We start from the raw sequence: 57,671 nt of genomic DNA on the forward strand, positions 1-57,671 counted from the left end.
CCGCATCAGCGATCTCGCCATGGCCTCCATGGCCAACCCTCTCTACATAGACCTGGGCTTTTCGCTGGCCACCATCGCCAATGTCACCAATGTCTTCGGTATCGCCATGAGCATCAGCGGCGGCATCCTGGGCGGACTACTGGTGGCACGCTACGGTATCGGGCCGATACTGGTGCTCGGCGCAGCCGCGGCGACCCTGACCAACCTACTGTTCGCCGCCCTGGCTCTGGCCGGCCAGAGCCTGCCGATGCTGGTCATGGCCATCGTCGGCGACAACCTGGCCAATGGCCTGGCCAGCGCGGTATTCATCGCCTTCCTGTCGAGCCTGACATCGAGGGCCTACACAGCGACTCAGTACGCACTCTTCTCGTCGCTGATGACCCTGCCAGGCAAGTTCCTGAGTGGTTTTGGCGGTCTGGTCGTGGCCGCGGAGGGCTACGCCACCTTCTTCGTCATCGCTACGGCGCTGGGGCTACCGGCCATCGCACTGGCGATCTGGATCAGTCGCGACCAGGAGCTGGTACCGCGTCCATCGGCCCCGGCCGCCTGACATCCGAGAGGTGAACGGCACGGGCCTCCCCGAGCCGGCCCCCGGTCAACGTGAGAGATGGGTCTGTAGCCAGGCCAGGGCGCCGGGCGTGGCGCGCCACTGGTCGCGCATCAGGGTTCGGTACTGCCAGGCTTCGGCGCGGGTTCCCGGCTCGGCGACGCTATCCTGCCCCGTGGGCACCGGGCGAGGGTTCTCGGCACAGAGCATGGCCAGGGCGTGGGCGTTGTGATCGGCCACCTCCTGCAGCACCACCTCGGCCTCTTCCTTCTGCGCAAGGCGATAGAAAGCCAGCGCGCGGCCCATCAGCATGCCCAGCACTGGCGCCTCTTCACGCCGGGTCTCGGTCAACTCCAGCGCTTCCCGGTCGCGCCCTTCACGCAGGAGCTGGTCGAGGACCAGCTCCTGCAGCCCCAGGCTGTCCTGGTCGTCGAGCGTCAGTAGCCGTTCGGCCAACCGGCGCGACCGCTCCCGGGCACCGCGCTCCATACCCACCACCAGCGCCAAACCGGTACGCAACAGCACCGCATTGTCGGCACTGTCCCACAGGAAGGGGCCGTCACCCTCGCCACGGATGCGCTCAAGCCATCGCTCCAGGCGGTCGGCAAGCGGCTCGAACAGGCTAGGGGACATCCATGGAAGGCTGCCGAAGCGGCTGGTCAGCGCCAGCGCCAGGGATTGGACGACACGGGGTGAATCGAGCCATTCGGGGTGAGCGCAGAGCTGGTGCAGCCAGGTACCGGCTTCGCCCCAGGGATCACCCTCGAAGCCAAGCGCACTCTCCTCATCGACAGCCACCTCGAAATGCACTTGCCAGGCGGCAAAGAGCGTGTCCTCCCGAGCGTTGCTGTGATATTCCAGCTCACCTTCCGCGCTGTGGCGGATATCAAGCCCCGGTGCAGGCGGCAGCTCGGCCAGAAGGGCCTGCAACGCTGCCAGTGGCTCGGCCAGATCCTCCTCGGCGTTGAGCAACTGATCGGCCAGAGTCGCGCCTGGATTTTCGGCCAGGTCGGCCAGGAATTGAAGCTGGTCGGGCTCCAGCTCGCCCTGACGCTCCAGGCGGCGGAACCAGAAGCGTGCACGCTCAGCAGCCTCCTGCTCGTGGCCTTCGTGAAGCAGCAGCATGGCTTCGATATAGGCCAGGGTGGGCGAGTCGGGCAGCGCCTGCTGGGCACGCACGAAAGCCTCCCGGGCGCTGTCCAGGTCGTCGCTGTCCAGGTGCATCAGGCAGAGACGCTCCAGGGCAACGCCGCGAAGGAACAGCGGGCCTCGATCAAGCACCTCATCGAGCAGGTCGGCTCGCTTGCGGTTGAAGCCACGCTCCTGGTAGAGGTCGATCAGCAGCTCGAAGGCCGGTTCGGCCTGTACCGGCAGCCGCGACCAGTCGCCGCGATGAAACAGCGACTCAAGGATCTGCTGGGCGCGTCCACGCTGGCCGGTCTCGGCGGCGATCAGGCCGGCCTCGAGCAGAGCCTGGGCAGGCGCACGCCCGCTGTTCAAGGCGGCCTTGAGGGTCGGGCCCTTCCAGTCACGCAGCGACAACATCCACATCAGATGGTCGGGGACGTCGGCAGGCATCGCCACCGCACCGCAGCAGTGCTTGGTCTTGCGCCCAGAATCGCACCAGCAGGGTTCATTGCGCCCCGGGCGCGCCAGGGGCTCACAGGCAAAGTCGGCACGTTCGAGCGGGGTCTGACACCACAGCTCGGGAGCCAATGCCTGGGCCATAGCCAAGTCGCCGCCCATCAGGACGGCCCCCTCTTCACGCGCCCAGGCCATAAATGCCGGATACTGCTCGTCCTCACGGATCGCCGTCAGTGCCCCCGAGGCAAAGCCCAGAAGCTGTTCCACCCATACTGCCAGCATCGCAGTCTCCGCCAATCCCGAAAGCCGCATATTCTAACAGGGAAGCGCCGTTTCATGTGGGTTGCAAATGCATGTTCAAACACCTGGCCTTGGGTCGCCCCTCAGGGAAATGCTGCACAAATCGACGAGCGAGATGAAGCGCAAGGCGCACGGAGCACAGAACCGAGCGAAGCGACAAACAGCCGGAGGCTGGCCCCGAAGGGGCGAGAAGCCGAAGGCTGCGAGTCAACCGGAGCATATGGGGTATATGTGAGGATTCCGAGCACCGCGCAACGCAGCGATTCGCTCGCACAGTCATTTGTGCAGTGTTTCCTCAGCCCCGCGCCCACTCCAGCAGCGGCCGGGTACGGGAGTGCATGTCCAGCCTTGCGCCAAGACGCACGAGATTCCAGTAGTGGCCGTTGAGGGTGCGCGACAGGAGCAGGATGTCTGCCGGCGGCTGCAGGCGATCCATGGCGGCCCACACCTTGGGGCTGAGCTCCCGTAGCCGACGATGCATCCGTACGTCGGCAAAGTCCTGCACGCCCGGCTGAAACAGCGGCACTACCGCCTCGGCGGCCTCGCGGTACAGCGCCAGGGGCGCCCCCTGTCCCTGGCGTCCGCCGAGTTGGCGCAGGGCGTCGTCCATGGCCATGGGATCGTTGGCCAGTGCGGCATCGAGTAGCGCCATCATCGCCTTCAAGTGGGCATCCGCCACCGGTATCACCGCCCCAAGGTCATAGATCACCAGACGCCCCTGCTCGTCGGCGGCAAAATTGCCGGCATGGGGGTCGGCATGCAGCTCGCCATGGGCGAACAGTTCCTCGGTGAGCCAATCGGCCAGCGTCGTGGCGATGCGCTGGCGCGTGGCGTCGTCTCCGAGCTCCAGTTCACGCAGGGGCGTACCGCCCACGTGGCGCATGGCCAACACCCGTGGACCGGACAGATCGGGCAGCGGTTCGGGAATCACCAGGCCGTCGAGATGCGCATAGCGCTCGCGGTAGCGTGCCAGGGCACGCGCCTCGGCCTGGTAGTCCAGTTCGCTGCGCAGGCTGGCGGCAAGTTCCTCGAACAGCGCATCGAGCCGGGCTTGAGGCACCTTGAGCCAACGTCCGAGCCGCATGATACGCCGCACCTGCGCCAGGTCGCCCTCGAGGATCTCGGGCAGCCCCGGGTATTGCACCTTGAGCACCAGCGTCTCACCATCGTGGGTGATTGCCCGGTGCACCTGCCCCATGGAGGCACTGGCAAAGGGCCTGGGTTCAATCTCGCGGAAGTGGGTGTCCAACTCGCCGTACTGCTCGACCAGGGTACGCCGGATGCCCTCCCATGGCATGGGCTCGGCCTGGCGCTGGAGACGCGCCAGTTCGTCGACGAGATCGGGCGGCAGCAGGTCATCCCACTGCGCCATGATCTGAGCCAGCTTCATCGCCGGCCCCTTCAGTTCGGAGAGCCCCTCGAACAGTGCTTCGCCCAGTGCGCGCCAGTCGGCCTGACCGCCGAGGCGCGTGCGAATCACGGCGCCACCCGTGCGGGCACCAAGCCCTAGCAAGCGCCGTGTTCTTCCGCGTTCGCGCATATCACCGCTCCCCTTCCGGTTGCCTTGAAACAACAAAACAATGATACAGCAATTGTACAACTGGAAAGCAGGGTGACATCTGGCGGATGGCACGCATTACTGTAAGAATGTCCATACCTAAAATATCCATACCCAGAATTCCCATGGCTCCGACATGCGACTGATCATTGCCGAAAAGCCCAGCCTCGCCCGGGCCATCGCCGACGCCCTGCCGGCAAGTGCACGACGTGAGGAGGGCGCCCTGCACGCCGGCGATACCGTGGTCACCTGGTGCCTGGGACATCTGCTGGAGCAGGCACCGCCCGACGCCTACGACCCCGCCTACAAGCAGTGGCGGCTGGACCACCTGCCGATCCTTCCCGAGCGCTGGAAGCTGGCGCCCCGGCCCAAGGCTCGGGGCCAACTGGCGGTGATTCGCCGGTTGCTCAAGGGGGCGCGTGAGGTGGTGCATGCGGGAGACCCCGACCGGGAAGGACAGCTGCTGGTGCAGGAAGTGATCGAGCATCTTGGCTGGAAAGGCCCGGTGTCGCGCCTGCTGGTCAGCGACCTCAACCGCCCGGCGGTACAGCGCGCCCTGGCCCGCATGGAGGATAACAGCCGCTATCATGCGCTTTATCGGGCCGCCGAGTCCCGGGCCAGGGCCGACTGGCTGTACGGTATCAACCTCACTCGCGCCTGGACCCTGACCGGACGCCAGGCCGGCCACGACGGGGTACTCTCGGTCGGCCGTGTGCAGACGCCGGTGCTGGGGCTTGTGGTTCGTCGCGACGCCGAAATTCGCGACTTCGTCCCCTACCCTTTCCATGTGCTGTGGGCCGACCTCACCGTCTCAGGCGGCCAGCTACGCGCCTGGTGGCAGCCTGCCGAGTCGCACCGGCTCGACGAGCAGGGGCGGCTGCTCGAACGTCCCCCCGCCGAGGCCCTGGCCGCTCGCCTGCCCGGCGCCGAGGGCCGCCTGGCCTCCCTCGACGCTCGCCAGAAGCGCCAGGCCGCCCCGCTGCCCTATTCGCTCTCGGCGCTGCAGGTGGACGCCGCACGCCGCTTCGGGCTCTCGGCCAAGGGGGTGCTGGATATCTGCCAGCGACTCTATGAGCGCCACAAGTTGATCACCTACCCGCGCTCCGACTGTCGCTATCTGCCCGAGGATCATCTTGCCCAGGCACGCCGCACCCTGGAGAGCGCCTGTCACAGTGACGCCACGCTGCAGCAGTGGTTTGCCGGAGCGGACTTCACGCTGCGCTCCAAGGCTTGGAACGACAAGAAGGTGGGCGCCCACCACGCCCTGGCACCCACCGGCAAGCCGGCGGACCTGGGGCGGCTGGAGAAGGCCGAGGCCGATGTCTTCCGATTGATAGCCCGCAATGTCCTCGCACAGTTCTACCCCGCCCTGGAGACCCGCGAGGTAAAGGCCGAGTTCGTGATTCTCGACGAGCGCTTCCGGGCCAGCGGGCAGGTACTGCTGCAGCCCGGCTGGAAGCCGCTGTTCACCACCCGCGACGAAGCGCCGCCACTGCCGCCGCTCAGCGAAGGAGAAGCCTGTCGGGTAACGGACTGTGCCGTCGAGGATCGCGAGACCCGCCCCCCGGAGCCCTTCACCGATGCCAGCCTGATCAAGGCGATGATGAATATCGCCCGGTACGTCGACGACCCGGCCGTTCGCCGCACGCTGCGCGAACACGACGGCCTCGGCACAGAGGCGACACGTGCCGGCATCATCGAAACGCTGCTGGAACGGGGCTACCTGGTCCGTTGCAGCAAGGCGCTGCGCGCCACGCGGCTGGGCAGCGGCCTGATCGCTTCGCTACCCGAAGCAGCCTCCCGCCCCGAGCGCACCGCACTGTGGGAACAGCGGCTGGGCGCCATCGCCGAGCAGGACGCGGACCCCGCACCCTTCATGGCCTCGCTGATCGCCGACCTGCAAGCGCTGCTGGCCAGCGCCGATGCAGCACGGCTGCGCAGCGCCATGGCGGAAGCCCGGGGAGAAGCGGGGCCGACCGTGTCGGCGTCCCGGGGAAGAAGCAGCGGCAAGCCCCGCCGCAGCAGGAGCCGCGCCGCGCCCACTCGCAAGCGACGCACCCGCTGATCGAGGGTCAGCCTTTCCGCAATAGCAATCCGATACCGGCGACGGCGGCAACGGCACCGGCAATAAACAGCCAAAGTGTGGAATCGGTGAATCGGCCAGTGAATGTCTCGTACACCTGATCCTCGAGGCCCTGGGAAGATTGGTATCCGAAATACAGCAAGACCGCACCGACCACGAGTAGTACAAGGCCGATGATCTGGTTGGTCGACATAGGGATCGCTCCTGTTTCTGCTGAGGTATCGGGAGGCATCCACCCGTTCAGAGGGGCCTGGGGTGTACGACGCTTGTACATTCCCAACCCACTCGTCATATTGAACCATAGTATTAGCAAAATAGTCTGTTTAGCATCCGGTCCTGTCATCAGACGCGCGCGATCTACTTAAACCATAAGACCCCACACACTCCTGACGGGTTTAACTCAACATCATCCCTGACCGGCCGGGGGAGTGGCCGCCAACAGCTCTCTGCCGCTTGTCATCTCGAAATAGGCCTATCATGTCGACCGCTTCACACCTGATCGTGGGACCCGGCGCCTTGGGCCGGCTGCTGGCACTTCACCTGGCCGGCACTCAGCCGGTGGTACTGGCCGGCCGCCGGTCGCTCCCCGCCGAGCAAACGCTGACCACCCCTGCGGGCGAACAGCGAACCTGCCACCTGACCATGGCCGATAGCCGCCAGCTGCCGCCACTGGCGCCCGCCTTCCTGCACCTGACGACCAAAGCCTATGCCACCGAATCCGCCTATGTCAGCGTGGCCGCCCAGCTGCCTCCGGCGACCCCGCTGGTGCTGTGGCAGAACGGCTATCAGGTCCAACCGACGCTAAGCCTGCGCCACACTGGACCGGTGCTCTGTGCCTCCACCACCGAGGGGGCTTGGCTGTCCGGCGACAGCGGTGTGGTGCATGCGGGCTATGGCCTCACCTATGTCGGTGACCTCGACAACCGTTACGCCGAGCTTTGCCGGACGCTAGCGGCGACCCTCACCGAGACTGGGCTTCAGGCCAGCGCAGTCGACGATATCCACATTCGGCTTTGGCACAAGCTGGCGATCAATGCCGCCATCAACCCGCTGGCAGCCCGCTACCGCATTCGTAACGGCCAGCTGCGTGACCGCCCCTTCCGGCCGATGGTGAATCAGGTCATCGAAGAGGTCGCCGCCATCATGGCAGCCGAGGAGATCCCCGCCCCGGCGTCAGGCTGGCAGGGACTGGTCTGGCAGGTAGTGGCGGGTACCGCCAATAACCGCGCCTCCATGCTCCAGGACGTCCTGGCCGGGCGGCCCACCGAGCGAGAAGCGATTCTCGGGCCGCTACTGGCGGCTGCCAGTCTCCACCGCATCGCTACCCCCGTTCTTGTGGCGCTCGATACCGCCCTCGCCGAGCCCTGAACCGCCCTGCGTTGAGCACACGTTTGGCAGAACGACGCAGAGCCTGCTAGCCTATAAAAGCTAACTATATGGGAGCAGGGTCCGAGCATCTGAGCAGAGGTGAGCAGAAGCCGCCTGCCCGAAGGTCAGGGATCATGAAATCGGGTTTACCAATAGCCGTCGCGCTGGTAGCCAAGCTGTTTTTCCTTGCGTCACCGCTCGTGGCGGCTGACGAAGCCCCCTCCTATGCCGATAAATCCAGCGAGCTCATGTATCTCGACAATGGAGTGGTGCTGGAGGGCAGCGGCATGGAGACGCCCGACGGCTATACCTCCGGCTTCCGCTTTACCGCCGGTTTCTCACCGGTGAACATGCCGCTGCTCGACCTGGGTGCCGAATTCAGCTACCGCGAGAGCGATGAAGTACCGACCCACTTCGATGACCAGCCCATGATCCTGAATACGACCAGCCTGGGCGGCAGCCTCGTGGCCGGTGTTCGCCTCGGACAGCTGGGGCTCTATGCCAAGTCCGGCTTCACCGAATGGGAGGGTGACCCGGTAACACACAGCGACGAACGGCTGTCCGCCACCGCCGGCACCACCCGGGTACAGGGCTTCGGTGCCCGCCTGCAGCACAACCGGCTGATCAGCCGGCTGGAGTTCGAAGAGTTCGATGCCCCCAGCATGGCCCACATGAACCTGATCAAGGCCTCGATCCACTACCCTTTCTAGGCTCGCCTGCGCTCAGGCAAGAGATCCAACCCTATCGCCCGGCCTATTGGCCGGGCGATAGGGTTTCTGGCGTGGCCGACGAAAGATCAGCCGGTATTGCGCAGGCCTGCGGCGATACCCGCCATGGTCACCATCAAGGCGCGAGTGAGTTCGCCACTGATGGCGCCATCGGCATCGCGGTTTCGCTGCAGCAGCTCTGCCTGCAGACCATGCAGTGGATCGATATAGGGGTTGCGCACGGCAATGGCCTGGCGAATCAACGGCGTCTGCTCAAGCAGCTCTTCCTGGTCGAGGATCGTCAACAGCACGTCGTGCAGGCGAGTGAAGCGCCCTCGCAGATCCTCGCCCAGCGCCTTCAGCGCGGGCTCGTCCACCAGGCGTCTCTCGTAATAGGTCGCAATAGACACATCGGCCTTGGCCAGCAGCATCTCGAGCATGTCCAGGTAGGTGCCGAAGAAGGGCCACTGATCGCGCATCTCGCGCAACGTCTCGAGGCCGCCCTCCTCCTCGAGTCGGGTGCAGAATGCCTCGCCACTCCCCAGCCACGCAGGCAGCATCAGGCGAATCTGGGTCCAGGCGAAGATCCAGGGAATCGCGCGAAGCGTTTCCACCCCGCCGTCCTGTCGCCGCTTGGTGGGACGGGAGCCCAGGGGCAGACGACCCAGCGCGCCTTCCGGCGTCACCGCGCGGAAATAGGGCACGAAATCGGGGTTTTCGCGCACCACGCTGACATAGCCCCGGTGAGCGATGCCAGCCAGACGATCCATCTCTTCGCGCCAGTGTGGCTTCGGCGACGGCGGCGGCAGCAGGGTCGCTTCGAGCACCGCACAGGCATAGATCTCCATGGAGCGCAGGGCGATATCGGGCTGACCGAACTTGAAGCGAATCATCTCCCCCTGCTCGGTGACACGAAGACTACCGTTCACCGATCCCGGTGGCTGGGAGAGGATGGCGGCATGCGCCGGGCCACCGCCACGACCGACGGCCCCGCCACGGCCATGGAACAGCGTGAGGGAAACGCCATGCCCCCGGCACACCTCGACCAGTCGCTCCTGAGCCCGATACTGGGCCCAGGCCGCCGCCAGCTGGCCGGCATCCTTGGCCGAATCGGAGTAGCCGATCATCACCTCCTGGGTTTCGCCGGCAAGCGCCCGGTAGCCCGGCAGCGCCAGCAGGCGGTCGATGACGTCCCCGGCGCGGTTGAGATCATCCAGCGTTTCGAACAGCGGCGCGATGGGTAGGGACACTTCGCCCCCCACCTCCTTCATCAGCAGCGCCACGGTCAGCACATCAGAAGGCTGGGCAGCCATCGAAATGATATAGGTACCCAGCGCCTCGGATTGCTCGTTGGCGATGACGCGGAAGGTGTCGAGTACCTCCCGCGTCTCCGCCGAACACTCCCAGCGCCGTGGAATCAGGGGCCGGCGCGACTCCAGTTCCGCCAGCAGGAAGGCCTGGCGTTGCTCCTCACTCCAGTCACGGTAACGACCCAGCTCCAGCGTCTCGGTGAGCTCTTCCATCACCATGGCGTGGCGGCTCGCCTCCTGACGAATATCCAGCTTGGTCAGGGTGACACCGAAGATGGCGACACGCCGCAGCGTATCCAGCAGCGCGCCGTTGGCGATGGTATCCAGGCCCACGTCGCACAGCGAGCGATAGCAGGTGAGCAGCGGCGCATAGAGTTGATCGCTGTTCTCGATGATGGGACCACCCTCGAAGCTGCGACCATCGAGCTCCGCCTTGGCCCAGTCGCGGGTAGCCTCCACCCGGCTCAGCAGGCGCTTGATCAACTCGCGGTAGGGCTCCGCCACGCCACCCACTTCGGCTCGCAGCGCACTGTTGGATTTCCACATGGAGAGCTCGGCCTTGAGCTGCTCCAGATCGCGCAGATAGAGATCCGCCGCCATCCAGCGCCCCAGCAGCAGAACCTCGCGGGTAACTCGCGAGGTGACGTTGGGATTGCCATCGCGATCCCCGCCCATCCAGGACGCGAAGACGATGGGCGCCGCATCCAGGGGCAGGCGCTCGCCGGCGGTCTCCAGCAGCAGCGTATCCAGGTCGCGATGGAAGGCCGGGACCGCCTGCCATAGCGAGTTCTCGATGACAGCAAAGCCCCACTTGGCTTCGTCCACCGGGGTCGGCCGCTCATGGCGTATCTCGTCGGTGTGCCAGGCCTGGCTGATCAGCTCCTCGAGGCGCCCCCGGGCGCGGCTGGCCCGCTCGGGGTAGTCGCTGGAGGACTCGATGATGGAAAGGCACTCGTCGATGGCGTCGTACTTCTGAATCAGGGTGCGCCGTATGACCTCGGTGGGGTGCGCGGTGAGCACCAGCTCGACACGCATGGTAGCGAGACTCTCGACCAGCTTGCGTGGAGCATGACCGGCCTGTCTCGCCCGTGTCAGCAGTTCTCCCAGCATCGGCTGGCTGCCCGGCCGGTAGTCCTCCACACGGCGATAGCGGGCGCGATAGTGCTGCTCGGCGATGTTGGCCAGGTTGAGGAACTGGTTGAAGGCCCGGGTCACGGGGAGCAGGTCACGGTCGGGCAGCTTGCGCAGGTACTCGATGAGTTCGCGGCTGCTTTGGGTATCGCCCTGGCGACCACTCTTGGCATAACCGCGGATGGCCTCGATCCGATCGACGAAACCCTGACCCAGGTCATCGGCAATGGTCCGACCCAGGCTGTCGCCCAGTATGCGTACGTTGTCACGCAGTGATTCGTGCAGATCGTCGCTCATGGCCGGCGGTCTCCTGAAGGCGGTTCGGAAATGGGTGCGTCGTGCAGTTTGGCCTGCTGCCAGTAGTGTTCCATGGTGCCCAGGTCGACATCACTCGTGGTCATACCCCGCGCATCCAGGGCCGCTTCCACATAACGAAAGCGGCGCTCGAACTTGGCATTGGTCTCACGCAGGCAGCGCTCGGGGTCGGCCTTGAGTGTGCGCGCCAGGTTGGTCACGGCGAACAGCAGGTCGCCCACCTCCTCGGCCGCATGGATGGTGTCGTCCTCCGCCAGCGCTTCCTCGACTTCCTCGAGCTCCTCGCGGATCTTGGCGATCACACCACGGGCGTCGGGCCAGTCGAAACCCACCCGGGCGGCGCGCTTGGAGAGCTTGGCCGCCCGTGACAGCGCCGGCAGGGTTCGCGGCACGTCGTCTAATACCGAATCCGCTGAACCGTCGGAGGCACGCTGGGTGCGCTCTTCGGCCTTGAGACTTTCCCAGCGGCTGTTGACTAAATGCGCCTCAACCTGCTCGGCACTGACGCCGGGGGGGCGGCGCGAAGCCAGGGTGCCCTCGGGAAAGACGTGGGGATGGCGGCGCAGCATCTTGTCGGTGAGGGTGTGGACCACGTCATGAAAGTCGAAGCGCCCCTCCTCCTCGCCGAAGCGACTGTAGTAGATCACCTGGAACAGCAGATCGCCGAGCTCACCGGGCAGCTCTTCGAAGGCCCGCCGTTCGATGGCATCGGCGACCTCATAGGCCTCTTCCAGGGTATGGGGCACGATGGAGTCCCAGTCCTGCTTGATATCCCATGGGCAGCCTTCGACAGGATCGCGCAGCACCGCCATCAACCCGAGCAGGTCGTCGATGCCGTATCGGTTCTGGCTCATGAGTGCTTTCCCCTCTTCTTCGCTCCCTTGGCCCCGCTGCGCAGGCGCTGGACCTCGATGACGTTGGAGAGCTGCTGGATACGCGAGAACAGCCGGCCCAGGGTTTCCAGGCCATCGACTTCCACGGTGATTCGCATCCGGGCGATGCCGTCACGGGTATCGGTGAGCGTATTGACCGAGAGCACATTGACCTTGTCATGGCTGAGTATGCCCGTCACATCGCGCAGCAGGCCGGAGCGATCCCAGGCCTGGATCTCGATATCCACGGGGTACTGGGTGCGCGCCCGCTCGCCCCACTCCACTTCGATGACGCGCTGGGGCTCGTCGACGCGAAGCTGCAGGATATTGGGGCAGTCCTGCCGGTGCACGGTGACACCGCGGCCCTGGGTGATGAACCCGACAATGGGCTCGCCGGGCACTGGGTGGCAGCAGTTGGCCATGCTGGTCTTGAGATTGCCCACCCCCAGCACCGTGATATCGCTGCTGCCGCCCCTGCTGGCATCACGCCGCGGCTTGGCCAGCAGACGATCGAGCTGCTCCTGGTCGTCGGTCTCGCCGAACAGCTGCTGGGCCTGGTGCAACACCTGGCCGACCCGCAGGTCACCGGCCCCCAGCGCGGCGTACATGTCGTCAGGGCTGGTGTAGTTGACCTTGCGCGCCAGGGTATCGAGATCCATGTCCTCGACGTCCAGGCGCTTCATTTCCCGCTCGAACAGCGCCTTGCCCTCTTCGAGGTTCTGGTCCCGGGCCTGGTGCTTGAACCAGGCCTGGATCTTGGCCCGTGCACGAGACGTGCGCACATATCCCAGGCTGGGGTTGAGCCAGTCGCGGCTCGGCCCGCCCTTGCTGGCGGTGAGGATTTCCACCTGCTGGCCAGTCTTGAGCTTGTAGGTGAGTGGCACGATGCGGCCGTCGACCTTGGCGCCACGGCAGCGGTGGCCCACTTCGGTATGCACCCGGTAGGCGAAATCGATGGGGGTGGCGATTCGCGGCAGGTCGATGACGTGACCGTCGGGCGTAAAGACGTAGATGCGGTCCGGTGCCACGTCGCTGGAGAGCCCTTCGCGCAGGTCGCTGAAGTCGCCGACCTCCTCCTGCCACTCGAGTACCTGGCGCAGCCAGGCGATCTTCTCCTCGTAGCTGGAGCTCTTGCCGCCGGTGTCGTGCCCCTTGTAGCGCCAGTGGGCGCAGACCCCCAGCTCGGCTTCGTCATGCATGGCGAAGGTGCGGATCTGGATCTCCAGCACCTTGCTTTCGGGACCGAACACCGCGGTATGCAGCGACTGGTAGCCGTTCTTCTTGGGGTTGGCGATATAGTCGTCGAACTCGTTGGGCACATGCCGCCAGCGGGAGTGCACCAGTCCCAGCACGGTGTAGCAGTCGGCCACCTCCGGCACCAGGATTCGCACCGCACGCACGTCGTTGACCTGGGAGAAGTCAATGCGCTTGCGCTTCATCTTCCGCCAGATCGAATAGATGTGCTTGGCGCGGCCGTTCACCTCGCAGGGAGAGATGCCCTGGGCCTCGAGCAGCCCCTGCAGCGTCTCGACCACTTCATGGATATAGCGGTCGCGATCCAGCCGCTTTTCGGCCAGCTGCCGAGCGATGGTCTTGTAGTCGTCCTCATGCAGGTAGCGGAAGGAGAGATCCTCCAGCTCCCACTTGACCTGGCCGATGCCCAGGCGATGGGCCAGCGGCGCGTAGATATCGAACACCTCGCGGGCCACCTGCAGGCGTTTCTCGCGAGGGGCATCCTTGGCCTGGCGCAGGGCACAGGTACGTTCGGCGATCTTGATCAACGCCACGCGCACGTCGTCGATCATGTTGACCAGCATCTTGCGCAGGTTATCCTGCTGGTCGTGCTGCACCATGCCCTGGCTCGGGGTCTGGGCATTGCTGATGGCAGCCATCTGCAGCACCCCTTCGATCAGACCCGACACCTCACTGCCAAAGCGTTTGGCCACCCCCTCGACGGCGATCTGACCCTCACGCACGGCGCGATAGAGCACGGCCGCCTCCAGTGCCGGCTGGTCCAGCTTGAGCTGACCCAGGATATCGGCCATCTCGAGCCCCATGCGAAAACTGGAAGCCTCCGGCAACCATGCCTTGTGGGGACGCTCCGCCTGGTGGGCCAGGCGCTGGGCAAGCTCGCAGGCCTCCCGCATCTCGGCCGGGTCACGCAGCTTGGTGTCTTCCTGCAGTCGTGCAAGCCAGTGACCGATATCGACTTCGCCCGCGTCGGTCAAAGGCTGGTCATCGCGCACTTTCACCATCTTTCTAGGCTCCTTGCGATGGTGGCTGCCGTTCGCAGTGCTCGAACAGCAAAATAGATTCCAGATGCGAGGTATGCACGAACATATCGGCTACCGCCGCCCGGGTGAGGCGATAACCGCCATGCACGAGTCGTGCCGCATCCCGAGCCAGGGTGGCAGGATCGCAGGACACGTAGACCAGCCGGGCCACCGGGCGTTCCACCAGGGCTCGGCAAACGGCGGATGCACCATCGCGGGGCGGGTCGAGCACGACCGCGTCGGGCTCAGTGCCCTCCAGCAGTGCGACAACCACCGCCTCGTGGCTCAGGTCCGCCTGGCGAGCATCAACCGGCAGTCCGTTGATCCTGGCGTTGTCAGTCAACCGCTCGACCATGGCCGGATTGCCTTCCACTGCCGTGACATGGGCGCCATCGGCCGCCATTGGCAGGCTGAAGTTGCCGATACCGGCGTAGAGGTCGAGTACCCGTTCGCCATCCAGGGGCGTCAGCCATTCCCGTGTCGTGGCGACCAGTTGGGCATTGACGGCCTCGTTGACCTGAAGGAAGTCACCGGGGTCGAAGCGCAGCTCGAGCTCTCCGCTGGCGCCAGGCAGTCGATAGGCGAGGTCGGGCGTGTCGCCTAACCACTCGAACAGCGGAGCGTCTCGACCCGTCAGGCGCCCCACGGACACTCCCTGGTCACGGGCGAACGCCTGCCAGCGCTGACGGTCGGCATGATTGTCTCGTAGTTGACGCACTACCACCACGGTCACACCGTCGGCGGCCACCAGTTCCAGATGACCAACCTGGCGCGGGGCCTCCAGCTGGGCCAGCAGCTCACGCAGCGGCACAAGCAGCGCCTCCAGTGTGGGCAACAGCACCAGGCAGTGTTCCACGTCCACCAGACGACTGGCATGGTGGACGCGAAAACCCAGGTGAACCCGTCCCTCTGAATCCACCTTCACCCCCAGCCGGGCACGTCGCCGATAGCCGGCCGCGGCGTCTGCCAGCAGGGCCGGTGGCGTCGTCAGGGAAATGCCCTCCCGAGCCAACAGGTCGACCAGCACCGCCTGCTTGTGTTGCCGCTGAGCCGCCACGGTCAGATGCTGGAGATCACAGCCGCCACACTGAGCATAGTGGGGACAGGGAGGTTCGACACGCTCGGGAGAGGCTTCGATGAGTTCGCGGACATGGGCCTCGTCAAACCGCTTGCGGGAGCGGTGCACCGCCGCCTCAAGACGCTCTCCCGGCAGCGCACCATCGATGAACAGGGCCTTGCCGCTGGCAGAGCGCGCCACGCCACGGCCATCGTGAGCCAGGCGCTGAACGGTTACCGCCGACACGCCGGGTTCGACCACCCGTTCGGGAGACTCGTCGTGCCGCCCCTGCAGGCCGGAGGCTCCCGAGCGTTGACGCGGTGGCCGACGCTTTCCAAGCATTGCCACGTCAAGCCTCCGGGGCAAACAGGCCGGTCGAGAGGTAACGATCGCCGCGGTCACAGACGATGAAGGCGATCACCGCGTTCTCGACCTCCGCGGCGATACGCAGCGCCCCTGCCAGGGCGCCGCCAGAAGAGACACCGGCCAGGATGCCCTCCTCCCTGGCCAGCCGCCGCATGTGCTCCTCGGCCTCGTGCTGGCCGATATCGAGGACTCGATCCACTCGCGAGGCATCGAAGATGCTCGGCAAGTACTCCTTTGGCCAGCGCCGGATACCGGCAATACTGGCACCATCTTCCGGCTGCAGGCCTATGATCTGAATAGCGGGGTTGCGCTCCTTGAGGTAGCGCGACACCCCCATGATGGTTCCCGTCGTCCCCATGGAGCTGACAAAATGGGTGATCGTACCGCCGGTCTGTTCCCAGAGTTCAGGGCCGGTGCCGAGATAATGCGCCAGCGGGTTGTCGGCATTGGCGAACTGGTTGAGCGGCTTGCCCTCGCCCCGGGCAATCATCGCCTCGGCGAGGTCGCGCGCCTCTTCCATGCCGCCCTCCTTGCTGACGGTAATCAGCTTGGCACCGAAAGCCGCCATGGCCTGCTTGCGCTCGCTGGACGCACTCTCCGGCATGATCAGCACCATCCGGTAGCCCTTGATGGCCGCCGCCATGGCCAGCGCGATACCGGTGTTGCCCGAAGTGGCCTCGACGAAGGTATCCCCCGGCGTTATCTCACCGCGAGCCTCGGCCTGTTCGAGCATCGACAACGCCGGGCGGTCCTTCACCGAACCGGCAGGGTTGTTACCTTCCAGCTTGGCCAGCAGCGTGTTGTTGCGGCCCGCCGTGATACGCTTGAGCCGCACCAGCGGCGTATTGCCGACGACGTCCTCGATGGTAGGAAAATGCATGTAACCGTCCTTATGGAAACGCCTTTTCAGCATTATATCCGTGCCGCCCCCCACTGGACAGGCATCCTGAACAGCTGTGGCATACTGCACAAAGATTCACCGTGATAAAGGATCACCGATGTCGCTCGGAAATCGCATAACGCTCTGGTTACTGTGCCTGCCGCTACTGGTTTTGATGGCCGTGGCGACACTCGGCCTGCAGCAGGAGTCCGAATGGCGCAAGTCGGCACTGCGCGACCGGCTGGTTACCGCAGCAGAGCTTCAGGCTCCCATGCTTGCCCAGACGCTCATAGCCAGAGAAGAGTCGCAGCTGGACAGCCTGGCCCATCGACTGCTCGATATCGACGAGGCCCGGGGAGTCGGTGTCTATACCGAAACGGGCACGACGATATTGGAGCTGGGCCGCAGCCGTGCCCAGGTTGCCATGGCACCGCCCCAGGAGACGCAGCTCGATACCCGGGGCGATCTCTGGCGACTGATGGTCCCCCTCGATCTGCCTGCGAACAATGGCATCATCCAGGGCCTCGCCTGGCTCGAGATCGACATCGATTCACGAGCACTGACCCTGGATCATTACCGCCGCCTGGCCAGCGCCGGCCTGGGGCTATTGATTCTCGGCCTGCTGCTGTTCGTGCTGGCATCCTCGCTGGGACGACGCCTGGACAGTAACTTGAACGGTGCCAGCGAGGCGCTGAAACGCCTGCGCGGCGGTGATCTGCACACTCCGCTCGCCGAGGATGGCCCACCCGAACTGCGTCGCCTGGCCCAGCAGGTCAATGCGCTGGGCGACGAACTCGAACAGTCCCGGGACAATATGCAGCGCCAGATCGAGCAGACGACCGCCGAGCTGCAGGAGTCGATGGAAACCATCGAGATCAAGAACATCGAGCTAGACTTGGCCCATCGCCGCGCCCTGGAGGCCAACCGGGTCAAGTCGGAGTTCCTGGCCAGCATGAGTCACGAGATTCGCACACCGCTCAACGGCATCGTCGGCTTCTGTCGCCTGCTGGGTCGCTCGCGCCTCGAGCCTCGACAGCGTGAATGGCTCGACCAGGTTCAGGTGGCTTGCGACAACCTGCTGGCCCTGGTCAACGACGTACTCGATTTCTCGCGCATCGAAGCCGGGCGACTCGAACTCGACCGTGCCGAAGTGGACATGGTGTCGCTCGTGGACGAGGCGCTGGGGCTTCAGGCACCGCTGGCCCATCAGAAAGGTCTCCACCTGCTGGGCCTCGTCTACGACGACGTCCCCTCACCGCTGCGCGGCGATCCGCTACGTATCCGTCAGGTGCTGATCAACCTGGTACACAACGCCCTGAAGTTTACCGAACAGGGAGAAGTCATCGTGCGAGTCATGGTCGAGGATCACTCTCACAAGGACCAGATCCTGTTGCGCGTCAGCATCAGCGACACCGGCATCGGGCTGACCCCCAAGGAGCAGCACGACCTGTTTCAGGCATTTCGTCAGGCCACATCCGGTCATTCCCGCCAGTATGGCGGCTCAGGGCTCGGCCTGGCCATCAGCCGGCAACTGGTCGAACAGATGGGTGGCCGCATCACTGTAGAAAGCGAACCGACCAAGGGATCGACCTTCGCCTTCAGCCTTCCCCTGGAAGTCATCGGTGGCAGGGATGCGTTGCCGGAGCGAATCCTCGACGGAGAGTGCATTGCCCTGTACGAGCCACATGCGCCCACCCGCCACGCGCTAAACCACCTCCTCAGTTGCTGGGGCGCCCAGGTAGTGGAGGTGCCCCATCCCTCGGTGCAGGCACCGCCACCGGCACTGATGGTGGCCGGACTTCCCACCCAACTCACTGATGCGGTGCTCGAGGAGTGGCAGGCCTGGCTCGACGCCTGCCCCTGTCCGGTTCTCCTCCTGGTCAACGCCACGCCGCTCGAGCTGCCGAAACTCACCCTTTCCTCCGGGGGCGAACTCCTGTGCAAGCCGATCTCGCGCCAGGCTTTGGCCGAGGGGCTGCGACGCTGCGGCTCGCTGCGCGGCGAGGTCGTGGTACCGCCCAGCCTTAACCGGCTACTGGTGGTGGACGACAACGCCAGCAACCGACGCCTGCTGAAGGACATCCTGCAGCGGCCGGGCCTGTGGATCGAAGAGGCGGGAAGCGGCGAAGAGGCGCTGGCTATCGCCGAGAACGAGCCATTCGACCTGGTATTGATGGATATCCGAATGCCAGGGATGGACGGCGTCGAGACGACCCGGGCGCTGCGAAAGCTGGGCGGAAGCTGGTCGCACTGCCCGGTGATCGCCGTGACAGCCCACGCCCTGGAGGATGACCGCCAGCAGTTGCTGGACAGCGGTCTTCAGGAAGTCTTGATCAAGCCGGTGGATAGCAATGCACTGGAGGCCATTCTCCAGCGGCATCTACGCGTCACACCACAGGTCAGGCACATAGAGCCGGAGTCGCCGGAGCGACAGCAGCAGAGCGAAGCGCTGGCCGTCGTCGACCTGACGCTGGGCACCCGCCTGGCCAATGGCAGTGAATCCCTTGCCCTCGAGCTGCTCGATGAGCTCGCCTCATCGCTTCCTTCCAGCACCAGGGAGCTGCAGGCGGCCCTGTCCACCGATGACACGGAGGCCCTGCTAGATACCGTTCACGCCCTGAACGGTGCCTGTCGCTACTGCGGGGCACCGGAACTGGCGCTGGTGGCAGAGACCCTGGAGACCCGACTGCGTTCCAAGGGCATGACCGATGTCGAGCCGTTGATCGATGATCTGTTTCGCGCAATGGACCGGTTACGGGCCTGGCACGTCCAGCAACAGAATCACTCCTCCGGCACGACCATCGCCGATGCGAGCTCGGTCTCGTCGCTCAGGGACAAGTGAATGGAGTTCGCGCCAGCGAGGGCTCGGCGCAGGGCCGTGTCGAAGCGCGCGACCCGCGAAATGCCCGCTCCGATTCCGTGGATCATCCGGTTTCGCTGTCGTCCAGATCATCGTGGTGGTGATCGTGCTCTTCCAGCGAGGCGACGAACCCCGCCTCCTGGCCGGCAATGACCAGTCGCTTCATGTCGGCCACGGCTTCCTTGAGGCCCACGAAGAGGGCTCGCGCAATAATGGCATGGCCGATATTGAGCTCATGCAGGCCGGGAATCGCGGCGATGGCCTCGACATTATGATAGTTCAGCCCGTGACCGGCATTGACCACCAGCCCAAGCTCAAGCGCCATTTCCACCGCCGCCGCCAGCCGGACATGCTCACGATGAGCCGCGTCACCAGCCAGCTCCGCATAGGCCCCCGTATGGAGTTCGATGACCGGCGCCCCCGCCTTCACCGCGGCCACGATCTGGCTGGGCTCAGGGTCGATGAACAGCGAGACCTCGCAACCGGCGGCAGCCAACCGCTGACAGGCCTCGGCGATGGCCTGGAAGCCACCGACCACGTCAAGCCCGCCCTCGGTGGTCAGCTCTTCACGCTTCTCCGGCACCAGGCAGACATGGGCGGGCCGGATCTCCTCGGCCAGGGCAAGCATCTCCTCGGTGACCGCCATCTCGAGATTCATGCGCGTATTGAGCACCTCGGCAAGCAGGCGCACATCACGCGGCTGAATATGGCGCCGATCCTCGCGCAGGTGCACGGTGATACCGTCGGCGCCCGCCTCCTCGGCCAGCAGTGCCGCCTGAACCGGGTCAGGATAGCGGGTACCTCGAGCCTGACGCAGGGTCGCGATATGGTCGATATTGACGCCAAGCAGGATACGCGGGGGATGCATGGACTCTCTCCAAAACCGATAAGACGGGGTCAGTGTGGGACGACACGGCGCCGCTGGGCAAGCTGGCGCATCAACTCGCGGGAACGCAGTGGTCGAGCCCCCAGCAGAGGCGCCAACGCGGCCCGGGTAATGGCCTTGGCAGGACCCCCAAGGCCGGGGTCGGCCCAGTCGCCGCCGGCGAGCAGCCGAAGCGTGCGGCCGTCGATACCGGGCTCGCCGGGGACGAAGGCCCGGGATGCGTTATCGAAACGATAGTGACAGTGGGGATCGAGCTCACGTCCATCGGGCTCGGTGAAACGCGGCGCCGCATCGAGCGACTCGAGCAACGCAACCTCCAGCCGACGCAGCGAGCCGGCTCGCCCATCCGGGCGCGGCAAGGCCTCGAGCAGTGCGCCGTAGAACGCAAATACCTCGGCTACCGGAAGCTCCACCGGCAGGGTCCGGGTCAGCAGTTCGTTGGCATAGAGCCCGCAGAGCAACCCCTCCCCCACGAGCAGTGCCGCCGAGCCGCGGCTTTCCATCAGGCGCAGTCGCTTGAGCTCTCCGTCCCCCACCCAGGTCACGTGCAGCGGGGCGAATGGCTGCATGCGCCCGCGGGAGCGCGAGCCCGGCCGCTGCACGCCCTGGGCCACCGCTCGCACGCGGCCGTGGTCGAGAGTCAGCAACTCGACCAGAGCGCTGGTTTCACGATAGGGGCGCTTATGCAGGAGGAAAGCCGGTTGCGGCTGCATGACGGTCACCCGACAAGACGCCTGGGCCTCGTTGAGCCAAGGCAATGAATCGCCATCAGTCGAGGTTGTAGCCGAGGCTCTTCAAGGCCCGTTCATCATCGGACCAGCCCCGCTTCACCTTGACCCAGAGATTGAGCATCACCTTGGCATCCAGGGCACGCTCCATGTCCAGGCGAGCCTCGCGACCGATGCTCTTGATGCGCTCACCGTTCTCGCCGATCAGGATCTTCTTCTGACCCGAACGTTCCACCATGATCAGGGCACTGATATGCACCACACGCCCTTCATCGCGAAACTCCTCGATCTCAACCGTCACCTGGTAGGGCAGCTCGTCGCCCAACTGGCGCATGATCTTTTCCCGCACCAGTTCCGCGGCCAGGAAGCGCTGGCTCTTGTTGGTAACCTGGTCTTCGGGAAAGTGATGGACGCCTTCAGACAGGTACTTGGCCACCTCGACCTCCAACTCCGGCACATTAGTACCGTGCTTGGCGGATATGGGGATGATGGCGGCGAATTCGCGCCGCGCTCCCACCTCGCCAAGCCATGGCAGCAACGTGCTCTTGTCCTCGAGCCGGTCGACCTTGTTGACGGCCAGGATGACCGGCGCCTGAACGTGCTCGAGGCGCTGGAGCACCACCTGGTCCTCGTCGCTCCATCGAGTGCGGTCGATGATGAACACCACGCAGTCGACGTCACGCAGGGCCTGGGTAGCGGCCTGATTCATGAAGCGGTTGATCGCCTTGTTGCGATCCTTCGCCATGATGTGGATGCCGGGCGTATCGACGTAGATGAATTGCGCCTCACCCTCGGTCTTGATACCCATGACCTGGTGACGCGTGGTCTGTGGACGACGCGAGGTGATCGAGATCTTCTGGCCGAGAATCCGATTCATCAGGGTGGACTTGCCCACATTGGGGCGCCCAACGATGGCGACAAAACCGCATGTCTGGGTCATTTGCTGCGCCCTCCTCGGGTCTCGAGCTGCGACAGGGCCATCTCCGCCGCCTGCTGTTCGGCATGTCGACGACTGGCTCCGATTCCCACGGTGTGTTCCTCAAGCAGTTCGATGTGGCACTCCACGGTAAAGGTCTGGTCATGTGCCTCGCCTTCCACCGACACCACCTCATAGCGAGGCAGGGGAACCTGGCGGGACTGAAGAAACTCCTGGAGGCGTGTCTTGGGGTCTTTCTGGGTATCCTGCAAGTCGATGGCTTCCAGGCGTTCGGCGTACCAGGCCAACACCCGGGACCGCGCCACATCCATCCCGGCGTCCAGGTAGATGGCGCCGAGCACCGCCTCGACGGCATCGGCGAGAATGGAATCACGGCGATGACCGCCGCTCTTCATTTCACCGGAGCCGAGTCGCAGGCATTCACCGAAGGACATCTCCCGGGCCAGTTCGGCCAAGGTCTGGCCACGCACCAGGCGGGCGCGCAGCCGTGACAGCTGGCCCTCCCGCGCCTGAGGGAAGCGCTCGTAGAGCGCTTCGGCGATCACGAAGTTGACGATGGAGTCACCGAGAAATTCGAGGCGTTCGTTGTTCTGACCTCCAAAGCTGCGATGGGTCATGGCCAGTTCCAGCAGGGCGTCATCCCCGAAGGTGTGGCCGATGCGTCGGCTGAAGGCGTTGAGGGAGTTGCTCACGAAGCTCCTGCTATCTACAAAAGAACGGGCTGCCTAGCGGCATGAAAAGGTTCACCGTCAAGAGACGTCGAGACGTCAATGAATACGTCGAACATTGGAAAAACTGGGCAATCCACCATCCCACTGCATCCAGACTGCAAAGGCACGCCCAACGATATTCTCTTCGGGAACGAAGCCCCAGTAGCGGCTATCGTTGGAGTGGTCACGATTGTCGCCCATGGTGAAGTAGTGACCGTCCGGCACCACCAGCTCACGCACTCGCGGCCCCGTATCACGAGGATTATTGTAGATTCGGTGACTGATTTCGCCCAACTGTTCTTCCAGCAGCCACTCTTGCGGTGCTTCGGACGGACCCTCTTCCAGCAGACGCTTGGGCACCGGCTCACCGTTGATATAGAGCTGCTTGTCCTCATACCGCAAGGTATCACCGGGCAGGCCCACCACACGCTTGATGAAGTTCACCGAGGGCTCGTTGGGGAAGCGAAAGACCATGACGTCACCGCGTTTGGGATCGTCCATCTCGACGAAGCGAGTGTGGGTCACCGGCAGGCGCAGACCGTAGGCGTACTTGTTCACCAGGATGAAGTCACCGATTTCCAGGGTGGGACGCATGGAGCCGGAAGGGATCTGGAAAGGCTCGACCAGGAAGCTGCGCAGCAACAGCACCACCAGCAGGACAGGAAAGAAGGAGCGCGCGTAATCGACAGGCCAGGGCTCCTTGAGTGCCTTGGCACGCGTCTCCTGGTCAAGCCCTTCGGTCGTTGCGGCTTCGGCGGTGGCCAGCTGCCGGCGGCGCGCCGGACGCAGCAATATCAGGTCGAGCAGCCATACCAGACCGGTGACCGCCACCGCAATCACCAGCAGAAGTGAAAAATCCATAGTATCGTCGGTCCCTAGTCATTCACCTTGAGAACGGCCAGGAAAGCATCCTGGGGAATTTCCACCCGACCGACCTGTTTCATGCGCTTCTTGCCCGCCTTCTGCTTCTCCAGCAGCTTCTTCTTGCGCGAGACGTCGCCGCCGTAGCACTTGGCGGTGACGTTCTTGCGCAGCGCCTTGACGGTGGAGCGCGCCACTACCTGGCCACCGATGGCTGCCTGGATCGCCACGTCGAACATCTGACGAGGGATCAGCTCCTTCATCTTTTCCACCAGTAGTCGCCCGCGACCATGGGCATGGTCGCGATGGATGATGACAGCCAGTGCATCGACCTTGTCGCCATTGATCAGCACGTCAAGGCGCACCAGTTTGGCGGCCTGGAAGCGTTCGAAGCTGTAGTCCAGGGAGGCATAGCCCTTGGAAATGGATTTCAATCGATCGAAGAAGTCCATCACCACCTCGCTCATGGGCAACTCATAAACCAGCTGGATCTGACTGCCCAGGAACTGCATGTCACGCTGAGTGCCGCGGCGATTCTCGCACTCCATGATCACGTTGCCGACGAACTCCTGGGGCACCAGAATACTGGCCCGCACAATGGGCTCGCGCATCTCCTCGACATCGGCCATGTCTGGCAGCTTGGAGGGGTTGGAGACGTACTTGAGGTCACCATTCTTCATCGCCAGCTCATAGACCACGGTGGGCGCCGTGGTGAGCAGATCCAGGTTGTATTCACGCTCGAGGCGCTCCTGGACGATCTCCATGTGCAGGGTGCCGAGGAATCCGACACGAAAACCGAAGCCCAGGGCATCGGAGTTCTCGGGCTCGTACTCCAGCGAGGCATCATTGAGCGCCAGCTTTTCCAGCGCGTCGCGGAAGTCCTCGTAGTCGTCGGCCCCCACCGGAAACATGCCGGCATAGACCTGCGGCTTGACCTTCTGGAAGCCCGGCAGGCGTTCCACGTCCGGGGTCTTGGCATGGGTGATGGTATCCCCCACCGGCGCACCCTGAATCTCCTTGATCCCGGCCACCACGAAGCCGACCTCGCCGGCGCGCAGGATGCCGGTCTCCTTGCGCAGGGGGGTGAATATCCCCACTTCGTTGGCCTGCCAGTCACGGCCAGTGGACTTGATGCGGATCTTCTGGCCCTTCTTGAGGGTGCCGTCGAAGACCCGAACCAATGAGACGACGCCCAGGTAATTGTCGAACCAGGAATCGATGATCAGCGCCTGCAGCGGTGCCTCCCGGTCGCCCTTGGGCGGCGGAATGTCACGTACCAGGCGCTCGAGCAACCCGTCGATCCCCAGGCCGCTCTTGGCCGAGACCTGGCAGGCATCGGTGGCATCGAGACCGATGATCTCCTCGATCTCATGGGCCACCTTGTCGGGGTCGGCCTGAGGCAGATCCATCTTGTTGAGGACCGGCAACACCTCGAGACCCTGCTCGATAGCGGTGTAGCAGTTCGCCACCGACTGCGCCTCGACGCCCTGAGCCGCGTCGACCACCAGCAGCGCGCCCTCGCAGGCGTAGAGCGAGCGCGACACCTCATAGGAAAAATCCACGTGCCCGGGGGTGTCGATGAAGTTCAGCTGATAGGTATTTCCGTCATCGGCCTGGTAGTCAAGCGTCACCGACTGAGCCTTGATGGTAATGCCTCGCTCACGCTCGAGATCCATCGAGTCGAGCACCTGCTCCTTGAGTTCACGCTCGGTGAGTCCGCCGCAGCTCTGGATCAGGCGATCTGCCAGGGTCGACTTGCCATGGTCAATGTGGGCGATGATGGAGAAATTCCGAATATACTTCAGCTTTTCGTTGCTTGCGTCGTTGCTCATCTAGCCCAGTCCGGTGTTCGTCACGTGCGCGGAGGCGGCCGGTTTTGCCGCGCCCCGTTCACGTCGAATGAATTCAATGGCGGGTATTGTACCGGCATGGCGGGGGGTTGGACAGCGCAGCCGTCGGCCACTCCCGCGAACGAAGGCGCCCCTCACCGTGAGATGAGAGGCGCCTCGAGGAGACAAGCGGGCTCATCGGCTCCGCGCAGGATCAATCCTCACCCAGTCTCAGAGCGACGAACAGCGAGCGCCCTTCGCGGTAGAGACGTACCGGAACGGCACGATCCGTCGGCAGTTCCTTGACCAGTTCCAGCAGCTGGGAGCCACTATCCACGGCGTGATGGTCGATACTGACGATGACATCTCCCCGACGAATACCCGCCCGCGCAGCCGCTCCTTGAGGGTCGACCTCACGCACTACCACGCCGGCCTCGACCCCCAGGCGCTCGCGCTCGGTCTCATCGAGCTCGCCGACTGCGATACCCAGGCGAGCCTGAGCACTCTGTTCGTCACGGGCCTCGGCACGCGGTTCATCGCTGTCCGGCCAGTCGCCGATGGTCACGGTGACCTGCTCACGCTGGCCGTCGCGCATGAGGGTCAACTCCGCCTCGTTGCCCGGCGAGACGCGGCCGATCAGGCGCGGCAGATTGCGCGAGCGCTCGACTTCCTCACCGTCGACCTCGAGAATGATGTCGCCGGCCCGCACGCCTCCGTCGGCTGCCGGCCCTTCCGGGTCGAGATCGGCGACCAGAGCACCACTCGCACTCTCCATGCCGAACGATTCGGCCAGATCCCGCGAGACCGGCTGGATCATCACGCCGAGCCAGCCACGACGCACACGCCCGTCATCACGTAGCTGGCTGGCCACATCCATCGCAACGTTGATGGGTATGGCAAAGGAGAGCCCCATGAAACCGCCACTACGCGTGAAAATCTGAGCATTGATCCCCACGACTTCGCCGTCAAGGTTGAACAAAGGACCGCCCGAGTTACCCGGGTTGATGGCAACATCGGTCTGGATGAAAGGTACGTAGGCATCCCGCGGCAGGGTGCGGTTGATGGCACTGATGATGCCGGCGGTCACCGAGTGGTCGAAGCCGAAGGGGGAACCGATAGCCGCTACCCACTGGCCCACCCTGAGCGTATCGGAGTCGCCGGTCGGCAGGGTCGGCAGGCCCTCGGCATCCACCTTCAGCACCGCAACATCGGTCTGCGGGTCGGAGCCAATCAATTCGGCCGCCATTTCGCGACGATCGGCCAACCGAACCAGTATCTCATCGGCGCCCTCGACCACGTGGGCATTGGTCAGGACGTAGCCGTCAGAGCTGATGATAAAACCGGAGCCCAGCGACTGGCGCTCCTGTCCCTGCCCTGGGCCGGGGCCTGGTACGGGTCCGCCCGGCCCACCCGGAAAACGATCGCCGAAGAAGTGTCGGAAGATATCAGGAATCTCCGGCCCCCCGAATCCCTGGAAGGGATCGCGCCGCTCCACCACCCGGGTCGAAGAGATGTTGACCACCGCGGGAGCGGCCTGCTCGACCAGGTTGGCGAAGTCGGGAAGATCGCGGGCAAGAGCCGCTTGCCAGGGAAGCAGCAGGGCCAGCAGTAGTGCCCACAATGAAAAGGAACGGATCATTGGTCTCATGAAAAACTCCTGCGTCATTGCGTACGTTTCACATGTCGGCGGTTACGCCATCATTCGGCTGTTGCCCGCTCACTCGTCACTGGAAACATCCTTCCAGGTCAAGCCGTCCGCGACCTGGGCCAGTACGCGGGGTGGCAGCTCGCCCATCACCACTACCTGTATCGGCCCGTCCTCCACTGTCAGGTGGCGCACGATGGCCAGCGAAATGCCCAGCCGATGCAGACCGGGTATCAGCCGTTCCCGCCCCTCCTCGATCGGTTCGACGAACAGGCTGAGCGTAGAAAGGCCATCACTATAGATGCGGTGCCCGACGGCCTCGCCATGTCGCTCGCTACGGGTATCCACGGGCTGGGCGATGAACCCATCCGGCAGCCATTCGGGGCGCCAGGGGTGCTGAGGCTGGGAGCGAAGATCGTCGAGGAAGACGCTACCCTCATGCAGTTGCGGCTCCTGGAGTTCGGTAATCTGGAAGGTTTCGACCACTCGACCGCGATCATCGAGCAGTTCACGCTTCAACGGCAGCGCCGTGCGGGAATCGAGCCAGAGGCGTTGCCCGAATCGCAATCCATCGAGGGGTTCAATGTCCAGGCGCACGGCAGAACGATTGGCGATCCTCTCGTCGTTCCCCAGGCCAAGCCGATAAAACTGGTCGAGATGCCTGGCGACGCCGGCCGGCGAGGCGGCTACGTCGTCGTCACTGTCTGACCAGCCCAGTCGACCGATGCGTCCACGGCGCTCGAAGACGACCTGAGGACCATCGAGAAAGCGTGCCACTTCCCGTTCGACCCCATCCTGGATATCGTGGGAAAGCGCCAGCGTCCTGACACCATCGATGCCGATACGCACGGCCCTCGCCTGGAAGATATAACAGTGGTTGGCCCAAAGGCTGCGCTCAAACCAGTCGCTCGCTGTCTCCGGGGCTTCCCAATCGGATAGCTGGCGACAGTCGAATCCCTCGTTCGACGTCTCGGTGCCACGCGGGGTGTCGGCCGCCAACGGCAGAGCCACGCCTAGGCAGGCGATGCCGCAGAATACTGCCAGGCGACGCAGGGTGCGCCCGGCTCTCATCAGCGCTGCCCCAGCGTCTCACTACCGGAAGCGCGCAACAGCGGCATCCAGACATCGCCACTACGATAGGCGGCACCCTCTGAGTGTCGATCAAGGTAGGACTGCAACAGCCTCGCCTGCTCCTGATCGGAACTCGGGGCCTGTCGCGACTGCGGCGACATGAAGAGGGGGTTATCGAAGCTGGCCCCCACGGGCATGATACCGGCCTGCCCACCGGCGGACGCCGGCGAGAACAGTGGAGAACCCTGCCCGCCCGCCGGGGAGGCAATGCTTCGCTGCGGTTGCTCCGAAGCGGAACGGGTCTCGGTCCCGGCAACCGGGGAGTCGCCGGTACGGGCAAAGTCGCTGCCGCTGTAGAACTGCACCCCGGTGATCACCATCAGCGAGACGGCAGCCGCAATGCCGGCACCACGAGCCAGGGAGGGAGAGCGTCGCGACGCCACGGGCGTCGTTTCGAGAGCCGGTGCCGGTTCATCCTCGAGGCGGGCCATGATGCCGGCCGAAAGATCCTTGCTGACATCGATGTCATGATCCCGCCGCATCAGGCTACGCATCAAGTGATAGCGTCGCCAGGCATCCGCCGCATCAGGGTCGTCCTCCAGGGACTTAAGCACCCGACGGAGCTCGAGATCATCACCTTCGTTGTCCATCAGGGCAGAAAGCGATTCCCGTGCGTTCTGACTCATTCTCACACCCCCACGCTGTCAAGGCACCCTGCCTTGCATCAAATGAAATCCGGTATTTCCTGTCACACGCTGCTGTCACACATTACCGGAAATACCGACCCGCCCACGTACTCGTGCAAGCGTTGTAACGTAACAATCACTGCTTCTGACGCCGCTAGCGCCAGACAGTTCAGCGCCAGCGCAAAATCCTTCGATTTTTCTCACTCGGCCTTCACTCACCCCTTTCACTCAATCATCGATTCCCGGGTCCGCGCCGTGGTGACGAGCGGCTGGATATGCTGGTCGACCGCCTCGCGGGCACGAAAGATACGCGACCGCACCGTCCCCACCGGACACTGCATGATATTGGCAATGTCCTCATAGGAGAGCCCGTCCAGCTCTCGCAGGGTTATCGCTGTGCGCAGGTCATCGGGCAGATTCTCGATGGCTTCGAAGACCGCGGACTCGAGCTGGTCCCTCGCCAGGGACGCTTCCGGGGTTTCGGTATCGGCGAGGCGACCGCTATGATCGAGAATCTCGGCATCGACGATGTCGAGATCACTACCCGGAGGTCGCCGCCCCTTTGACACAAGGTGATTCTTGGCGGTATTGATGGCGATGCGATACATCCAGGTATAGAAGGCGCTCTCCGCGCGAAACTTGCCCAGCGCCCGGTACGCCTTGATGAAGGCCTCCTGCGCCACATCCTGCACTTCGCTGTGATCCTGTACGTAGCGCCCGATCAGCCCGATGATCTTGTGCTGATATTTCCTTACCAGCAGGTCGAACGCACGATTGTCACCCTGCTGGGCGCGTTCCACGAGTTGCTGGTCGGTTTCTCGGCTGCCCATTCATGCCCCTCCCGACCGGGAGAGAGCCTGCTGACTGGCGGTGAAGCGAAACGTCGTGCTGGATTCTGCATGCATGGTGTAAACCTGGTGCCTGTTGGCAGCTGAGTGTCCCTGGAGTATTGCTCCATCGAAACGGCAAGTGTTCCTGTTTATTGGCCGCGCATCAAGCCGGCTGCCATGCGCCGGCACTCAGACAGTCGCCAGACGCCGGGGTTCCGGTCACAATTGATATTTTCTCTCTCTGCGGGTGTATAGTAGATCATCCTCCCAGCCTTCAACGCATCACGATACAGGTAGCGAAATGTCAGATCAGCAGGTCAGCAACCTCAACGTTCTTTCGCAGGACGTTCTGATCACCCCCGAGGCCCTCAAGAACGAAATACCGCTCGGTGAAGCCGCCGAAAGGACGGTCATCGAGGGGCGTCGGACCATCCAGAACATTCTCGATGGTACCGACCCCAGGCTGCTGGTAGTGATCGGCCCCTGCTCGATACACGACGTCGATGCCGCCCTGGATTATGCACGTCGCCTGCGCCGTTTGGCCGATGAGGTGAAGGACAGCCTCTATGTGGTGATGCGCGTCTACTTCGAGAAACCCCGCACCACTGTTGGCTGGAAAGGCCTGATCAACGATCCGCACCTCAATGGTTCGTTCGAGATCGAGGAAGGGCTGCACATCGCTCGCAAGCTGCTGGTGGAGCTTTCGGAACTCGGCCTGCCGCTGGCCACCGAGGCGCTGGACCCGATCTCGCCCCAGTATCTGCAGGATTGCATCAGCTGGTCGGCGATCGGGGCACGCACCACCGAATCCCAGACTCACCGCGAGATGTCCTCCGGCCTGTCGAGCCCCGTCGGTTTCAAGAACGGCACCGACGGCAGCCTTGATGTGGCCGTCAATGCGCTGCAATCGGTGGCACACCCGCATAATTTCCTCGGCATCAACCAGAGCGGCCAGGTGTCGATCATCCGCACCCGCGGCAATGCCTATGCCCACGTGGTGCTGCGCGGCGGCAACGGCAAGCCCAACTACGACAGCGTCAGCGTCGCGCTGGCTGAGCAGGAGCTGCGCAAGGCCGGCATCAAGCCCAACATCATGATCGACTGCTCCCACGCCAACTCCAACAAGGACGCTGCGCTGCAGCCCCTCGTCATGGAGAACGTCACCAACCAGATCCTCGAGGGCAACCGTTCTATCATGGGCCTGATGGTGGAGTCTCATATCGGCTGGGGCAGTCAGAAGATTCTCGACGATCTCAGCCAGATGCAGTACGGCGTCTCGGTGACCGACGCCTGTATCGACTGGGAAACCACCGAGGAGGCCATGACCCGCATGGCCACGAAACTGAAGCCGGCCCTCGCCTCCCGTGGCGACGCCTGACCCCACGGCGTGACTATCGATTGCATCAGGCCCGCCTAACACGGCGGGCCTGATGTGTGGGTACCTCACTCGACCTCTAGCACGCTCCCTCTACACGCCTCTTCTATTGCGCTCCCTCTCTCACCCCGTCGATCTCTCGCACGAAAGGCGGTAGCGCATCGAGCAGTGCCCGTCCGTAGCGACGCGTCAACACACGGCGGTCGAGCAGCGTGATACGCCCCTGATCGGCCTCCTTGCGAATCAGTCGGCCACAGGCCTGCACCAGCTTGATCGATGCATCCGGGACGCTGATGCGCATGAACGGATTGCCGCCCTGGCTCTCGATCCACTCCGCCAGGGTCGCGCCGACCGGGTCGTCGGGCACCGCGAACGGTAGCCGGGTGACCACCACGTGGGTGAGGTAGTCGCCGGGCAGGTCGATGCCTTCGGCAAAGCTCGCCAGACCAAAGATGATACTGCCCTTGCCGGCATCGATCCGGGCCCGGTGCCGCTCGATCAATTCACGCTTGGGCAGCCGGTCCTGGGCGAGCACCCGCTCACGCTGTGCCGAGGGCAAGGCCTTCTCGACGGCGCGCAGCTGCGCCCTCGACGAGAACAGCATCAACACCGCCTCATCGGCACCAAGGCCACCGACGAAATCGATGATGGCTCGCTCGTGCGCCTCGCGGTCGGCCGGATCGACCGCCTCCCGCGGCACGCTGAGCACCGCCCGGGAATAGTCGAACGGGCTTGGCAGCCGCTGGTAGCGATACCGATTGGCCAGGCCGGCGCGCTCCTGCAGCCGCTCGAATCGGCCCAGTGCGGTGAGCGTGGCCGAGGTCACTACGGCGCCATAGCAGCTTCCCCACAGGGTCCTCGCCAGGGTGGGCGCGGCCGAGACGGGGCTCGCCGAGAAAGTGAGCTCAGGGTCACCGCCGAAGCGCTCGAGTGTCATCCAGCGGGCTTGCGGCGGCTCGCTGCCGATATCCGGGTGGGCATAGGCCTGCCACAGCCCGTGCGCCTCCAGTGCACGACCATGCAACAGCGCCATCAGCGGTAGCCAGGCTTCCGCCTGCTCACGAGCAAGCCCCGTATTCTTGTCCGGGTCGAGGCTCTCGCGCAGGATGTCGCTCAAGGTCTCCAGGGTCCGCGTCAATTCGGCGAAGGCGGTCACCAGAGTGCCGGCATGCTCGCGCAGTGCATCGGGCAGCCGTCCCATTTCGAAGCGGTGCTGATGACTCTCCTCCCCGTCAGCCAGACCCTGGGGACGACCGGCTAACTGGTGGCCGAGAGAGAAGGCTTCACCCAGGCGCGGCTCCAGTGCCGCAATGGCTTCCGGAAGCGTGCCCAGCAGCCTGGCTACGGTTGGCTGGATGGCCAGTGCCTGGTTCAACTCGGTGAGCGACTTCTTCAGGCTACCAAGCCAGCGCAGCGCACCACTCACACCAACCCTATGGGCGAAGTGGTTGAGCGCCTTGTCCGGCAGGTGGTGGCCCTCGTCGAAGACATAGATACAGTCGCCTGGCGGCGGCAACACGACACCGCCACCCAGGGACAGATCGGCCAGCACCAGATCGTGATTGGCCACGACGACATCGGCCGTCTCCAGATCGCGGCGTGCGCGGAAGAAGGCGCAGGCGGCAAAGTGGCCACAGCGCCGGTTGGTGCACTGCCGGTGATCGATGGTCAGGCGACGCCAGTCGGTATCATCGATCGACTCGGACCAGCTCTCGCGGTCGCCTTCCCAGCTGCCGCTGCCGTACGCCTCGGCCATGTCGCGCACCAGGGCCTGGAAATTGTCGCCGGACTCCTGAACCAGGCTCTGCTCGAACAGCGACAGGGTGGGATTGCCCGTCACGCCGTCCAGCTCCTGCTCGAGGCGCGCCACGCACAGGTAGCGACCGCGCCCCTTGGCCAGGGCGTAGTGGAAATCCAGGCCGCTGTGGGCCTTGAGGGCGGGCAGGTCCTGATGCAGCACCTGCTCCTGCAGGGCCACCGTGGCGGTGGCGATGACCAGCCGCTTGCCGCGAGCCTTGGCCACCGGCAATGCGGCCAACAGGTAGGCCAGGGTCTTGCCGGTGCCGGTGCCGGCCTCGAGCACGCAGACATGCTCATCGGAGATGCGCTTGCCCGAGTCGTCGGCCACGATACCGCTCAGCGTGCGAGCAATCTCGGCAATCATCAGCCGCTGGCCGTAGCGTGGCGTTAGCCCCTGGGCCTCCAGCACGCGACGATAGGCGGCCTGTATCTCGCCCTTGAGGGCCTCATCCAGCATGGCCTCACTCTCTAGAGAACTTTGAGGGAATGGCTTGAGCCCATCGGCCCTTCAGCGACTGCCTGGGAAACGCCTAGCGGTGGCGGCGGCTTCGGCGCCGTCGACAGGTTTACGAGGAGGCGCTGTAAACCCTTCCCTGGGCGCTACTTTTGCCATCCCTGGCAAAAGACCTCCTCTTCAACCTGTCCCCGGCTGCCTCGCGGTAAAAACAAAGCGTTACAGCAACCCCTCGGGCGGGTGCTCGCAGGGCAGCTTGCCGTTGATATAGCGCTCGATCTCGGGCAGCGAGAAGGCATCCTCTTCGCCGACGAAACTGATCGACACCCCGTTGGCACCGGCGCGGCCGGTACGGCCGATACGGTGCACATAGTCTTCCGGGTCTTCCGGCAGGGTGTAGTTGATCACGTGGCTGACATCCTCGATATGGATGCCGCGGCCCGCCACGTCGGTGGCCACCAGCACCTGGATCTCGCCTTCACGGAAACTCTCAAGCGTCTTGATGCGCTGATTCTGGGGTACGTCACCGGAGAGCATCGCGGCATTGATGCCAGCTTTTCTGAGCAGCTCGTCGAGCTTGCGCACCAGGTCGCGACGATTGCCGAAAACCATCACCCGGTCGAAGCTCTCCTGACGCAGCAGGTTGATCAGCAGCCGCTGCTTGTCATCGTCGCTGACCATATAGACCCGCTGATCGATGTTGGCGGCGTTTTCCACCGTTACCTCGATCTCGACGTGCGCGGGCTCATGGGTCCACTGGCTGGCCAGATTGAGGATATCCGGGGAGAAGGTTGCCGAGAACAGGAAGGTCTGCCGCTCCTCCTTCTTCGGCGTATGCCGGATGATACGCTTGACGTCGGGAATGAAGCCCATCGACAACATCCGGTCCGCCTCGTCGAGCACCAGCACCTCGACCTGGGTCAGGTCGACGTCGCGCTTCTCGTGGAAGTCCAGCAGTCGACCAGGGGTCGCCACCAGGATATCGACCTTGCGCCCCAGCGCATCGCGCTGCTTCTGGTAGTCCATGCCACCAACTACGCTTGCCACGTTGAGCGACGTGAAGCGTGCCAGGGCCTTGGCATCCTTCTCGATCTGCAGCGCCAGTTCGCGGGTCGGCGCCACGATCAGCGCGCGAGGCGCACCGGTCTTCTGGGCGTTCGGCTCTTCCTCTTCCAGGAAGTAGGCCATGATCGAGATCAGGAAGGCCGCGGTCTTGCCGGTACCCGTCTGCGCCTTGCCGACCACGTCGCCACCCAGCAGGGTCTGGCTCAGGGCCTCCGCCTGGATCGGGGTGCAGTACTCGAACCCCAGGGCGTGGATGGCACGCATCAACGGCAGCGGCAGATCGAAGTCGTGAAAGCGCCACTTGCCCGCCTCGACAGGCACCTGGAACTGGCGAAGATCCCAGTTCGATTGGCGGCGGCGCGGCTTGCGACGACGACGTTTGGGCTTGCGGTTCTCGGCCGGTGCTGTGGTCTGTTCCGACTCGCTCATAGGCTATGTGTCTTGTCCGTAGCAATGGATGAAGGAAACACTACACGAATGCCTGCGCGACCGAATCGCCCGTCGATTCGTTCAGCGTTTCCTGAACTTCGTACAGCCGCATATTGTACCAGCCTATCGCGATGAGGGCGCGCCTGGTGCAATGGACTGATAGAATAACGGTCTATGCCACCCTTCGACACCCAATGGAGTCCGGCCCGATGACACGCCGCAAGAAGACCCGCTCGCTGGCCGACAAGGTGACAATCCGCACCGGCAAGCGCAAGGATTTCAAGCAGTGGCGCCACGAGAACCCCGACCAGGTGACCTCGTCGCGCCGCTTTACCCAGAAGAAGCGCCAGCAGCGCAAGCTGCAGGCGGCACGCAAGCAGGCTCGCCAGGAAACGGGGCAGCCCATTGCCATCCACCCGGAAAACCGCGGGGAGGCGCCGGAGTAATGCGCCTGGTATCCTTCAACATCAATGGGTTGCGAGCCAGATTACACCAGCTCGAGGCACTGATCGAGAGTCACGCTCCCGCCGTTATCGGCCTGCAGGAAACCAAGGTCCACGACGACGAGTTTCCCCGCGAAGCGGTCGAGGCGCTGGGCTACCGCGTTTACTTCCATGGTCAGAAGGGACACTACGGCGTGGCGCTGATGTGCCACAGGGAACAGTGCCCCGACGAGCCCGAAGCCGTCTACTACGGTTTTGACGATGACGACGAGCTAGCCCAGCGGCGCATGATCGGGGCGAAACTTCGTACGGCCGACGGAGAGACGCTGACGGTATGGAACGGCTACTTTCCCCAGGGCGAAAACGTCGATCACCCCACCAAGTTTCCCATCAAGCGGCAGTTTTATGCACGGTTGTCCCGGCTACTGAAGGAGGCCCATCGACCCGACGAGCGGCTGGTGATCATGGGTGACTTCAATATCTCCCCCGCCGATATCGATATCGGCATCGGCGAGTCCAACCGCAAGCGCTGGCTGCGGGAAGGCAAGACCAGCTTCCAGCCGGTAGAGCGGGAGTGGCTCGACGGCATCAAGGCATGGGGGCTTACCGACAGCTACCGGCTGCACTACCCGGACGTGGACGACCGCTTCAGCTGGTTCGACTACCGTTCACGCGGCTTCGAACGAGAGCCGAAGCGTGGCCTGCGCATCGACCATATTCTGGTCACCCCATCGTTGGCCGAGCGTGTGCGCGACGCCGGCATCGATTACAACCTGCGCGGCATAGAGCGCCCCTCGGACCACGCTCCCGTTTGGACCGACCTCGAACTCTGAACCTTGATGCCTCGGTTCGCTTGGCGAACCTCGCCCTAGCGGATCGATAGCCAGTGCGGGTCTACCTCACTACCCAGAGCGTGAGCCTGTTGCAGGGCATCCTGCGCCAGCTCGATCCGTCCCCAGGCAAAAGCCAGCAGCCCCAGGCGATGCCAATCGACGCCCGCTTCGCTGCGCTCTGACACCGCGCGCCAGGCAGAAAGCGCCTGCTCGCGATCTCGCGCCTGCTCCCAGGCGCGAGCCAAGAGTCGCCGGTTATCCAGGGTGTCCGGCAGCGTCTCGTCGGCCAGCGCCGCCTCCATGTACTCGGCCGCCCGGGCCGGGGTCCCGGCGGCCAGGTGCAGCTCGATCCGCCGCCGCAGGTCCTCTTCGCCGGACAGGGCTCCCTGCCGCCAGCCGGCTTCCCAGATCGCTGCAGCCCGCTGAACCTCGCCGAGTCCCTGGGCCAGCGCTGCGGCCCGCCGCCACGCTTCAGACCCCACCTGCGCATTCAGTGCGGCTTCCAGGCTAGCCAGGGCCGCCTCGCCGCGCCCAGCACGCTGGAACACGGTGGCTGCCAGCGCCTGACGGCGCTGCTCCGGGGACGGGTCATCGGCCAGGGCGCGCTCAGTCCAGCTCGCCGCCTCATCCCAGCGCTCCAGCTCCGCCAGGGCACGGGCCAAACGCCAATGGTCGTCGACGCTGCCGCTATGGCGCTCATGCCATTCGAGCCATAGCGATACCGCCTCTTCAGTCTGCCCCGCTGCCAGGCGCAAGCGCGCCTCTTCGCGCAGCCAGCGATCGCGCTGAGGCAGCGAGGCTTCCTCCGTTCTGCGGGCCTGGCGCAAATGTTCGGCGGCGGCTTCGTGACGCCCCGCCCCGGCCTCGGCGCCGGCCGCCAGCTGACGATAGAGCGCGCTGGCCCAGCGATCGGCAGCATTGCCACCTTCGAACCGGTGTGCCTGAGCGCGGGCCCGCTCACCCACGCTATCGTGCTCGCCCTGCTGCAGCTGACGCTGGAGCTGCTCCAGGTCGCCGATGATATCGCCGGAAAGCGCCGGCGCACCGGCCAGTGCCGGAGCGGCAAGCAGCCATCCGGCACAGGCAAATACACCAATCACGGCACGCAGTGTCATGGCATCACCTCAACTGGAACTCGAGCCGCTGCCGAGCGCGGCGCACCCCATTGGCTGGCTCGAACTGCCAGCCCGCCACGGCCTGTTCGGCCGCCGAATCGAAGACATTACGCGGCTGAGACTCGACCACGCGGATAGACGAGCGATCGACGCTGCCGTCAGGGCGAATCAGAAACTGCAGCTCGACATGTCCTTCGAGACCGCGTCGCTGCGCGCGCGAGGGATACTCCGGCGGCACGCGACTGGTCGGCGCGATTTGACCGACATCCACCGGCCCCTGCTCGGCGGATGCGGCCTGCTCGGTCGTCGGTCCTGGTGCAGGTGCGGCACTCGGCGACGTCGGTGAGGGATTCGGCTCTGGAGTTGGCGCTGGCTGGGGTGCCGGTTCCGGGGCCGGCTCGGGTTCGTTCTGTGGCTCCGGAGCAGGTTCGGGCGGGGGCTCGGGCTGCATCTCGGCAAGCTCGGGCAGGCTGCTGTCGAACTCCAATGGCTCCACCGGTTCCGGCGGTAGCTCGGGTTCCGGCATGGCGATCGTACTTTCCAACGGCGGCAGCGGTTCCGGCTGCGGCGGTGGACTGGCCTCCACCTGTGGTGGCGGCGGCTCGGCGCTGGACTCCGCCGGCTCCTCCTGCACCGTTTCGGGCGCCTCGACCATGCTCATCGTCATGCTGACGTCGAGCACGTCGAACTCCTCCTCCGGTGGCGTCACCAGCAGCGCCAGTAGCCAGAACAACAGCAGGGCGAGGGCCACCCCACCCAGCAAGGAGAACGGTATGCGCGTCACGGCCGGCTCCGGCTGGCGGCAACCGCCACCTGCTCCACGCCGGCCTCGCGGATGCGATCCATCACCTCGATCAGCAGGCCGGTGGTCGACTCGCGATCGGCCTGGATCACCACCGAGCCATCCTCGCTGACCAACCCGGCAACCTCGCTGCCGACGCGGTGCAGGTCCACCGCTCGGCCGTCGACCCACACCGCCCCTTCGGGGGTGATGGCGATCATCACCTGGGCATCGGGTCGAGGCGTAGCGGCGCTGGATTCGGGCCGCTCGATCTCCACCCCGCTCTCCTTGATGAAGCTGGTAGTGACGATGAAGAAAATCAGCATGATGAAGACGACGTCCAGCATCGGCGTCAGGTTGACCTCGCTGGCTTCGCCGTCGTCGGCGCCAAGGCGGCGTCTACGCATCGTTGTCCTCCACGGCGCGGGCCAGGCGGTCGTGCAGCCGCTGGTCCTCGCGTCGAATGATCTGCTCGAGGCGGCTGGTGAAAAGCAGCCCCACTACCGCCACCGCCATGCCAGTCAGGGTCGGCAGGGTGGCGCGAGCCACGCCGTCGGCCATGGATCGGGCCTGGCTGGAATCGGTCATCGCCAGGCTATCGAAGACGGCGATCATGCCTGTCACGGTGCCAAGCAGGCCAAGCAGCGGGCACAGTGCCACCAGTAGTTTGAGCCACGGCAGCGGACGACGCAGACGCCAAATCAGCTCCCGCGCCCAGACCTCTCGCAGGGTCAGTGCACTCCAGCTCAGGTGGTCATTTCGGGCCGCCCAGCGCGAGATCAGGCTTCGCCTCGCCCGGCGGTAGGTGATTCGGAAATACCACACCCGCTCCAGCGCCAGACTGAACAGCAGCATCGCCACCAGGGCGATGACGACCAGCACTGAGCCGCCCGCCTCGACCAGCCCCTCGAGCGGTTCAAGCCAGAGCGGCATCGCGACACGCGCTCCCGGTGACGCCATCAGGCCCATGCGGGCGGTGCTCGAGTTGCTCGGCCAGGGCGGCGCTGGCCTGCCCCTCGACCAGTCCGGCCAGGTAGCGGCTGCGACCGGCAAGCGCCGTATGCGCGAACAGCAGCGGTACGGCGGTGATCAGTCCCAATACCGTGGTCACCAGCGCCTGACTGATGCCTCCTGCCATCATCTGCGGATCACCGGTACCGAACACGGTGATCGCCTGGAAGGTTACGATCATGCCGGTCACGGTACCCAGCAACCCCAGCAGAGGCGCCACCGCCGCCAACAGCTTGACCAGTGGTTGGCCACGCTCCAGCTTCGGCAGTTCGGCCAGCACCGCCTCGTCGAGGCGCGCCTCGAGCGCCTCCGGCACCGGATTGGCTTCCAGCGCTCGAAAGCGCTGCAATACTCGCCCCAGGGGGTTGTCGGAGCGCAGATGATCGAGGTCACGCAACTGACGACGCATGGCAAGGTTGACGCGTAGCAGATAGGCATACTGCAGCAGGGCAGCCAGCAGGCCAATCGCGCCCAGCCCCACCACCACATAACCGACCGCCCCGCCCTGGTGGAAGCGCTCGATCAGACTCGGGCGCTGTGCCAGTGCCGAAATGACCTGGCCGCGGGTGGGGTCGAGCGCCAGCGAACGCGACTCACCGGCATGGAAGGCCGCCAGGCTGGCTGCCACCTCGCGCGGCGTGCGCTCGACCACCGACAGGGTCTGATCATCGGCACCGCGGCGCAGCAGGTTGCCCTCGGTGAAGGCCGCAAAATCGCCCAGCCGCACCACCTCTCGCGGGGCAAGTTCGCCACTGGCCAACGCCACCGGCGCCTCGAAACGGACGACCCTTGCCGTATCGAGGGTCAGTGCCACCAGGCGGTCGGCGAACGACTCCAAGTGACCGAGTTCGAGCACCTCAGCATCGTCCAGGCGTGGAGGTAAGCGGGCTCCCTGCATCACCAGCCAGCTGTCGGCCAGACTATCGCGCAATTCACCGCTGTGGCGAGCCAGCGAAGACAGCACGGCTTCGAGGTCGTCGCCCTGCTCCTGCTGGCGGGCGTCGAGCTCGGCCTGGCGCGCGTTCAGCGCCTGTGTCTCGGCCTGCAGTTCGGCGTGGCGGGTTTCGGCCTGCTCATGAGCGGCGCGAGCCTCCTCGAGGGCGACCTCCAGGGCGTCGCGGTCCTCGAGCAGTTCGGCCAATCGCGCTCGGTCGCGCGCCTCGGCGGCTTCACGTTCGGCGCGCAAGGTAGTGAGCGGCTCAGGCTCGGACTGGGCCTGGGCCTGGGCCTGGGCCATGACCGGAACCGTGAAGAGAACGGCGACCAGCAGGCCGGCAACCAACGTGCCAATGGAATAACGTGGCGTTCTCATGTGTCGCCCTCCCCGATCCGTTCGAGCGGCTGCGAAATGGGCAGCGTGAGCAACTCGGGCGAACGGCGATCACGAGCGATGCGCAGGCCGTTGCGCACCTCGCGACGCTCGGCTTCGCCAAGGGGCGCCCAACTACCCGCATCGGCCTGCCAGACACGCCCGGCGCGGCCGTCCGGAGTGAGATAGTAGAAGCCCACGCGCCCCAGGCGCAGGTAGTCCACCTCGCGGCGCGACTCTCCATCACCGAGATAGCCGCGCCAGGTATCGACTTCGCGCCCGTACTCCAGCTCGGTGCGCCAGGCCTCCACGATGCGCTCCCAGCGCTCGGCGGTGGAAAGCTCGCCAATATGGGAGCGCAGGCTGGCGACCCGAGCCTGACGCTGCTCGCGCAGAAACGGCATGTCGTTGTCGACCCACTGCGCCAGCCGCTCTATCAAGCGCTCCTGCAATACCGGCAAGGCCTCACGGGTTTCCTCCAGGGTATCCAGGGCCACCTCGCGCCGGTCGAGCGTCTCGGCCTGGTGTTCTAGCCGCGGGACGAGTTCGGCGTTCTCGCGCGCCAGACGGCGCTCGGCGCGCTCCAGCTCGCGCAACTCCTCGAGCATGGCGCGCGTCTCTTCATCGGCGGCATCGATGCGTGCCTGCAGTTCGGCCTGGCTGCGCTGGGCGCTACCCGCCTCATCCAGCAACGTCTCCGCCGGTATCACCGGGGCAACCACCAGCAGACTGAGGGCCATACCAAGCATGAGTGGATGTCGAAACGTCACCACGACCGGACTCCCTTGATGTTCATACGATTCGCTGAATGGACGGGTGGCTGCCCCGGAAGGCAAGCGGGAAAAAGATGCCATTGATGAAAACAATTATCAATCATGATGGCGAGGCGGCTCACCGAAAGGCCGTCATAATGCCACGAAGGGGTCTTGCTCGCCTCGTGTTTGTGCGAACAAGTCTCATTGAGATTATTATTCATGATGCTATACTGACCCGCTCTTGGCAAGAACCAATCCAGTCTACAGGCAAGGGCACCCACAATGACGAAGCGAATGACAGTCGGGCTCGCCTGCGGGGAGTGCTGACATGGGCACTCGCTTCGCCCCCTCCCGCGCCCATACTGCGAGCGATCTCGCCACCTACGGCGAACGCTACGGCATCGATTACCGCTTTCCTTCACAGCGCCGCGCGGCCGTTCAGGCACCGGTTCTGCATGGACGCATCCAGGAGCTAGAGCCCGGTCCAGGTATGCAGCTGGTGGCCTCGGATATTGACGTGCTGCAGCGCTACGATTCCCGCTCCCACACCCCTTCTCCCCTTTCTATCATCGTCATGCTCGAAGGGCGTGCCGATGTCGCCCTGGGCCAGCAACGCCTTGCCTTCTCCGCCGGCATGGCCTTGAGCGTACAGCTCAATGAGCGCGAAGGCCTGCAGGCCATGCAGCCTGCCAACCAGCGTTTACGCGCCTTGACCCTGGCCCTGGACACACCGCGCCTGGCCGAAGCGCTCGACGGCAAGCTGCCCCGGCATGGCTCCAGCATGCATGCCTGGCCGCTGCCCGCCGGCCTGCAACCGATGCTGGAGCAGGCACTTACCTCGCCGTTGCCCGACGCGGCAGCACGCCTGCAATGGGAAGGGCTTGCGCTGCAGCTTCTGGCACATGGCCTGCCACCGGAGCTGGATGCGCCCGCTGCCCGGCTCTCACCTGGGGAATGGCAGCGCCTGGAGCGGGTCCGCGAGCAGTTGCAGACCTCCCCGGCGAGGCCGCATAGCCTGGCGGCACTGGCCGAACTGGCCGCCATGAGCCCGGCCACCCTGCGCCGCAAGTTCCAGGCCGCATATGGCCGCAGCGTCTTCGACTACCTGCGTGATCGTCGCCTCGGACTCGCCCGCGAGATGCTGCTGAACGGGCATGGCGTCGAACGCGTCGCCCAGTGCGCCGGCTATCTGCACGCCAGCAATTTCACCACCGCCTTCCGTCGTCACTACGGCTATCTGCCCAGCTCCCTCCATCGAGCCGCTCCACCCGAGATTCACGACAGTGAGCCTCGCGCATAAAGAGTTGCGCATTGCGCATAGGACAGCGCCGCACGCATAGATAATAATTCTCATTACCTAATGAGACAGCTTCCGCAGAGGAATCTTCATGCCGACACCCCGCCCATTGGCACTGAGCATTTCGCTCGTGTCCGCCCTGATCGTGGCCAATGCCCAAGCCCAGCAGCCCCCGATAGCGCAGGCCGATACCCTGGATATCCTGACTGTCACCGGCCAGGCGGCGACCAAGACCGAAACGCCCTTCAACGAAACGTCCCAGGCGACCTCCACTATCGAGCGCGAAGAGTGGGAGAGTCGCGGAGCTCGCACCGTCCAGCGTGCACTGGATTACACCCCCGGTGTCTTCACCAACCAGATCGGCGCTTCCAACCGCTTCGACTACCTGGTGCTACGCGGCTTCTCCGACGGCAGCCTGAGCAACACCTTCCTCGACGGCCTCAAGCTGATGGGCGATACCAACTCGCACAGTTCAATGACTGTCGACCCCTGGTTTCTCGACAGCATCGAGGTAGTACGCGGACCGGCGTCGGTGCTTTATGGCCAGGCATCGCCCGGTGGCGTCGTTGCCCTCACCAGCAAGCGCCCACAGTTCCAGCAGGCAGGCGAACTGCGCCTTTCCGTTGGCAACAACAGCCAGCGCAGCGTCACCTTCGATCTGACCGGCCCGCTGGGTGAGCAACAGCGCATTGCCTATCGACTCGTGGGCCTGGCCCGGGGCGCCGATACCCAGTTCGGCCCCGTCGAAGAAGAGCGCTACGCCATCGCCCCTTCGCTGACATGGGATATGAGCGACGCCACCAGCTTGACGCTGAAGGCCTACCTGCAGCAGGACCCGGAAGGCGGTTATCACGCCGGGCTGCCCTATGAAGGCACCGTGGTGAACCGTAACGGTCGGCGCATTTCCAATGGCTTCTTCGAAGGTGAGGACGAGTACGACCGCTACCAGCGCACCCAGCGCATGCTGGGCTACGAGCTGGAACATCGCTTCAGCGAGTCCTGGACGGGCCGGCAGCGCCTGAACTATCTCAACTCTGACGTGGTACTCAATCAGGTCTACGCTTTCGGCTGGGCGCCCGGCAGCGACACCGAGCTGACACGCTACTATTCCGGTGCCGACGAGTCGCTGGAGGCTTGGACTGTGGACAACCAGCTCGAAGCCAATCTGTCCACCAGCTTCATCGATCACACCGTGCTGGTCGGGGCCGACTATCAGCGCCGCAACAACCAGGTAAGCTGGCCATCGGGCGCCTTCCCCAACATCGACGCTTTCGACCCTCAGTACGGCGCCGAGCCGATCGACATGTACGCTCCCTTGCGCGAGGATCATGAACTCAAGCAGACCGGTATCTATCTGCAGGACCAGATGGCCATGGGCAACTTGCGCCTGATGCTGGGTGGGCGCTACGACTGGGTCGATATCACCAATACAAATCGAGACAGCGGTGACGCCAGCGCACTCGACGACACCCAGTTCAGTGGCCGTGCCGGCCTGCTCTATCTGTTCGACAACGGCATAGCCCCGTACGTCAATTACTCCACCGCCTTCACCCCGACCAGCTTCGTCGATGCCGAGGGCGACCTGCTCCCCCCAATGGAGGGCAAGCAGATCGAGACCGGCCTGAAATACCAGCCGGTAGGCACTCAGGATCGTTACAGCTTGGCGCTATTCCAGATCAATCAGGAAAACGTGGCGACCAAGGAACAGCCTACCGATCCCTACCGCGCCGTGGGTGAAATCGAATCCGAGGGCCTCGAACTGGAGGCCTACACCCACCTGACTGACAACCTGCGACTGCAGGCGGCCTACAGCTATACCGACATCACCTACAAGCGCAGCGACGATGGCAACGAGGGTAACCGCGCCATCTATGCGCCGCGGCACCAGGCCAGCCTGTGGGGGCATTACGCCTTCCAGAGTGGAGCCCTCGCCGGGCTCGATGCCGGGCTCGGGGTGCGTCACTACGCCGACATCCAGGCCGATCGCGCCAATACCGCCGAGCTGCCGTCTTACATGCTGGTCGACGCCACCCTGGGCTACGACCTCGGCCGTGTCGGTCTCGATGGCATGAGCGCAAGGTTGAACGTCACCAACCTCACCGACAAGGAGTACGTCGCCTCGTGCAACTCGCTAGAGTTCTGCTACTTCGGTGCCGAGCGCGGGGTGCTGGCCTCAGTGGGTTATGCCTTCTGACACCTCTCGAGTCCTTGCATCGATAAACCGCCCGGTACAGGCCGGGCATTCACCCACCGGGATGTGTTGCTTTACCCCTGGGCATAGGGGACGGAGGGTCGAAGAGACCAACGACGAACATGGCGATGGCCTCTGCTTGCACTGTAAGCAGACAGGTCGGGCGCATTTGAAATACGTAATGCTAACCATTATCATTACGATGCATTCGACATTGAACCATTGGGAATAAACACAACATGACTCCAAAGACGCCTATCCCCTGGCTGGCACCGGTGGTGCTCGGCTCCATCCTCCCGGGATTGGCCTTCGCCCAGTCCAGCGACGATACCGCCGCTTCGTCCGACCTCTCGCCCCTGGTGGTAACCGCTACGCGCAACCGCAGCCAGGCCGGCGAAACGCCGCAGAAGGTCACCGTCATTACACGCGAGCAGATCGAGCAGCAGTTGGCCATTACCCAGGACCCGGGCCAGGTGCTCAGCAACCTGATTCCCTCCTACTCCCCCAGCCGCCAGAAGCTCTCCAATGCCGGCGAGACATTCCGCGGCCGCTCACCGCTATTCCTGGTCGACGGTGTCCCTCAGTCCAACCCGCTGCGCGATAGTGCACGAGACAGCTACACCATCGACTTGTCCATGGTCGAGCGCATCGAGGTGATCCACGGTGCCAGCGCTGAGCACGGTCTGGGCGCCACGGGCGGCCTGATCAACTTCGTCACACGGCGTGCCAGCGGCGAAGGAGTCAACCAGCACGCGGGGGTCAGCCTGACCAGCGATGACGACTTCGAGTCAGAAGGTTTCGGTTACAAGCTGGACTACCGTCTCAGCGGCCAGAGCGGAGATTGGGATTATCTGGGCGCCATCAGCCGTCAGCAGCGCGGCGTCTTTTTCGATGGCAACGACGAGATCGTAGGTATCGCCTACCCGGGGGAGCTGCAGAATTCCACGAGCCATGACCTATTCGGCAAGCTCGGCTACTGGATCGACGACGATCAGAATCTCGAGTTCTCACTCAACCATTTCGATCTGGAAGAAGGCGACGATTACGTGCCGGTGATCGGAGACCGGGCCGCAGGCATCCCCACCTCGGCACGCCGAGGCGATCCCGATGGCGATCCCGGCTTCAATCAGGTCAGCATGGCACGCCTCTCCTACTCACATGCGGACTGGCTGGGCAATGCACTGGATGCGCAGGTCTATCGCCAGCGTTTTCGTGCCCAGTTCGCCACCACGCCCTTCTTCCCCTACCTGGATGCATCGGGCGATACCCGCTACGACCAGACCCGTAACGAATCGGACAAGCTGGGTGGCAAGTTCACCATCAGCCGTGCCGGCCTGCTCGACGACCACCTGAAAGTGACGACCGGCATCGATGTGCTACAAGACGAAACGCGGCAAATGCTGGCTCACACCGACCGCACCTACGTACCGGAAACCCAGTTTCGCAACTACGCCGCCTTTGTGCAGGGCGACGTCAGCCTGACCGAATCGCTGAGCCTGCACTCAGGGGTGCGCTACGAACACGCCGAGCTGGATGTCGATACCTTCTCGACCATCGATCGCAGCAATGTCACTCAGGACAACGTGAGCGTCGAGGGCGGTACCCCCACCTTCAATGAAACCCTGTACAACCTGGGGCTGGTTTATCAGGCCACCAACTGGGCACAGCTGTATGCCAACTATTCAGAAGGCTTTGGGATGCCCGATGTGGGGCGCGTACTGCGCGGCATCGACACCCCCGGACAGGATATCGACTCGCTGCTGCAGCTCCAGCCGATCGTCACGGATAATCGCGAGATCGGTGCACGCTTCGATTGGAATCGCTACGGCCTCGAGTTGAGCTACTACGAGTCCAACTCCGACTATGGGGAACGCCTCACCGAAGAGAATGGCGTCTTCGCCGGCAGCCGCGAGAGGACCGAGATCCAGGGGGTGGAGGTCACCGGCGAGATGCGCCTCGGCGACGCCCATGACCTGCGCCTCTCTTATGCCCATGCCGAAGGCAAGTCGGATACCAGCGGCGACGGCCGCGTCGATACCAAGCTGACCGGGATCAATATCGCGCCGGATACGCTGCGTCTTGGCTGGAGCGCAACATGGAGCGACCGACTCTCTTCGCACCTACAGGCCAGCTACTACTTCGACCGCAGCGTCGATAATCCAGAACTCGAGTTCGACGGCTACGGCCTGATCGATGCCTCCCTGGCATACGGCCTACCTGCGGGGAAGCTCTCCTTGGGCATAGAGAACCTGACCGACAAGGAGTACATCACCTACTACTCCCAGTCGGCGCGGGTCAGCGACGAGTACTATTTCACCGGCCGTGGACGCACCCTGACCATCGGCTATCAGCTGGATTTCTGACGCCTCGCCCCTTGGGCCTGGCTTACTGTTTGGCGGTGCCTACGGGCACCGCTTTTTTGTGGGCAAAACACTCAGCGCCAGCGGTAAAGCAGGTAGACGAAGAACGGCGCACCGATGCCCGCGACGAAGATCCCCGCCGGCAGGTCCCGGGGCAGGAAGGCGATTCGCCCCATCAGGTCGGCATGCAGCACGATCAGCGCGCCAACCAGGCCGGTCACCGGTACCAGAACGGTATGGCCGCGTACGCCCAGCCGACGGGCGATATGCGGGGCGAGCAGGCCAACGAAGCTCAGCCCACCGGCGAACGCCACCGCCGCACCGACCAGCGTCACGGCCAGCAGCAGCAGGGCGAGGCGACTGCCCTGCAACGCCGTTCCGAGGCCGACGGCCAGCTCGTCGCCGAGTGCCAGGACATCCAGGCGTCGCGCCAGCACCAGCGCCAGGGGCAGACCCACCAGCGCCCAGGGCGCCAGCCCCGCCACATCTCGCCACTGGGCAGCGTAGAGGCTGCCGGTCAGCCACACATAGGCTCGCATGGCCGTGGTATCGGTGCTCAGTACCAATACCAGGGTGGTGCCCGCTCCGAGCGCGGCGGCGATGCCGATGCCGATCAATACCAAGCGTGCCGGGGTCACGCCGCGCCCGGTCAGGGCGACGATGGCCAGCGCCACCAGCAGTGCACCGCACAGCGCCGCTGGGGGCAGCCAGGCTTCCCCCAGCGCCGCACCGCCCAGCGCCAGGAAACAGACCGCCGCCAGCGAGGCGCCGCCGGTAATACCGATCACGTCCGGCGAGGCCAGGGGGTTGCGCACCAGCCCCTGTAGCAGCAGCCCTGCCACCCCCAGGCAGGCGCCGACGAGTACCGCCAGCAGCACCCGGGGCAGGCGAATCTCGTGAATAATCAGGGCGATGTCGCTGCGCTGGGGAACCACCAGCGCCTCCAGCACCGCTCCAGGCGATGTCGCCTGACTACCCAGACTCAGCGAAGCCAAGGCGCTGGCCACGAGCGCGACAGCCAATAGCAGCGTCACTGCCGGGGTGCGGCGCTCCAGGCGCAGGGAGACTCTGCCATCGGCAGTGCGCACGAGTATGGGGTGGCTCATGGGACCAGGCTCCGGCGGCGGGCGAGATAGAGGAAGAACGGCGTGCCGAGCAGTGCCGTCATCACCCCCACCGGTACCTCCTGGGGCGGCATGATGAAGCGCGCCAGGGTATCAGCTCCCAGCAGCAGGCCGGCACCGAGCAAGGCACAGCCGGGCAGCACCCAGCGATGGTCGCGGCCGAACAGGGCGCGCACCATGTGCGGCACGATCAGCCCGACGAAGCCGATCATGCCGGCCAGCGCCACCGAACTTCCCGCCAGCACGATGACCACTGACCCTGCCAGTAGCCTGACCCGGGCGGTGCGCTGGCCAAGTCCCTTGACCACCTCGTCGTCCAGCACCAGCAGGTTGAGCTGGCGGACCAGCAGCAGGCAGACAGCGGCGGCAACCAGGAAGCACGGCAGCAGCGCCGTCATCATCGCCAGACTGCGCCCCGCCACCGAGCCCGCCAGCCACAGCAGCAGACTCTCGAAACCCTCCTGGTCGACGATCATGAGCCCCTGAGCCAGCGAGACGAACAGGGCTGTGACCGCCACCCCGCCCAGCACCACCCGCACCGGCGAGAAACTACCATCGCGGCCTCGCCCCAGCACTGCAACCAGCAGCGCCGCTACCAGGGCGCCGAGGAAAGCCACCCAGGCCAGCGCCATGGGTGAGCGCAGGGCGAAGACGCTGCTCGCCACCACCACGAAGCACATGGCGCCGGCGTTGATACCCAGAATGCTCGGCGCCGCCAGGGCGTTGCGTGTCAGGGCCTGCATCAGGGCGCCGGCCACCGCCAGGCTGGCCCCCACCACGGCGGCGATCAGCGCACGGGGCAGTCGCTCGCTGCGCAGGATCAGGTGCTGCACCGATCCCGGGTCGGGCGCAAGAAAAGCCTCCACCAGATTCGCCGGCGCAATCGCGGTGGCGCCCAGCGCCAGGCTGGCAAGGCCGGCGGTAAGCGTCAGCAGCGCCCCTGCTATCAATCCAAGCAGCCTCGCCGTGGGGGTGGTCAACATATGCCACCCTCCTCTCGGCGCTCGACGTCATGCAACTCGTAGTGAGCGTAGAGCTCGTCCAGCAGCCGATGGGCGGCCATGATGCCGGCGCCCATGCTCCAGATCACCGGGTCGACGTAATAGACCCGCTCCCGCTCGACCGCTTCGAGCCCTCGCCACAGCGGATGCGCCGTCCATTCGCGATGCAGCTCAGCCACCGCCGCATCGTCGCGCATGAACACGAAGATCGTATCGGCATCCAGGGCCGGCAGGGTTTCTCGGCTGACAAGCTTGATACCCCAGCCACTGCCCTGCTGTCCTGCCGGTCGCTGGAACCCCAATTGATCGAGAACGTGCCGAGCGAAGCCGTCGTAGTAGAGGCGTACGTGGTCGCCACGGAAACTGACCACCGAGACCCGCTGCGGCCAGGTGTCACCCAGCCGGGCTTCGGCGCGGCAGCGAAAGTCGGCCACGCGTGCCCGCCAGTCGACAAGCAGTGCCTTGACCTGCTCCTCGCGGTGGGTCGCCTCGCCCATCAGCTCGAGCATGGCCTCGAAGTCATGGGCACTATCGGCCATCAACGTCGGTGCGATGCGAGAGAGCAACGGATATACGGCAGCGTGACGATAGCGGGCCCCGACGATCAGGTCAGGCGCCAACCCCGCCACCGCTTCCAGGTCCGGCTGGGTCTCCAGCCCCAGGTAGCGCACATCGGCGGGCAGCTCGTCGCGCAGGTAACGGTACATAGGACGCTCGAGCCACGACTCGACCACGCCGATCGGCTCCAGCCCCAGTGCCAGCGCGCTGTCCGTGGCACCCTGATAGAGCGTCACGATGCGCACGGGATGCTCATCATGCATCGTCTCCTGGGCACTGACACCCGCAGCAGGCTGAAGGCTCAATACACCAAACAGCAGAAAGGCACTGACAGATGGCCGCATGGGATGGCACTCGACGCTGAATGGACATGAAGGCGGCGAAAGTGCCACACTTACGCATTTTAATGCAAACGATTATCATAAGGGATGAGATTCCTCAATGCCTGACCACCGCCTGTGCAGCGAAAGCCTGACCGCCGGCTATGAGGATCGTCGCGTCCTCGAGAGCGTTGACTTTCGCGTTGCCGAGGGCCGTCTCACGGTGCTGCTCGGCCCCAATGGCAGCGGCAAGTCCACGCTGCTCAAGGCTCTGGCCCGCACGCTGACGCCTCAACGGGGTCGTGTGCTGCTAGACGGCCAGGAGATACACCGCTATCGCACCCGGGAAGTCGCCCACCGGCTGGGCATCCTGCCCCAGAGCCCCACGGCGCCGGAGGGCATGACGGTACGCGAGCTGGTCGGCATGGGACGCTTCCCCCACCAGCGTCTGTGGCGACAGTGGTCGAGGCAGGACGAGGCGGCAGTCGTGGAGGCCATGGCCGTGGCACGGGTCGCAGACCTTGCCGAGCGCCCGGTAGACGCCCTCTCCGGCGGCCAGCGCCAACGCTGCTGGATCGCCATGGTGCTGGCCCAGGACACCGACCTCATCCTGCTCGACGAGCCGACCACCTTTCTCGATCTCAAGGTCCAGGTGGACCTGCTGGAGCTGCTGGTACGGCTCGCCCACGACGGTGGACGTACCCTGCTGGTGGTGCTGCACGACCTCAACCTGGCCGCCGCCCATGCCGACGTGCTGGTGATGATGCGCGACGGTCGCATCGAACATTGTGGCCCCCCGGAGGCGGTGTTCACCGCGGCAAACCTGAAGCGTGTCTTCGACCTCGAGGCCGAGGTGATCAACGCCCCTAACACCGGCCGACCGGTCTGCATCCCGGCCCTGGGTAGCACCGCCCTCCTTGGCAGGCGCAAGGAGGAACTCTCTGCATGAGTGCCACCCAGCGTTTCTGTGCCCGGGAAAGCCTTTCGTTAGGCGACCCGCTGGCGGGCAGCGCCGCCCACGCCGAGCGCAACCTGCTGCTCAGCTGGCCCCGCGCCAAGTGGCGACGCAGCCTGCGCCAGGCCAGCGACATGGCCAATGAAGTGTCGAAACGGCTCGACGCCATCGCCGAGGCGGGGCGGCGGGTCAATCTCATCCATCGCCGCGACCAGCCCAGTGAACGCCACTGCCTCTACCTGATGCCCGAAAATCGCCGCTACGAGCTGACACGCGAGGAGCTGCCCGTCTTTCTCGCCGCATTGCAGCGCAATGAGTCACTCGTGCACTGGCAGGTAACCTCTCCCACCGGTCCGCTGCTGCTGTGCTGCACCCATGGCAAGAAGGACAAGTGCTGCGCCAAGTTCGGCTATGCCGCCTACAAGGCCCTGGACTCGGCGGTAGCGAAGCATGCCCTGCCCTTCGACGTGTGGGAAAGCACCCATCTGGGCGGCTGCCGGCTGGCAGCCAGCGCCGTGGTATTTCCCGCCCTGCGCAAGTACGGCCGCATCAGCGACGAAGATGTGCTGCCGCTGCTCGAAAGCGAGATAGCCGGCCGCCCCTACCTGCCCTGCTATCGTGGCGATTCACGCCTCAGCCCGATACAGCAGTGCGCCCAGGTCGCTGCGCTGGAGTGGCTGGCGGCACGGGGCATCCAAGCTGACGTGTCATTAATGCAGTCAAGCGGTGTCGAGGCATCGAGCCATGCGCGAATGGACGTTGCTTGGCGCAGCGAAAGTGCCTCTGGACGACTCGCAGTGAGCTGCGAACCAAGGATGCTGCGCCGCTACGACTCCTGCGCCGACCTGGCCGACGTCCCGCCTGCGGCGAGCCAGGTCTGGGTGGCGATGCAGGTAGAGGCCATGGAGATAGCCAGGCCGCTTTCATAAACGCTGCTCGAGTCTAACCATGCCCGTAACGCTTCACCGATCTCGACGCCTGGCCGGGATACTCGCCTTGCTATGGCTGGCAGCCACTCCGGCAATGGCCAGCGATAGCGATAAAGATAGCGGTGGCCTGGCCACTCTCGACTGGACCCTGGCCGAAACATTGATGGCACTCGAGGCGCCGCCTCGCGCTGTGGCCCAGGTCGACGCCTATCACGATTGGGTCGGTCAGCCTCGCCTGGCAGACCGGGTGATCGATCTCGGGCTACGCTCCCAGCCCAACCTGGAGCTACTGGCCCAGCTCGGCCCGTCGCATATCCTCATCTCATCAATGTTCACCCACCTGGCCCCTCGTTTGAGTCAAGTCGGTGACGTCGACACCTTCAGCCTCTACACACTGGAAGATAAGACCTGGGATGAGGCTGTCGCCCTGACACACGCACTTGGAAAGGTAACCGGGCGCCCCGCTGCTGCCGATTCGCTGGTCGAGGAGACCGCAGCGCATATCGAGTCGCTACGCCAAGGGTTGTCCCAGGATCTCCCCGCACTGCTGATCATCCAGTTCATGGACGAACGGCACGTGCGCGTCTTTGGCGAGCACTCGCTATACCAGGCGGTACTGGAGAGGCTTGAACTGGAGAATGCTTGGCAGGAGCAGACCAACGCCTGGGGCTTCAGTCTCGTCGGCCTCGAGCACCTGATCACCCTCGATGCTCAGTTGGTGGTGATAGAGCCCTACCCCACCGGCGTCGAGATGAAACTCCGCCACAGCGCATTGTGGCAGCATCTGTCCAGCGTGCGTGACGATACCTTGATCACTCTGCCAGCGGTGTGGAGCTTCGGCGCCCTGCCCTCAGCGAGCCGCTTCGCCGAGCTTCTGGCAGCCGCCCTGGCTGCCGCCCCCGAGGCCTGAGAATACGCTGATTCACGTGTAACGCCGGCCGACCGTCGCGTCGACCCAATGCCGGGCTTGCGACCACCGCATCACCGCCAGCGGCGAGGTGGTGCCCCTCGATTTTCTATTAATACGAATGAGTATCATTGATATTATTTTTATCAATGCTATGCTTGCCCACTTTCAGCAAGAACCATTCACGTCTTCCAGGCAAGGGAACCCCAATGAAGAAGCGAGTGACCCTCGGTTTCGCCATGGCCGCCGGCTCGGCGACCATGATCCTCCACGCTCAGGAACCGCAGGAAACCATGGTCGTGCTGGGGTCACGTACCCCCACCCAGATCAGCCAGATACCCGGTGCGGCATGGATACTCGAAAAGGAGGAGCTGCAGCAGCAGATCGAAGCCGGTGCCGATCTCAAGACCGCGCTGGGCAGGCTCGTCCCAGGACTCGACATGGCCCCCCAGGGGCGCACCAACTATGGCCAGAACCTGCGCGGACGCAGCGTGCAGGTACTGATCGACGGAGTATCGATGAACAGCTCTCGGGGGCTGTCCCGCCAGTTCGACGCCATCGATCCCTTCAACATCGAGCGCATCGAGGTGCTCTCGGGTGCCAGCAGCCTCTATGGCGGCGGCGCCACCGGCGGCATCATCAACATCATCACCCGCAAGGGCCAGGTCGGCGGTCCGGACTGGCGAACCGAGGCAGGCATCACCACCGGCTTCAATGACAGCCACGATCTCGACAAGCGCATTGCGCAGTCGGTCAGCGGCGGCAACGAGCGAGTTCAGGCTTACCTGGGTACCGCCTTCCAGGACAACGGCCGCCAGTTCGACGGCCGCGGCGACGAGATCTTCCCCGATATCGCCCAGACCGACCTGCAGGACAACCGCAGCATCGACGTGCTCGGCAACCTCACCTTCAGCCTGGACGATAATCAGACCCTGGAACTGGGCGCCCAGCTCTACCGGTCGGGCTACGAGGGCGACCGTGGCGTCTACTTCCCGGACCTCGCCGCCGCCAGCCCCAGCCTGGAGGACGCCCAGATCCGCGACGGCTATCGCTCCGACCGCGATCCGGCCACCGACCGCAAGATGCTCAACCTGCAGTACCATCACGGCGACCTGCTGGGCCAGAACTTCTACCTGCAGGCCTTCCATCGCCAGGAGGAGGCCAGCTTCCAGGCCTTCCCCTACCCCGTCAGCGGAGGCTCCGAATTCCGCGCCTCCAAACAAAATACCGACCTCAACGGCATCAAGGCGCTGTTCGACGCTCGCTTGACCGACCGAGTCGACCTTACCTACGGCCTGGATCTCGACCGCGAGAGCTTCGATGCCAGCCAGATGACCTTCGCCAAGGCCGTATCCGACGCGACCGGCGGCCTGGTACAGGAGCAGGCCAGCATCGCGCCGCGGTATCCCGGCTACCGGGTCGAAAGCCTCGCCGCCTTCGCCCAGGCGAACTGGCAGGCGACCGACGCCCTCAAGCTCTCGTCCGGCGTCCGTCGCCAGCACTCCGATGTCGAGGTTGACGACTTCAATGGCATTCCCGGCGGCGAGAACGACTACGACGCCACCCTGCTCAACGCCAGCGTGCTCTACGACTACGGCAACGGGCACCAGAACTGGCTGCGCTACAGCCAGGGTTTCGAGCTGCCCGACCCGGCCAAGTATTACGGTCGGCCGGGCATCAGCGTCGATCAGAACCCGCTCTCCGCCATCGAAACCGACCAGGTCGAGCTCGGCTGGCGCTACCAGGGCGGGGACTGGGTGGCCCAGGCGGCGGCCTACTACTCCTGGTCCGACAAGGCCCTGGAGGTCAACAGCGGCGACCTGAGCGTCGACGTGATCGACGACAGCAAGCGCGACTACGGGCTCGAGGGCGCACTCACCCGCTACTTCGACGGTGGCTTCGAAGCCGGCGGCACCCTGCACCTGGTGCGCTCCGAGCAGGAAAACGACGCGGGCAAGTGGGAGAAGCGCGACGCCCGCGATTCCTCGCTCTCCTCGGCCACCGCCTTCATTGGCTGGTCGGACCGGGTTCGTTCGGCGCGCCTGCAGGCCAACCACACCTTCGACCTTGAAGACGACGCCGATCGCGAGATCGACGGCAATACCACCCTGGACCTGTCACTCAGCCGGCAGACCGACGTCGGCCGGTTCAGCCTCGGCGTGCAGAACCTGCTCGATGAGAGCTATTCCACCGTGTGGGGCCAGCGCGCGGCGATGTTCTATTCGCCCTACTACGGCCCGGAGTACCTCTACGACTACCAGGGTCGCGGGCGTACCTACAGCCTGACCTGGTCGATGGACTACTGAATCCCGCCTTCATCGCGATGCCACTCGTTCGCTTCACGCCCACCCTCGTGGTGGGCGTTTATCGTGCCCGCTCACGCCCCTCCTTCACAAGCCGAAACATTTCCCGCCTTGACGGAGGCAGTTGGCCGAGCGGTTCTCCGGCTTCAGCGGGCAGCCGCCACATAGCGGCTCATCGGGCAAGCGATACTTGACGCAGCACAGACGCCGTACCCGGGACGGCGCCTCACCGCCCAGGTCGAGATAACGTACCGGCTGATAAAGCGGATTACGCCGTCCATCCGGCAGGATGCGCGTGTCGAGAAAGCGCAGCAGCGGCTCCCCGGCATCGGGAAAGCGCGGATGCCGCGAGCAGGTCTTGCCAATATATTCCACGTAATGACCGAGATTGCTCCAGAACACCTTGGGCGAAAGCCCCGATCCAGCAGCCAAGACGCCAATCATCGGTGCGCAGAGGTCATCGAACAGCGTTGTGAAACGTTCATCGGAGGCCAGAGACGCCAGGGGCTGCCCGCCATCGCGAAGCCATAGCCGCATCACCTCCCCCCGCTCGCCCAGCTCGACGCGCAGCGTCTCGGCGCGCACCGGTAACGCCCGCCCCAGCAACAGGTTGGCCACCAGGGCGGGGATCGAGACCAGGCTGAAGAGATACTTCGACCAGATCGACGTCGCCGCCTTCTGATCGGCCCCCTCGCCTAAGTTCGCCGTAAAGCGCTGCAGCACCCCATGCAGCATCTCTTGGTCGAGGAGCGCGGCGGCAGGCAGTGTCTCTACCTCGTGATTCCCGAAGCCCGGCGGCCTCAGGTTGTCCAGGGGCGGCTGACGAAAAAGCGCCAGCAGCGCCTCGGCCGGATCGCCCAGGCGAGTGGAGTATTCCATCATTGCCGTCATATACGACCTCCTGTCTGGGTGACGGATCGCCCGCCACGCATTCCTTACAAGCGACGCAGCCCCCACATGAAGTAGGCACCGCCGATCAGCGAAGCGACCAGGCCCGCGGGTATTTCGTAGGGAAAGATCACCTGGCGGCCCACCCAGTCGGCCAGCACCATCAACAGCATGCCCACCAGTGCCGCCCCCAGCAGATGCTGGCGGGCCCGCGACAGGCCCAGCAGCCTGGCCATGTGCGGTGCCAGCAGCCCGATGAAGGAGAGCGGTCCCACCAGCAGGGTGGCGCAGGCGGTCAGCAGAGCCACCAATAGCAACAGCAACAGGCGGGCACGGTTCAAGGCGATACCCAAGGAACTCGCGGTGGGGGCGCCCAGCGGCAGGATATCCAGCCAGCGGCTGAGTGGCAGGGTGCACAGCGCCAGCAGCGCCGCCAGCGTCCCCACCACCAGGGCGCTGGTGAGGTCGACGTAGTAGGTGGAACCCGCCAGCCAGGCGATCACCTGCTGCCCGCGCGGATCGCCCCCTGCCAACATCACGCTGCGCACCGCATCGAACAGCGCCGTTACCGCCACCCCGGTGAGCAACAAACGCTCGGGCACGAAGCCGCTGCGACGATTGAGTGCCACCAGAATCAGCAGGGTGGCGAAGGCGCCCAGGGTACCGATGCCCACCAGCATCCCACTGGTCGGCGCCGGAAGCAGGAAGATCCCCAGGATCAAGGCGATGGCGCAGCCACCGCTGATGCCTAACACCTCGGGGCTGGCCATGGGATTGCCCGAGAGACGCTGCAGCAGCGTACCGGCCACTGCCAGCATCAAGCCGCTGGCGGCCGCCGCTACCACCCGGGGCAGCCGCCACTGCATGACGTTCCAGCTGTCCGGCGGCAGCCAGTACCAGCCATTCACCCCCTGCCCCAGCAACAGCCCCAGGCCCGTCGCCAACAGCAGCCCGATACCCAGGCGAGTGGCCAGGCGCCCCGGGGCAGGATGGCGGTTGGCCAGCACCGTAGCCGGCTGGGGGGCACGATCGCCCTGCAGCTTCAACCGCGGGATCAACCACATCAGCAGCGGCGCGCCCAGGGCGCCGGTCACTGCACCGGTGGGGATCAGCGTTGGCAAAACGCCCGTGACGTTCTGCAGCAGCAGGTCGGTAGTGGCCAGCAGCACCGCCCCCAACAGCGTGCCCCACACCAGGCGTTCGCCGAGACGCCGTGCCCCGGCAATGCGCACGATATTGGGCGCCGCCAGGCCGATGAAGCCGATGATCCCCACTACACTGACGATACTGCCGGTGATGAAGATCGCCAGCCCCATACCGGCGAAGCGCAGATAGGTGAGCGATACCCCCAGGCTCTTGGCGCTGGCGTCGTCCAGTTCCAGTACCGCCAGGGGGCGCAGCAGGAACCAGGCCGCCACGCCAGCAATGGCCAACCGCGGCCAGAGGATCGCCACACCGTCCCAGCCATTCTGGGCCAGCGATCCGGCTCCCCAGATCAGCAGCCCCGACAACGCTTCGTGATTGAACAGCAGCAGCGCCGTGGCCAGCGCGCCCAGGTAGAGGTTGACCACCAGCCCAGCAAGCACCACCACGATGGGTGCCAAGCCACGCCGCCAGGCCAGCATGAACACCAGCCCTACCGCCAGCCCGCCACCAGCCAGCGCCACCCACTCTCGACCCACGACCAACAGCCCGGGCGCCAGCAGGGTCGTCGCCATCAGTGCGAGGTTGGCCCCCGAGGCCACGCCGAGGGTTGTTGGCGAGGCCAGTGGGTTGCGCAATACCTGCTGCATCAGCACCCCGGCCAGGGCCAGCCCACCCCCGGCCAGCAACGCGATCGTCAACCTGGGCCACCAGGCGTAATACAGCAGCAGCTCGTCGACCTCTTTGAACGAACGCGCTACCAGCACTTTCAAGCCCAGTTCAAAGCCCCCCTGCCCCTGTAAACCTAGCCAGAACAGGGCCAGCAGAGGCAGGCTCAGCAGTAGACAGGAACGGGCTGGCGAGAAAGCGCGGCGTATGTCCACCGTCATCTGCCCGCCCCCTCTCGCAGTGCTTCCACTCTCTGGTTCTC

At 64.6% G+C, this 57,671-nt stretch carries 46 protein-coding genes (1 of these 46 cut by a window edge); 15 read left to right on the forward strand and 31 right to left on the reverse strand.

Features of this window, described 5'->3' with window-relative positions; all coding sequences use genetic code 11:
• A protein-coding gene (locus DU505_RS17640) for an AmpG family muropeptide MFS transporter (RefSeq protein ID WP_114480295.1) crosses the window boundary here: on the forward strand, nt 1-550 show its 3' end. 818 nt of this gene lie to the left of the window's left edge; 550 of the gene's 1,368 nt are visible here — the last part of the coding sequence; its start codon lies beyond the left edge, outside the window; its stop codon occupies nt 548-550.
• A gap of 45 nt (nt 551-595) precedes the next feature.
• Here DU505_RS17640 and DU505_RS17645 read toward each other — a convergent pair whose 3' ends face one another.
• Nucleotides 596-2,413, reverse strand: coding sequence for an SEC-C domain-containing protein (locus DU505_RS17645; protein ID WP_114480296.1), 1,818 nt, complete (start codon nt 2,411-2,413; stop codon nt 596-598).
• Nucleotides 2,414-2,726: 313 nt separating this feature from the next.
• Entirely contained in the window at nt 2,727-3,971 is a 1,245-nt protein-coding gene (locus DU505_RS17650; protein ID WP_114480297.1) for an ABC1 kinase family protein, read from the reverse strand.
• Between the two features lie 154 nt (nt 3,972-4,125).
• Between DU505_RS17650 and DU505_RS17655 the strand changes: the two genes are divergently transcribed.
• Entirely contained in the window at nt 4,126-6,054 is a 1,929-nt protein-coding gene (locus DU505_RS17655) for a DNA topoisomerase III (RefSeq protein ID WP_114480298.1), read from the forward strand.
• 7 nt (nt 6,055-6,061) lie between these two features.
• Here DU505_RS17655 and DU505_RS17660 read toward each other — a convergent pair whose 3' ends face one another.
• Nucleotides 6,062-6,265 (reverse strand): DUF3185 family protein, encoded by a 204-nt coding sequence (locus DU505_RS17660; RefSeq protein ID WP_114480299.1) that lies wholly within the window; start codon nt 6,263-6,265, stop codon nt 6,062-6,064.
• A gap of 284 nt (nt 6,266-6,549) precedes the next feature.
• Here DU505_RS17660 and DU505_RS17665 point away from each other — a divergent pair, with 284 nt between their 5' ends.
• Nucleotides 6,550-7,440 (forward strand): ketopantoate reductase family protein, encoded by an 891-nt coding sequence (locus DU505_RS17665; RefSeq protein ID WP_114480300.1) that lies wholly within the window; start codon nt 6,550-6,552, stop codon nt 7,438-7,440.
• Nucleotides 7,441-7,574: 134 nt separating this feature from the next.
• Nucleotides 7,575-8,150 carry a hypothetical protein gene (locus DU505_RS17670; RefSeq protein ID WP_114480301.1) on the forward strand — a complete coding sequence of 192 codons (576 nt, stop codon included), beginning with the start codon at nt 7,575-7,577 and terminating at the stop codon, nt 8,148-8,150.
• A gap of 86 nt (nt 8,151-8,236) precedes the next feature.
• On the opposite strand, the gene ppc is transcribed toward DU505_RS17670, so the two are convergent.
• Genes ppc through cysM form a run of 5 tightly spaced genes read right to left on the reverse strand, consistent with a single transcriptional unit; the run spans nt 8,237 to nt 16,351 of the window.
• Nucleotides 8,237-10,885 carry a phosphoenolpyruvate carboxylase gene (gene ppc, locus DU505_RS17675; RefSeq protein ID WP_114480302.1) on the reverse strand — a complete coding sequence of 883 codons (2,649 nt, stop codon included), beginning with the start codon at nt 10,883-10,885 and terminating at the stop codon, nt 8,237-8,239.
• Nucleotides 10,882-11,757, reverse strand: coding sequence for a nucleoside triphosphate pyrophosphohydrolase (mazG, locus tag DU505_RS17680; protein WP_114480303.1), 876 nt, complete (start codon nt 11,755-11,757; stop codon nt 10,882-10,884). Before mazG ends, ppc begins: the two co-directional genes overlap by 4 nt.
• Nucleotides 11,754-14,030 carry a GTP diphosphokinase gene (gene relA / locus DU505_RS17685; protein WP_114480304.1) on the reverse strand — a complete coding sequence of 759 codons (2,277 nt, stop codon included), beginning with the start codon at nt 14,028-14,030 and terminating at the stop codon, nt 11,754-11,756. The genes mazG and relA overlap by 4 nt, the downstream gene beginning before the upstream one ends.
• 4 nt (nt 14,031-14,034) lie before the next feature.
• Complete coding sequence (locus DU505_RS17690) at nt 14,035-15,453, reverse strand: TRAM domain-containing protein (protein WP_114480305.1); 1,419 nt, start codon at nt 15,451-15,453, stop codon at nt 14,035-14,037.
• Between the two features lies 1 nt (nt 15,454).
• Nucleotides 15,455-16,351: a cysteine synthase CysM gene (cysM, locus tag DU505_RS17695; protein ID WP_114480306.1), complete on the reverse strand. Its 897-nt coding sequence runs from the start codon at nt 16,349-16,351 to the stop codon at nt 15,455-15,457.
• 118 nt (nt 16,352-16,469) lie between these two features.
• On the opposite strand from cysM, the gene DU505_RS17700 reads away from it, so the two are divergent.
• Nucleotides 16,470-19,193, forward strand: a complete 2,724-nt coding sequence (locus DU505_RS17700; protein ID WP_114480307.1) for an ATP-binding protein — start codon at nt 16,470-16,472, stop codon at nt 19,191-19,193.
• Nucleotides 19,194-19,275: 82 nt separating this feature from the next.
• On the opposite strand, the gene pdxJ is transcribed toward DU505_RS17700, so the two are convergent.
• From pdxJ to rpoE, 10 genes are all read right to left on the reverse strand, one after another.
• Nucleotides 19,276-20,079 (reverse strand): pyridoxine 5'-phosphate synthase, encoded by an 804-nt coding sequence (gene pdxJ, locus DU505_RS17705; protein WP_114480308.1) that lies wholly within the window; start codon nt 20,077-20,079, stop codon nt 19,276-19,278.
• A gap of 29 nt (nt 20,080-20,108) precedes the next feature.
• Nucleotides 20,109-20,810: a DNA repair protein RecO gene (gene recO / locus DU505_RS17710; RefSeq protein WP_114480309.1), complete on the reverse strand. Its 702-nt coding sequence runs from the start codon at nt 20,808-20,810 to the stop codon at nt 20,109-20,111.
• Between the two features lie 55 nt (nt 20,811-20,865).
• Entirely contained in the window at nt 20,866-21,765 is a 900-nt protein-coding gene (gene era / locus DU505_RS17715; RefSeq protein ID WP_114480310.1) for a GTPase Era, read from the reverse strand.
• Entirely contained in the window at nt 21,762-22,454 is a 693-nt protein-coding gene (gene rnc / locus DU505_RS17720) for a ribonuclease III (RefSeq protein ID WP_114480311.1), read from the reverse strand. Before rnc ends, era begins: the two co-directional genes overlap by 4 nt.
• Before the next feature lie 75 nt (nt 22,455-22,529).
• Entirely contained in the window at nt 22,530-23,333 is an 804-nt protein-coding gene (gene lepB / locus DU505_RS17725) for a signal peptidase I (protein ID WP_114480312.1), read from the reverse strand.
• Between the two features lie 14 nt (nt 23,334-23,347).
• Nucleotides 23,348-25,165: a translation elongation factor 4 gene (gene lepA / locus DU505_RS17730; protein ID WP_114480313.1), complete on the reverse strand. Its 1,818-nt coding sequence runs from the start codon at nt 25,163-25,165 to the stop codon at nt 23,348-23,350.
• Between the two features lie 211 nt (nt 25,166-25,376).
• Nucleotides 25,377-26,810: a DegQ family serine endoprotease gene (locus tag DU505_RS17735; protein ID WP_114480314.1), complete on the reverse strand. Its 1,434-nt coding sequence runs from the start codon at nt 26,808-26,810 to the stop codon at nt 25,377-25,379.
• A 69-nt stretch (nt 26,811-26,879) separates the two neighbouring features.
• Nucleotides 26,880-27,878, reverse strand: coding sequence for a MucB/RseB C-terminal domain-containing protein (locus DU505_RS17740; protein WP_114480315.1), 999 nt, complete (start codon nt 27,876-27,878; stop codon nt 26,880-26,882).
• Nucleotides 27,878-28,564 carry a sigma-E factor negative regulatory protein gene (locus DU505_RS17745; protein ID WP_114480316.1) on the reverse strand — a complete coding sequence of 229 codons (687 nt, stop codon included), beginning with the start codon at nt 28,562-28,564 and terminating at the stop codon, nt 27,878-27,880. Before DU505_RS17745 ends, DU505_RS17740 begins: the two co-directional genes overlap by 1 nt.
• 224 nt (nt 28,565-28,788) lie before the next feature.
• The gene (rpoE, locus tag DU505_RS17750; RefSeq protein WP_114480317.1) at nt 28,789-29,394 is read right to left on the reverse strand and encodes an RNA polymerase sigma factor RpoE; all 606 of its coding nucleotides are present in this window, start codon (nt 29,392-29,394) and stop codon (nt 28,789-28,791) included.
• A gap of 301 nt (nt 29,395-29,695) precedes the next feature.
• Between rpoE and DU505_RS17755 the strand changes: the two genes are divergently transcribed.
• Entirely contained in the window at nt 29,696-30,772 is a 1,077-nt protein-coding gene (locus DU505_RS17755; protein WP_114480318.1) for a 3-deoxy-7-phosphoheptulonate synthase, read from the forward strand.
• A 103-nt stretch (nt 30,773-30,875) separates the two neighbouring features.
• Here the strand turns inward: DU505_RS17755 and dinG are convergent, their stop codons facing one another.
• Together dinG and rhlB are read right to left on the reverse strand one after the other, a co-directional pair.
• Nucleotides 30,876-33,026, reverse strand: a complete 2,151-nt coding sequence (gene dinG, locus DU505_RS17760) for an ATP-dependent DNA helicase DinG (RefSeq protein ID WP_114480319.1) — start codon at nt 33,024-33,026, stop codon at nt 30,876-30,878.
• Between the two features lie 216 nt (nt 33,027-33,242).
• A complete protein-coding gene (rhlB, locus tag DU505_RS17765; RefSeq protein ID WP_114480320.1) occupies nt 33,243-34,517 on the reverse strand; it encodes an ATP-dependent RNA helicase RhlB in 1,275 nt (424 codons plus the stop codon).
• Between the two features lie 209 nt (nt 34,518-34,726).
• On the opposite strand from rhlB, the gene DU505_RS17770 reads away from it, so the two are divergent.
• Together DU505_RS17770 and xthA are read left to right on the forward strand one after the other, a co-directional pair.
• Nucleotides 34,727-34,963 (forward strand): hypothetical protein, encoded by a 237-nt coding sequence (locus DU505_RS17770; RefSeq protein WP_114480321.1) that lies wholly within the window; start codon nt 34,727-34,729, stop codon nt 34,961-34,963.
• The gene (gene xthA, locus DU505_RS17775; protein WP_114480322.1) at nt 34,963-35,793 is read left to right on the forward strand and encodes an exodeoxyribonuclease III; all 831 of its coding nucleotides are present in this window, start codon (nt 34,963-34,965) and stop codon (nt 35,791-35,793) included. The genes DU505_RS17770 and xthA overlap by 1 nt, the downstream gene beginning before the upstream one ends.
• Nucleotides 35,794-35,828: 35 nt before the next feature.
• On the opposite strand, the gene DU505_RS17780 is transcribed toward xthA, so the two are convergent.
• The 6 genes from DU505_RS17780 to DU505_RS17805 are packed head-to-tail and all read right to left on the reverse strand — an operon-like array spanning nt 35,829 to nt 40,758.
• The gene (locus DU505_RS17780; protein WP_245948047.1) at nt 35,829-36,908 is read right to left on the reverse strand and encodes a tetratricopeptide repeat protein; all 1,080 of its coding nucleotides are present in this window, start codon (nt 36,906-36,908) and stop codon (nt 35,829-35,831) included.
• Between the two features lie 4 nt (nt 36,909-36,912).
• On the reverse strand, nt 36,913-37,692 hold the full coding sequence (locus DU505_RS17785) for an energy transducer TonB (RefSeq protein ID WP_114480323.1): 780 nt from the start codon (nt 37,690-37,692) through the stop codon (nt 36,913-36,915).
• On the reverse strand, nt 37,689-38,096 hold the full coding sequence (locus DU505_RS17790; protein ID WP_114480324.1) for an ExbD/TolR family protein: 408 nt from the start codon (nt 38,094-38,096) through the stop codon (nt 37,689-37,691). Before DU505_RS17790 ends, DU505_RS17785 begins: the two co-directional genes overlap by 4 nt.
• The gene (locus tag DU505_RS17795; RefSeq protein ID WP_114480325.1) at nt 38,089-38,622 is read right to left on the reverse strand and encodes a MotA/TolQ/ExbB proton channel family protein; all 534 of its coding nucleotides are present in this window, start codon (nt 38,620-38,622) and stop codon (nt 38,089-38,091) included. The genes DU505_RS17790 and DU505_RS17795 overlap by 8 nt, the downstream gene beginning before the upstream one ends.
• On the reverse strand, nt 38,606-40,012 hold the full coding sequence (locus DU505_RS17800) for a MotA/TolQ/ExbB proton channel family protein (protein WP_114480326.1): 1,407 nt from the start codon (nt 40,010-40,012) through the stop codon (nt 38,606-38,608). Before DU505_RS17800 ends, DU505_RS17795 begins: the two co-directional genes overlap by 17 nt.
• Entirely contained in the window at nt 40,009-40,758 is a 750-nt protein-coding gene (locus tag DU505_RS17805; protein WP_340148281.1) for a DUF3450 domain-containing protein, read from the reverse strand. Before DU505_RS17805 ends, DU505_RS17800 begins: the two co-directional genes overlap by 4 nt.
• Before the next feature lie 334 nt (nt 40,759-41,092).
• On the opposite strand from DU505_RS17805, the gene DU505_RS17810 reads away from it, so the two are divergent.
• The 3 genes from DU505_RS17810 to DU505_RS17820 all read left to right on the forward strand — a co-directional run bounded on the left by DU505_RS17810 (nt 41,093) and on the right by DU505_RS17820 (nt 46,615).
• On the forward strand, nt 41,093-42,064 hold the full coding sequence (locus DU505_RS17810) for a helix-turn-helix transcriptional regulator (protein WP_114480327.1): 972 nt from the start codon (nt 41,093-41,095) through the stop codon (nt 42,062-42,064).
• Nucleotides 42,065-42,152: 88 nt separating this feature from the next.
• Nucleotides 42,153-44,255, forward strand: coding sequence for a TonB-dependent siderophore receptor (locus DU505_RS17815; protein ID WP_114480328.1), 2,103 nt, complete (start codon nt 42,153-42,155; stop codon nt 44,253-44,255).
• A 236-nt stretch (nt 44,256-44,491) separates the two neighbouring features.
• Complete coding sequence (locus DU505_RS17820; RefSeq protein WP_114480329.1) at nt 44,492-46,615, forward strand: TonB-dependent receptor; 2,124 nt, start codon at nt 44,492-44,494, stop codon at nt 46,613-46,615.
• A gap of 71 nt (nt 46,616-46,686) precedes the next feature.
• On the opposite strand, the gene DU505_RS17825 is transcribed toward DU505_RS17820, so the two are convergent.
• The 3 genes from DU505_RS17825 to DU505_RS17835 are packed head-to-tail and all read right to left on the reverse strand — an operon-like array spanning nt 46,687 to nt 49,639.
• Nucleotides 46,687-47,718 carry a FecCD family ABC transporter permease gene (locus tag DU505_RS17825; RefSeq protein WP_114480330.1) on the reverse strand — a complete coding sequence of 344 codons (1,032 nt, stop codon included), beginning with the start codon at nt 47,716-47,718 and terminating at the stop codon, nt 46,687-46,689.
• Nucleotides 47,715-48,719 (reverse strand): FecCD family ABC transporter permease, encoded by a 1,005-nt coding sequence (locus DU505_RS17830; protein ID WP_114480331.1) that lies wholly within the window; start codon nt 48,717-48,719, stop codon nt 47,715-47,717. Before DU505_RS17830 ends, DU505_RS17825 begins: the two co-directional genes overlap by 4 nt.
• Complete coding sequence (locus DU505_RS17835) at nt 48,713-49,639, reverse strand: ABC transporter substrate-binding protein (RefSeq protein ID WP_114480332.1); 927 nt, start codon at nt 49,637-49,639, stop codon at nt 48,713-48,715. The genes DU505_RS17830 and DU505_RS17835 overlap by 7 nt, the downstream gene beginning before the upstream one ends.
• A gap of 97 nt (nt 49,640-49,736) precedes the next feature.
• On the opposite strand from DU505_RS17835, the gene DU505_RS17840 reads away from it, so the two are divergent.
• From DU505_RS17840 to DU505_RS17855, 4 genes are all read left to right on the forward strand, one after another.
• Nucleotides 49,737-50,564 (forward strand): ABC transporter ATP-binding protein, encoded by an 828-nt coding sequence (locus tag DU505_RS17840; protein WP_114480333.1) that lies wholly within the window; start codon nt 49,737-49,739, stop codon nt 50,562-50,564.
• Entirely contained in the window at nt 50,561-51,499 is a 939-nt protein-coding gene (locus tag DU505_RS17845) for a sucrase ferredoxin (protein WP_114480334.1), read from the forward strand. The genes DU505_RS17840 and DU505_RS17845 overlap by 4 nt, the downstream gene beginning before the upstream one ends.
• Nucleotides 51,500-51,518: 19 nt before the next feature.
• Nucleotides 51,519-52,409, forward strand: coding sequence for an ABC transporter substrate-binding protein (locus DU505_RS17850; RefSeq protein WP_114480335.1), 891 nt, complete (start codon nt 51,519-51,521; stop codon nt 52,407-52,409).
• 206 nt (nt 52,410-52,615) lie between these two features.
• Nucleotides 52,616-54,712: a TonB-dependent receptor gene (locus DU505_RS17855; RefSeq protein WP_114480336.1), complete on the forward strand. Its 2,097-nt coding sequence runs from the start codon at nt 52,616-52,618 to the stop codon at nt 54,710-54,712.
• Between the two features lie 84 nt (nt 54,713-54,796).
• Here the strand turns inward: DU505_RS17855 and fhuF are convergent, their stop codons facing one another.
• The gene (fhuF, locus tag DU505_RS17860) at nt 54,797-55,600 is read right to left on the reverse strand and encodes a siderophore-iron reductase FhuF (protein ID WP_114480337.1); all 804 of its coding nucleotides are present in this window, start codon (nt 55,598-55,600) and stop codon (nt 54,797-54,799) included.
• 44 nt (nt 55,601-55,644) lie between these two features.
• Nucleotides 55,645-57,630 carry a Fe(3+)-hydroxamate ABC transporter permease FhuB gene (gene fhuB / locus DU505_RS17865; RefSeq protein ID WP_114480338.1) on the reverse strand — a complete coding sequence of 662 codons (1,986 nt, stop codon included), beginning with the start codon at nt 57,628-57,630 and terminating at the stop codon, nt 55,645-55,647.
• Nucleotides 57,631-57,671: the final 41 nt, after the last annotated feature.

This window comes from Billgrantia montanilacus (genome assembly GCF_003336675.1).
Lineage (GTDB): Bacteria > Pseudomonadota > Gammaproteobacteria > Pseudomonadales > Halomonadaceae > Halomonas > Halomonas montanilacus.

Coding starts and splice junctions, on each gene's coding strand:
- DU505_RS17770 (WP_114480321.1), top strand. CDS start 34,727: ATGACACGCCGCAAGAAGACCCGCTCGCTGGCCGACAAGGTGACAATC.
- DU505_RS17835 (WP_114480332.1), bottom strand. CDS start 49,639: ATGCGGCCATCTGTCAGTGCCTTTCTGCTGTTTGGTGTATTGAGCCTT.
- DU505_RS17755 (WP_114480318.1), top strand. CDS start 29,696: ATGTCAGATCAGCAGGTCAGCAACCTCAACGTTCTTTCGCAGGACGTT.
- pdxJ (WP_114480308.1), bottom strand. CDS start 20,079: ATGCATCCCCCGCGTATCCTGCTTGGCGTCAATATCGACCATATCGCG.
- DU505_RS17840 (WP_114480333.1), top strand. CDS start 49,737: ATGCCTGACCACCGCCTGTGCAGCGAAAGCCTGACCGCCGGCTATGAG.
- fhuB (WP_114480338.1), bottom strand. CDS start 57,630: ATGACGGTGGACATACGCCGCGCTTTCTCGCCAGCCCGTTCCTGTCTA.
- DU505_RS17845 (WP_114480334.1), top strand. CDS start 50,561: ATGAGTGCCACCCAGCGTTTCTGTGCCCGGGAAAGCCTTTCGTTAGGC.
- fhuF (WP_114480337.1), bottom strand. CDS start 55,600: ATGACGGCAATGATGGAATACTCCACTCGCCTGGGCGATCCGGCCGAG.
- rhlB (WP_114480320.1), bottom strand. CDS start 34,517: ATGAGCGAGTCGGAACAGACCACAGCACCGGCCGAGAACCGCAAGCCC.
- xthA (WP_114480322.1), top strand. CDS start 34,963: ATGCGCCTGGTATCCTTCAACATCAATGGGTTGCGAGCCAGATTACAC.
- DU505_RS17830 (WP_114480331.1), bottom strand. CDS start 48,719: ATGTTGACCACCCCCACGGCGAGGCTGCTTGGATTGATAGCAGGGGCG.
- DU505_RS17780 (WP_245948047.1), bottom strand. CDS start 36,908: ATGACACTGCGTGCCGTGATTGGTGTATTTGCCTGTGCCGGATGGCTG.
- DU505_RS17700 (WP_114480307.1), top strand. CDS start 16,470: ATGTCGCTCGGAAATCGCATAACGCTCTGGTTACTGTGCCTGCCGCTA.
- DU505_RS17795 (WP_114480325.1), bottom strand. CDS start 38,622: ATGCCGCTCTGGCTTGAACCGCTCGAGGGGCTGGTCGAGGCGGGCGGC.
- recO (WP_114480309.1), bottom strand. CDS start 20,810: ATGCAGCCGCAACCGGCTTTCCTCCTGCATAAGCGCCCCTATCGTGAA.
- DU505_RS17745 (WP_114480316.1), bottom strand. CDS start 28,564: ATGAGTCAGAACGCACGGGAATCGCTTTCTGCCCTGATGGACAACGAA.
- mazG (WP_114480303.1), bottom strand. CDS start 11,757: ATGAGCCAGAACCGATACGGCATCGACGACCTGCTCGGGTTGATGGCG.
- DU505_RS17815 (WP_114480328.1), top strand. CDS start 42,153: ATGCCGACACCCCGCCCATTGGCACTGAGCATTTCGCTCGTGTCCGCC.
- relA (WP_114480304.1), bottom strand. CDS start 14,030: ATGGTGAAAGTGCGCGATGACCAGCCTTTGACCGACGCGGGCGAAGTC.
- DU505_RS17735 (WP_114480314.1), bottom strand. CDS start 26,810: ATGAGACCAATGATCCGTTCCTTTTCATTGTGGGCACTACTGCTGGCC.
- lepA (WP_114480313.1), bottom strand. CDS start 25,165: ATGAGCAACGACGCAAGCAACGAAAAGCTGAAGTATATTCGGAATTTC.
- rpoE (WP_114480317.1), bottom strand. CDS start 29,394: ATGGGCAGCCGAGAAACCGACCAGCAACTCGTGGAACGCGCCCAGCAG.
- ppc (WP_114480302.1), bottom strand. CDS start 10,885: ATGAGCGACGATCTGCACGAATCACTGCGTGACAACGTACGCATACTG.
- DU505_RS17645 (WP_114480296.1), bottom strand. CDS start 2,413: ATGCTGGCAGTATGGGTGGAACAGCTTCTGGGCTTTGCCTCGGGGGCA.
- DU505_RS17855 (WP_114480336.1), top strand. CDS start 52,616: ATGAAGAAGCGAGTGACCCTCGGTTTCGCCATGGCCGCCGGCTCGGCG.
- DU505_RS17820 (WP_114480329.1), top strand. CDS start 44,492: ATGACTCCAAAGACGCCTATCCCCTGGCTGGCACCGGTGGTGCTCGGC.
- DU505_RS17800 (WP_114480326.1), bottom strand. CDS start 40,012: ATGAGAACGCCACGTTATTCCATTGGCACGTTGGTTGCCGGCCTGCTG.
- DU505_RS17670 (WP_114480301.1), top strand. CDS start 7,575: ATGAAATCGGGTTTACCAATAGCCGTCGCGCTGGTAGCCAAGCTGTTT.
- DU505_RS17665 (WP_114480300.1), top strand. CDS start 6,550: ATGTCGACCGCTTCACACCTGATCGTGGGACCCGGCGCCTTGGGCCGG.
- DU505_RS17650 (WP_114480297.1), bottom strand. CDS start 3,971: ATGCGCGAACGCGGAAGAACACGGCGCTTGCTAGGGCTTGGTGCCCGC.
- DU505_RS17805 (WP_340148281.1), bottom strand. CDS start 40,758: ATGCTTGGTATGGCCCTCAGTCTGCTGGTGGTTGCCCCGGTGATACCG.
- DU505_RS17825 (WP_114480330.1), bottom strand. CDS start 47,718: ATGAGCCACCCCATACTCGTGCGCACTGCCGATGGCAGAGTCTCCCTG.
- DU505_RS17740 (WP_114480315.1), bottom strand. CDS start 27,878: ATGAGAGCCGGGCGCACCCTGCGTCGCCTGGCAGTATTCTGCGGCATC.
- DU505_RS17850 (WP_114480335.1), top strand. CDS start 51,519: ATGCCCGTAACGCTTCACCGATCTCGACGCCTGGCCGGGATACTCGCC.
- cysM (WP_114480306.1), bottom strand. CDS start 16,351: ATGCATTTTCCTACCATCGAGGACGTCGTCGGCAATACGCCGCTGGTG.
- DU505_RS17655 (WP_114480298.1), top strand. CDS start 4,126: ATGCGACTGATCATTGCCGAAAAGCCCAGCCTCGCCCGGGCCATCGCC.
- lepB (WP_114480312.1), bottom strand. CDS start 23,333: ATGGATTTTTCACTTCTGCTGGTGATTGCGGTGGCGGTCACCGGTCTG.
- DU505_RS17810 (WP_114480327.1), top strand. CDS start 41,093: ATGGGCACTCGCTTCGCCCCCTCCCGCGCCCATACTGCGAGCGATCTC.
- era (WP_114480310.1), bottom strand. CDS start 21,765: ATGACCCAGACATGCGGTTTTGTCGCCATCGTTGGGCGCCCCAATGTG.
- dinG (WP_114480319.1), bottom strand. CDS start 33,026: ATGCTGGATGAGGCCCTCAAGGGCGAGATACAGGCCGCCTATCGTCGC.
- DU505_RS17790 (WP_114480324.1), bottom strand. CDS start 38,096: ATGCGTAGACGCCGCCTTGGCGCCGACGACGGCGAAGCCAGCGAGGTC.
- DU505_RS17660 (WP_114480299.1), bottom strand. CDS start 6,265: ATGTCGACCAACCAGATCATCGGCCTTGTACTACTCGTGGTCGGTGCG.